This window comes from Bradyrhizobium guangdongense (genome assembly GCF_004114975.1).
GTDB classification, from domain to species: domain Bacteria; phylum Pseudomonadota; class Alphaproteobacteria; order Rhizobiales; family Xanthobacteraceae; genus Bradyrhizobium; species Bradyrhizobium guangdongense.
Genome location: NZ_CP030051.1, coordinates 6,755,856 through 6,811,676 on the forward strand (window position 1 = coordinate 6,755,856; position 55,821 = coordinate 6,811,676).

The window sequence follows — 55,821 nt, forward strand, 5'->3', positions numbered from 1 at the left end:
AGACGGGCGCAAAGCAACGCAGCTGCAGGAGATCATCCAGTGACAGACCGAACAGGACGATCCGAATAGCGGGTGTCGTTGCGAGCACCAGCAACAACAGGAAGATCAGATGGACCAGCGCCGGAGGCGCGCTTCTAGCGAGCCTGCAAGCTGCCTTGCGCATGCACGTCCTCCCGTCCGCCAGCTCGTGCCATAGCGGCGCCCATCACCATCATCGCCGCCCCCCACAACAGGAAGCCGATATCCCAGAAAATTCGCTGTCCCTCGGGCACCGTCTCGTTCACCTGATGCAGCCCGAGAATCTCGTGATCGATCACGCCCTCGACCAGATTGAAGATGCCCCACCCCAGCAACACCGTGCCGAGACATTGCCAGCGAGACCATCGCAGCTCGCTCCCGCGCGCGCCCTGCCACAGCTGATAGAGACCTGCGAGCACAAGAACGTAAGCCGCGCTGTGAAACAGCCCATCCCATGTCGTATTCAGTCTGATGTTGTCGATGGAATTGAGCGGATACCAGCCGCTTAACATATGATGCCATTGCAGCAGTTGATGAAAGACGATGCCGTCGAAGAAGGCGCCGAGCCCGAGGCCGAGAAGGACGCCTGCGGTGGTGGGGAAGCTGGCTGGTCTGCTGTCTAGCATCTGTTGAACTCGTCTCCGGCACGACGCTGCGAACGCGAGACAAGGCGTTTTGCACGCCGCCGTTCCTATGGCGATCAGCACGAGCAGAGCAGAGGCCTGAAATTTTCGGACCTCCGACGTCGGCGATAACATGCGTTAAGTGGGAGAGAGCGCTCCACGTGGGAGCCGACGCCGCGTCAGCATCTTCATCGATGGATAGGAACGTTGGAGGTGCCGGGGCGTCTGTCGCTCACACGTTGGAGATGAACATGCTGAACGGCATCTCGCCAGCCCGAGCAATCTCAGGGAAATGGCGTAGCGGGCCGGACTGAAGCGAGGCTGCCATGGCATACGCCCTGTTCAAGGACGAGGAAAAGCTGAGCCGGACGTTTCCGACGAAGGAGGAAGCTTTGGAGAAAGCAGAGCAGGCCGGCCTGGTCGAGCACACCGAAGATCAGCCCATGCTCGAGGACGATTTGGAGATCAAGCCTTGCGCTCCCGATCCCAAACCTCACGACGATGCGGATCTCGATTGGACGCCGGACAAGGCGGCGTCCTGATCATGCTCTAGCAACCCTTGCAGATGCTTTTGATCTTACGATCGACCGTTGAATTCTGCGAATTTTCCGAGCGAATCTGATCGTCGCCCTGCATCGAGGGACCAGGCGTCGCCGTCCCGTCGATGCGACCGCTGCTGGTGCCGCCCGCCGGATTGCCCGCGCGGCCGACGGTGGTCGATCCCCGCGGGCCGGCGCCGCCGCCCGATTGGGCGGTTCCGGCCGTGTTGGTGCCAGGAGCCGTTGTTCCCGCCGAAGGGCTGCCACCGCCCGCAGCGCCGTCTGTGCCTGCGCTTGCACCTGCGCTTGCACCACCGCCGGAGCTTCCTCCACCTCCTCCACTACCCTGCCCCGCTGCTGGCCCGAGGGAAGCGCCGGCCAGCAGAGCGACGAGCACGAGACCCGTTATGCGCATCGAAATTCTCCTATGGCAGTGTCTGACCCTGGAGCAATGAAATGCGGCTTCTGCCGTTCCTGCGCCGATCGCCGCAGCGCGCATGGTTGCCAACGCCACACGGAAAGACCGATTTGGATCGGAGGTACGCAGTGCGACGGGGGGTTGGGCCGGCAACACGCACGGCTCACACCGCCTCGGCCCTCAAATGCTCCACCAGCATCTTGGCCGGCCGCGGCAGCGTCTTGAAGCTGCGGGCGCAGATCACGAGCCTGCGGTTGGCCCAGGCGTCGCGCAGGCGCACCGTGGCGAGCGGCATCAGCTTGGCGCAGCGGCGGGCGGCGGCCTCGGGCACGAGCGCGACGCCGACATCCGCCGAGACCAGCTGGCAGATCGCGTCGAAATCGCGCAGCCGCGCACGGAAATGCGGGCGCATGCCGAGCCGGGCGGCGTGCTTTGAAATGTGCATCTGAAGCGCGGTCGCGCTGGTGAGCCCGACGAACTCGCAGGCGCCCGTCTCCTGAAAATCGATCTGGCGGCGACCTGCGAACGGGCCGCGGCGCGACGTCACCAAGGTCAGATGATCTTCGCTGAAGACGAACCGTTCGATGTGGTCGGGCAGCGCGTGCTCGGCGGCGAAGCCGAGATCGGCGGCGCCCGCGATGATCGCGGCCGCGATGTCGGTGCTCTCGCGCTCCTCGATGTCGATGGCGATGTCGCGATGCTGGCGCAGAAACCCGGCCAGCGCCTTCGGCAGATGCTCCGACAGGCCGGAGGTGTTGACGAGAAAATGCACGCTGGCGCGCACGCCGCTGGCGAAACCGGCGAGATCGCCGCGCATGGCGTCGATCTGGTGGATGACCAGCCGCGCATGGTCGAGCAGGCTCTCGCCCGCCGCCGTCAATTCGACGCCGCGGCGCCCGCGCTTGAGCAGCGCGACGCCGAGCGCGTCCTCGAGCCCTCTGATCCGCGCACTGGCGGAGGCCAACGCCAGGTGCGAGCGCTCGGCGCCGCGCGTGATGCTGCGCTGATCGGCGACCGCGATGAAGAGCTGGAGGTCGACGAGGTCGAAACGCATGGCAGGTCTCCTCAGCCTTCGTAGCCTACGAAGGCTGTCTCCGTAACCTCCAGATTGTGCCGGCGCGCGGCTTCGGTCAATGTGCCGGCATGATCGACCCGCTCCTCATCCTCATCGCCGCCGTCTTCCTGATCGCCGGATTCGTCAAGGGCGTGGTCGGGCTCGGCCTGCCGACCGTGTCCATGGGCCTGCTCGCAGTGAGCATGGCGCCGAGTCGCGCGATAGCCATCGTGATCGTGCCCGCCATCGTCACCAACATCTGGCAGACCTTCGTCGGCCCGTATCTGCGCGACATCCTGAGGCGGCTGTGGCCGCTGATGATCGGCACCGTGATCGGATGCTGGCTCAATGCCGGCGCGCTGACGGGGCCCTATGCCCGCTACGGCACCGTGGTGCTCGGGGTCCTGCTGGTGGTCTACGCCATCATCGGCCTCAGCAAATTCAAATTCCACGTCGCGCCCGAGAACGAGAAATGGGCCGGCGGCGTGGTCGGAATCATCACCGGCGTGATCTCGGCCTCGACAGGCGTACAGGTGATCCCCTCGATGCCGTTCATGCAAGCGATCGGCATGGAGAAGGACGAGCTGGTGCAGGCACTCGGCGTGTTCTTCACCACCGCGACGCTGGCGCTCGCCTTCAATCTCACCGCCGGCGGCCTGCTGACCCCGGCCAATGCCGTGCCGGGGGCCGTCGCCATGGCCATGGCCTTTGCCGGCATGTACATCGGCCAGTCGGTGCGGGCGCGGATGCCGGCGGAAGCGTTTCGCCGCTGGTTCCTGATCGCGATGATTTTGTTGGGCGTCTATCTCGCCGGCAGTGCGCTGCTGAAGGAATTCGCCTGAGAGACGATCGTGGGGTGGATTAGCCGAAGGCGTAACCCACCTCTGTCTATGTCCGCGGAGATAAAGGAGGTGGATTACGCTTCGCTAGTCCACCCTACGCGCCACAAAGACCCGCCTCATTCGTTCGAATGAGCTACCGCGCCTCCAGCATGGCGACGCGGATGCCGAGATAGATGAAGAGGCCGCCGAGCGCCCGGTTGACCCAGGCAATCACGCCCTCGGACTGCCGCATCCGGTGGGCCGCCTTGGCCGCGAACGCCGCCAGCACCAGGCACCACAGCGTGCCCGTACAGATGAAGATCAGGCCCAGCGTGAGGAAAGCGAGCGGCTTGTGCGGCGCATCGGCTGCGACGAATTGAGGCAGGAAGGCCAGAAAGAACAGCGCGACCTTGGGATTGAGCGCGTTGGTGAAGACGCCCTGGAGAAAGACCCGCCGCAGCGGGCTCCGCTCGGCTTCGTCCTTGACCGCCAGCAGCCCCGGCCGCGACCACAGCATCTGAAGGCCGGTCAGGACCAGATAGGCCGCGCCGACCAGTTTCAGGATCGAGAACGCGGTGGACGAGGCCATCAAGAGCGCCGAAAGTCCGATCGCCGCGCCTGCGACGTGGAAAAAACAGCCGCAACTGATGCCGAAGGCCGCCGCCGCCCCGCCGCGCCAGCCCATCTGCATGCTGCGGCCGATCACATAGACCGAATCGGGCCCCGGCGTGATGTTGAGCAGCACGCCCAGGACAAAGAGCCAGATTTCGTGAATGCCGAGCATGAGAAAGGCCTCCGCCGCCCCGCCCGGCGGCCTCAAGGGACCGGCCTTAATGGGTTCGCGTCCGGCCGTCCACCGCCGGGAATGCCCGGGATTTGCATCAAATTTGCAATACGGATCATACTTCCGCTCGGCCCCGTCTGTTCTATAAAGGCGCCGGGTCTTGAAATCGTGGATTCGCTGCGACTGCCACGCGGCGGCTGGCCTCTCGCTTTGGAGCTCCGGGGGATATGGAAAGACGTCTGGCTGCCATCGTCTGCGCCGATGTCGCCGGCTATTCGCGCATGATGGGCATTGACGAGGCCGGCACCCACGCCGCCTTCAAGGCCCATCGCAGCGCGATCCATCCGATCATCCTCAACCACGGCGGCCGTGTCGTCAAAAACACCGGCGACGGCTTCCTGCTGGAATTTCCCTCCATCGTCGGCGCCACCGAGGCCGCGATCGCGATGCAGGTCCTGATGGCGGAACGCAACCACCATCTGCCCGCCGACCGCGCCATGCAGTTCCGGCTCGGCATCCATATGGGCGACATCATCGCGGACGAGGACGAGGTGTTCGGCGACGACGTCAACATCGCCGTCCGCCTGGAATCGGTGGCGAGCCCCGGCGGCTTCGCGATCTCGGCCAAGGCGTACAAGGAAGCCAGCAAGCATCTCACCGTGCCGCTGGTCGACGGCGGCAACCATCGCTTCAAGAATATCAGGGATCCGATCGGGGTCTGGACCTGGTCGCCCGAGGGCGCGCCTCCGCTCGCGCCCGAGCTGAAGGAAGGATCGGCGCTGTCGCAGCCTTACCGTACCGCGATCGTCGGCGTGCTGCCGTTCGCCAATCTCAGCGACGCCACGGACGAATATTTTTCCGACGGCCTGACCGAGGACCTGATCCACGCGCTGTCGCTGCAATCCTTCTATCGCGTGCTGAGCCGCAACTCGACCTTCGCCTTCAAGGGCAAGAACGTCAGCACCCGCGTGATCGCGCGCGAGATCGACGCCACCTATCTGATCCAGGGCTCGGTGCGGCGCGCCGGCGCCAAGATCCGCGTGACCGCCGAGCTGATCGCGCCGGAGAGCGGCGAGCAGCTCTGGACCGGCCGCTACGACCGCGACATCGGCGACCTCTTCGCCATGCAGGACGAGATCACGACCAATCTGTCCGCCGCCATCGCCACCGAGATCGTCCGGGCCGAGGCCTCCGCGCCGGCGCGGCCGACCAACGACATCACGGCCTGGGACCGCTTCCTGAAAGGCCTGTCGCATTATTACCGGCAAACCAAGGAGGATCTCGGCGCGGCCGTCGGCCTGTTCCGGGAGGCGATCGCGCTCGACCCCAAACTGTCGATCGCACATGCCTATCTCGCCACGATCCAGATCCAGAGCATCCAGTTCGGCTGGGTCAGGGGCACGCGCGAGATGTGGGCTGAAGCGATGCAGCTTGCCGAAACCAGTGTCCGGCTCGACCCGCGCTCCTCCTTTGCGTTCTCGATCCTGTCCTGGGCGCACGCGATGGAAGGCCATGACGAGGCGGCGATGGACGCCGCCAAGCGCGCAGTGGCCCTCAACCCCTACGACATGGGGGCACGCGGCGTGCTCGGCATCTGCCATTTCGTCATCGGCGAGCACCGCCAGGCCATCGAGCTGTTTTCGATGGCCGCCCAGCGCGACAACAGCGACCCGCGCTATCAATGGGCGGCGCTGACCGCCTTCAGTCACTATCTCGTCCGCCAATATGACGCGACCCTGTCGTGGGCTCGCGAGCAGCTCTACGTCAACCCGAACCACATGCAGGCGCTGGCGATCCGCGCCGCGGCGCTCGCGCAGCTCGGCCGGACCAACGAGGCGGCCGAGGCGACCGGCGTGCTGATGAGCAATTACCCGACCCTGAATGTCGACCGTCATCTGCGGAATTTTCACTGGAAACGGCCGGAGGACATCGCCCACTACCGTGACGGGCTCCTGAAAGCGGGCGTGCCGGCCAGCAAGCTCACGTTGATCCAGAGCGACGTCAGGCGTGCCGCCGAATCGTGAATCGTGAGGCCAGGCCTGCGCGCGCACCGCGACCTCGCGCCCGGCTTTATTGACACCTGAGTGAATTCAGCCACACTTCGTCACACCCAGAAGTAGTATAGTCAGGCTATCGTCCGCTGTCTGTTTGTTAGGACTTTCCGCGCTGTATCGGTGCGGCCGCTTTTCGCGATTCGTTTGTTTCAGGAATTGCCGATGGATAACTCCCGCAAGACGCCGTTCGATCCGTCAATCGAGGTCTCGCCGAACAATCCCTGCCCGTTCCTGCGCGGTCTCGTCGGCGAAGGCTTAGTCGACGGCGGCACCGTCCCGCTCCGGACGCTGTCGCAGACCATCGCAAATGCAAGCGGCGAGACCGGGCTGAAGAAGACCTCGGCCCGCATCCAGGTCCGCGGCGTCGCGCTGATCGCCAACGGCGCCTGTCACATCCTGCAAAGCATCTTCTGGGGCGCACAGCTCGATCGCTTGCGCGGCGGGCCGCTCGACAAGCTCGGCGCCGGCTCGCGCATCCTCGGCGTCGACGGAAAGGTCAACGAGGACGAATTCTCCCGGCTCGCCGGTTTCGGCGGCACCTGTGTCGATCCGGACGGCGGCACCGAAATCGGGCTCAACGCCTCGCAAATCCAGACCTTCATGAACGACAACCTCAAGCGCGCCGGCAACCAGGCGCGCTGGTATTACCCGCTCCTGATGAAGTTCGAATGGCCGATCCTGCTCAGGATCATGGGCAAGGGTCAGGGTGATGATCGCTATCTCAGCGTGGCCGAGGTGAGGACATTGTTCAACGAGCGCAAATTCCCCGACAGGATCACCCAGCGGATCGTGAGCCAGCCGGTCACCCCGCCCTCGCTGATCTTGCGCGCGGCCGGCGGGCTCGTTGCCGCGCTGCTGCTATTGGGCATCGTGGCGCTGCGCTTTCCCGATCAATTCCAGCCGATGCTGCCCCATGTCATCGGCCAGTTCGTGGCCCCGCCATTGCCTAGGCTTGTCGAGCCCCGGGCCGCATACTGGCTCGAGCAGAACTGGGCGCTGGAAGACCGGCACTGGTTTCATCACGCGAGCCAGGGCACCGCGACCTTCCCGGTGCCCTACAGCTGGTTCATGGCGCTCGAGCAGCCGCGGCTGCATTTCTTCGCCAAGCCCGGGATGCTGCATGACAGCGACCATCTCCAGCGCTTCGGCTTCATCCCGAGCCCGCAGACGATCAACACCGATGACGCCACGTTGCGCCGGTTCGGCTACGCGAACGTCTACGACAAGACCAAGCCGGTGCCGGCGCGGCTGTGGGATCCACCGGTCAACTGGGGCCGCCAGGCCGATAACGTCGACGGCCTGCCGGTCGGCTTTGCGCGCATGACCGGCGTGGCCGATCCTGCGACCGGCAAGGTCGGCGAGGATCGGATCGGGCTCACCTGCGCCGCCTGCCACACCGGGCAGATCCACTACAAAGGCATCGACATCCGCTTCGACGGCGGCCCAGCGATGACCGATCTCAGGAAGCTCGAGATCACGACCGGCCTGTCGATCGCCTACACGCTGCTCGTGCCCGGCCGCTTCACGCGCTTCGCCGACCGTGTGCTCGGCCCCTCCGCCAGCGATGCCGACCGCGATGCGCTGAAGCAGAAGCTGAGTGCGATCGGCACGTTCCTGAAAGACTGGGAAACGACCTACGACAAGACCATCGCGGGCAAGACCAGGTTCAACGAGAAGACGAAGCGCGAAGAGCAGCAGCAGGACACCGAGGAAGGATATGGCCGCCTCGACGCGCTCAACCGCATCGGCAATCAGGTCTTCTCACAGGATATGGCGCTGAGTGGCCTCAGCGGCTTCGAGAAGAATCTGCATGCCAAGGACGCACCGGTCAGCTTCCCGCCGATCTGGACCATCCCCTGGCTCAAATACGCGCAATATGACGCGTCCATCGAGCAGCCGCTGATCCGCAATGCCGGCGAAGCGCTGGGCGTGACCGCGCTGCTCAACCTGTCCGACAACAGCCCTAAGGACACGCTGTTTCGCTCGTCGATGGACATCAAGAATCTGAACTGGATCGAGGACCTGCTGAAGGGATCGGCGCCCTTTCCGAAGAAGCAGCTCTCCGGACTGACCTCGCCGAAATGGCCATCGGACATCTTCGGTGACGCCGCGTGGAAAATCGATGGCGAGCGCGTCAAACGCGGCCGCAAGCTCTATGCGGATATCTGCGTCGAATGCCATCTCGGTCCGGTCAACGATCCCGTGTTCGACAGCGAATTTCCGGACCAGAGCATCTGGTCTTCGTCACGGTGGGAAACCATCGGCAACGACAAACTCCTGAACGAGGTCCAGAAAAGCGCCAAAGGCATGGGAACGGACCCGGCTCAGGCCAGCATATTGGCGACGCGGACGGTTCAGGTGCCGGGCTTCCTCAAACTCGACCCCACGCAGAACCTCAATACCTGGTGGGGCTGCAATCTGCCCGACGTCTCTTCGACCGACATGCCGTACGCGCTCGGCCTGATGGTGCTCGTCGACATCGTCAGCCGCAAGGCGATGGACGATGCCAAGATCGATCCGAAGGTTCAGCAGGCCTGGTGGGGGGCGCGCAAGAACTGCCCCAATTCCGGTCCGCAACCGCCGGACAAGCTGGAGAAGGGGCCCTGGTATCGCGCGCGCCCGCTCAACGGCGTCTGGGCCACCGCGCCGTACCTGCACAACGGATCGGTACCCTCGCTCTACTGGATGCTGAGCCCCGCGGCGGAGCGTCCCAAATCGTTCTGCATGGGTGGCGATCGCGACTATGATCCGAAGCAGGTCGGCTTCGCGGTCACCGACGGCGAGAGCTGCAAGACCGGGCAGTCGCGCTTCTCGACGCTGGCGTCTGACGGCACCGAGCTGTACGGCAACAGCAATGCCGGCCACTCGTTCGATGGCACGCCGGGTCCCGGCAAAGACGGCACCATCGGTCGTGTGCTCAAGGAGCAGGAGCGCTACGATTTGATCGAGTATTTGAAGACGCTGTGAGTTGTCTTCGCCTCTCCCCGCCTGCGGGGAGAGGCCGACACGCGAAGCGTGGCGGGTGAGGGGGACTCTCCACAAGCCCAACTCTCACCGTCCCCGTGGAGACTCTCCCTCACCCCAACCCTCTCCCCGCAAGCGGGGCGAGGGAGCAGATCTCACTTGAACAGCGGCGTGCCCGGCACGAACGCGTCGAACGCTGCCCAGAACTGGGAGCGGTAGCGGTCCTGCTCCTGCAGGATCTCGTGCTTCGACCCAGCGATCACGAGATGCGAGCCGGCACGCAAATGATAGGCGAACTCCTCGATCGCGGCAGTGGAAACGACCGTGTCGTTGGAGGCCGCCAGCATCAGGATCGGCTGGCGGATCTCGGAGGGGTAGTTCATGCCCTTGAACGCGTGCATGGCGCGGAAGGCCGTATCGGCCCAGGCGACGGTCGGTGATGCCAGGCCAAGCGTCGGGTCCTCCTCCAGGATCGCGGCGTTACGCGCGTAGCGCACGGGATCGCTGGTGAGAGGATTGTTGATGAAGGGCGACAGGCCGGTGAGCTGGTCGCTGCCGCCGGGCACATAACCGCCGCCCCGTCCCAGCATCCGCATCGTCTTCAACAGCGCCCGCACCGGAAACGATGTGGCGCGACCGGGCAAATCGATCATCGGCGCGGTCAGCACCATACGGTCGAACCAGCGCTTCCGCGCATGCGCCAGCCGCAGCAGCACGGCGCCGCCCATGGAATGGGCCAGCGCGAAGAACGGCGGCGGGCAATCCGGCAGCACCACCTGCTGCACGAAGGTCTCCACGTCGATCTCGTAATCGGCGAAGTTGCGCACATATCCCTTGCGCGGATCGCGCAGGCGGCGCGCCGAATGGCCCTGCCCGCGCCAGTCGATCATCGCCACGGCAAAACCGCGGTCGCGCAGATCGCGCACCGTCTCGAAATATTTCTCGATCTGCTCGCTGCGGCCGGTGAAGACGCAAACCGTCCCCTTGCGGTTGGCCGGCGGCGCCCAGCGCGCGAACCGCAGCTCGACACCGTCGGGCGTCTTGATGGTGCCGCTGACGACGTCTTCAGGCACGGGATTGGACGGAATCGAGACCAGCGTCATGATGGGAAGTGCTTGGGCGCCAAGGGCCGTACTCAAGTCCTGAAAATCCAGGGGCGGGAGCGCCGAAAAGGCGCCGCTACCGCCCTCTTGAACGCCGTCTGGACCCACCCATATCATCTCCGTGCAGGCCGCTACCAGTGTTTCGGAACCGGAACATCAGGCTGCACACAGACGTCAGCCCGGCCCGATTGGCGGGCGGGTTACCAAACAGTCGCTCAATGGAGGACTTGACCATGCGTACCTACGATCTCACCCCCTTCTATCGTTCCACCGTCGGCTTCGACCGCCTCTTCAACCTGCTCGACCAGGCAAGTTCGGATGGCAGCCCCGGTTATCCCCCCTACAACATCGAGCGCACCGGCGAGAACGCCTATCGCATCACCGTTGCGGTCTCGGGCTTTGCCAAGGATGAGCTTTCCATCGTCGCGAAGGAAAACACGCTGACGATCAAGGGCGAGAAAGTCGCCAACGAGAACTCGAAATCCGAAGTGCTCTATCGCGGCATCGCCGCCCGCGCCTTCGAGCGCGCCTTCCAGCTTGCCGATTTCGTGCAGGTGAAGGACGCGTCGCTCGAGAACGGCCTGCTTCATGTCGACCTCGTCCGCGAGATTCCCGAAGCCAAGAAGCCGCGCCAGATCGCGATCAACAGCGGCGCCGCGAAGGCCCAGGTGATCGAGAACTCGGTCGCCGCCTAAGCCGCGCACGTCACTTCCAGGTTGCGAAAACGCCCCGGTGCCCCGGGGCGTTTTTTTGCATCGCATCACAGGGTGGTGAGGAGGCGTAACAGCGCCGCCACCCGCTCCGTCCTTGGGACATCGCAGCCAAAACCAGGACGGAGAACAATCATGACTTTCTGGCGCAGCCTTTTCGTCGCCGCGAGCCTGCTGGCAGCCCCCATCGGCCTTGCCCAGGCACAGACCCCACAGGCCGTGAGGGCCAAGAACGTCGTGCTGGTGCACGGCGCCTGGGCCGACGGCTCGAGCTGGTCGGAGGTGATCCCGATTCTTCAGGCTGCCGGGCTCAACGTCACCGCCGTGCAGAATCCGCTGGGATCGCTCGCCGAGTCGGTCGAGGCGACCAAGCGTGTGCTGGCCGAGCAGGAGGGGCCGACGGTGCTGGTCGCGCATTCCTGGGGCGGCACCGTGATCAGCCAGGTCGGCACCGATCCAAGGGTCACCGGCCTCGTCTATATCGCCGCGCGCGCGCCCGATGCCAATGAGGATTTCATTGCGTTGTCGAAGCAGTTTCCCACCGGTCCCGCGCGCGCCGGCATCGTCGAGCACGACGGCTACACCAGCCTATCGGAAGACGCCTTCCTGAAATATTTCGCCAACGGCGTCGCGCCGGAACGCGCCAAGGAGCTCTACGCGGTCCAATGGCCGACGGCCGCCTCGATCTTCGCCGGCCGCACCACAGAAGCCGCTTGGCGTTCGAAGCCGAGCTGGTACGCGGTGTCGAAGAATGACGGTACCATCAACCCCGACTTCGAGCGCTTCCTCGCCAAGCGGATGAACGCGACCACGATCGAGCTCGACGCCGGCCACCTCTCGCTGGTGTCGCATCCGAAAGAGGTGGCGAATCTGATCCTGGAGGCGGCGGGCTATCCGCGCAGCTGAGGCATTGCCTCTGTGGTGCCATAGCGCCCGAGCTCTTCGGGCGCTTCTTGCATGCTCAGCCTAATCCAGTCCCTGCACGGGCGGCATCTCCTGTGTGGGCAAGATGGGTGGAGTTGATCTGACCTGGCCGACGGTCGGAGCGGCAACCGACGGCGCGGCGTCGGCGGGTTTTGCTTGTATGGCGGCGGTCTGCTGCGCGGGCTGGGCTTGCGTCGGCTGTTCGGCGGGCTTCACAGCCGCGACCGGCATCTCGGCGCGCCGCGGAGCCGCCTTCGGCAGCGGCACGGTCCGGCTGGCGACATGGGGAATCGGCGCCGGCGGGCGCGGCGGGCCGCTGCGAACCATGGTCGGCGGCGGCAGCGCGGTTTGCGGCTCGTAAGGCGCAACCGCGGGCTCCTCATAGCCGGGGATCATGCCGTAGGCGTCCGCGGCCGGCATGAAGCGGATGATCCGGCCGTCGCGAGCGTCGATCACGAGCCGGCCATCGTCGCCGCGGCGGTCGATCACCGCGATGGTGTAGACGGCGCCGCGCAGGCGCGGGATGCCGAGCGGCGAGAAGCCGTTGTCGCGCAGCACCGCGTAGACCTCGGTGGGCGGCAGCAGGGCCGGCGCCGGACCGCGCTCCTCATAACCATAGCCGTAGCGCGGTGGCGGCGCGGCTTCCGGCGCGACATAGGGCCCGTCGAAATCCGACACCGCAATATAGGCCCCTCCGGAGATACCACTGGCCGGAACTTGTGCCTGGGTAGCGGTTGCAGCCAGCGCCAGCGTGGCCGCGGCCACACATTCTGTGAAAAACTTCATGGTCGACACGCTCCTGTCAGGCCCCCGAATGATCGGCGCTCTTTCGCTTCTTCCGGCATGGCGCGCCGTTCGAAGGGCTGATCCGAAGCTTCATCCGGGATTTCGGCGTGCACAGGGCCGGATCGCGGCGCGTTTGCTCCAAAACCGGGCCGCGCAACTTTCGGAAAGCGATTGATCGACATATCGGGAATCGGGACTTCCGCGCGCTTGTGTGCTAGACAAAAATTTGGCAAGGTGATGGTTAGGACAGGAAGACTGTCTCAATTTTGCTCGCGGTTCCGGCATAGGGATTGCAGCGAAAACCTGTGCCTTCCAGCGCCATAAGGCAACAGGCAAAGCCGTTCTCGGGGACGAAGAGCGCCTTGGCCTGAATTTAAGAAAATGCGGCTCGCAACGGACGAGCGGTGACCCAGAGGCGGGTGCCGCGGAACGCCGAAGGTGCGCCGAAGATGGCGGTGAGGCAGCTTGCCGCACGGAGAGGATTGGAACAATGAACGGGTCGCAATTCGAGCGCGCAAACATCGTGGCAGAAGAGCTGTCGGCGACGGTCGCCTCGAAAACGACCGATCCGATCCAGGAGCACAATTCGCGGCCCAAAGCTGAAGGTCTCTACGATCCGAGCCTGGAAAAGGATTCCTGCGGCGTCGGCTTCATTGCCAACATCAAGGGCAACAAGTCGCACGAGATCGTCTCGGATGCGCTGAGCATCCTGTGCAATCTCGAACACCGCGGTGCCGTCGGCGCCGACCCGCGCGCCGGTGACGGCGCCGGCATCCTGGTGCAGATCCCGCACGCCTTCTTCAGCCGCAAGGCCAAGGAGCTCGGCTTTGCGCTGCCGGCGCCCGGCGAATACGCCATCGGCGCGCTGTTCATGCCGCGCGACACCGCCTGGCGCAACGTCATCAAGAGCATCATCGCCGACCAGATCAAGGACGAGGGCCTGACCCTGCTCGGCTGGCGCGACGTGCCGACCGACAATTCCTCGCTCGGCGTCACCGTGAAGCCGACCGAGCCCGCCTGCATGCAGGTGTTCATCGGCCGCAACGGCACGGCCAAGAGCGAGGACGAGTTCGAGCGCCGGCTCTACATCCTGCGCAAGTCGATCTCGCAGGCCATCTACCAGCGCCGCGACCGCGGTCTTGCCGGCTATTACCCCTGCTCGATGTCCTGCCGCACCGTGATCTACAAGGGCATGTTCCTCGCCGACCAGCTCGGCAAGTACTATCCCGATCTGCACGAGAAGGATTTCGAGAGCGCGCTCGCGCTCGTTCACCAACGCTTCTCGACCAATACCTTCCCGGCGTGGTCGCTGGCGCATCCCTACCGCATGATCGCGCATAACGGCGAGATCAACACGCTGCGCGGCAACACCAACTGGATGGCGGCGCGGCAGGCTTCGGTGAGCTCCGAGCTCTACGGCAAGGACATCAGCCGGCTGTGGCCGATCTCCTACGAGGGCCAGTCGGACACCGCCTGCTTCGACAACGCGCTCGAATTCCTGGTGCAGGGCGGCTACTCGCTGCCGCACGCCGTCATGATGATGATTCCGGAAGCGTGGGCCGGCAATCCGCTCATGGATGAGAAGCGCCGCGCCTTCTACGAATATCACGCCGCGCTGATGGAGCCGTGGGACGGCCCCGCCGCGATCGCCTTCACCGACGGCCGCCAGATCGGCGCCACGCTCGACCGCAACGGTTTGCGGCCGGCCCGGTACCTCGTGACCAAGGACGACCGCATCGTGATGGCGTCCGAAATGGGCGTGCTGACGATCCCCGAGGACCAGATCATCACCAAGTGGCGCCTGCAGCCCGGCAAGATGCTGCTGGTCGACCTCGAACAGGGTCGTCTGATCCCCGACGATGAGATCAAGGCCGAGCTCGCCAAGAGCCATCCCTATAAGGAGTGGCTGGAGCGGACCCAGATCGTGCTGGAAGAGCTGCCGAAGGTGCCTACCACCGGCGTGCGCTCCAACCTGTCGCTGCTCGATCGCCAGCAGGCGTTCGGTTACAGCCAGGAGGACATCGCGATCCTGATGACGCCGATGGCGGCCACCGGCGAGGAAGCCGCGGGCTCGATGGGCAACGACACGCCGATCTCGGCGCTGTCGGACAAGGCCAAGCCGCTGTTCACCTACTTCAAGCAGAACTTTGCGCAGGTCACCAACCCGCCGATCGACCCGATCCGCGAGGAGCTGGTGATGAGCCTCGTCTCCATCATCGGGCCGCGCCCGAACCTGTTCGACCTGCAGGGCATGGCGACCACCAAGCGCCTGGAAGCGCGCCAGCCGATCCTGACCGACGCCGATCTCGAAAAGATCCGCTCGATCTCCGACGTGGCCGACACGCACTTCAAGTCGCGCACCCTGGACACCACCTTCCACGCCGGCCTCGGCGCAGCCGGCATGGACCAGGTGCTCGACGAGCTCTGCGCGCGGGCCGAAAGCGCGGTGCGCGAAGGCGTCAACATCATCATCCTGTCCGACCGCATGGTCGGCACCGATCGCGTGCCGATCCCGTCGCTGCTGGCCTGCGCCTCCGTGCACCATCACCTGATCCGCACGGGCCTGCGCACCTCGGTCGGTCTCGTCGTCGAATCCGGCGAGCCGCGCGAAGTGCATCACTTCGCATGCCTCGCCGGCTACGGCGCCGAAGCGATCAATCCTTACCTCGCGTTCGAGACCATCATCGCGATGAAGGACCGCCTGCCCGGCTCGCTCGACGACTACGAAATCGTCAAGCGCTACATCAAGTCGATTGGCAAGGGCCTCTTGAAGGTGATGTCCAAGATGGGCATCTCGACCTACCAGTCCTATTGCGGCGCGCAGATCTTCGACGCGGTCGGCCTCAAGGCCGATTTCGTCGCGAAGTTCTTCGCCGGCACGCATACCCGTGTCGAAGGCGTCGGCCTTGCCGAGATCGCGGAAGAGGCCGTGCGCCGTCATGCCGACGCGTTCGGCGAGGCGCTGGTCTACAAGAGCGCGCTCGATGTCGGCGGCGAATACGCCTATCGCAGCCGCGGCGAGGACCATGCCTGGACCGCCGAGTCGGTATCGCTGCTCCAGCACGCCGCGCGCGGCAATTCGCAGGAGCGCTACCGCGCCTTCGCAAAGATCCTCAACGAGCAGTCGGAGCGCCTTTTGACGCTGCGCGGCCTGTTCCGGATCAAGAACGCGGAGGAAGAGAAGCGTAAGCCGATCCCGATCGAGCAGGTCGAGCCGGCCAAGGACATCGTCAAGCGCTTCGCCACCGGCGCGATGAGCTTCGGCTCGATCTCGCGCGAGGCGCACACCACGCTCGCGATCGCCATGAACCGGATCGGCGGCAAGTCGAACACCGGCGAAGGCGGCGAGGAAGCCGACCGCTTCAAGCCGATGCCGAACGGGGATTCGATGCGCTCGGCGATCAAGCAGGTCGCCTCGGGCCGCTTCGGCGTCACCACGGAGTATCTCGTCAACTCCGACATGATGCAGATCAAGATGGCGCAGGGTGCCAAGCCCGGCGAAGGCGGCCAGCTGCCCGGCCACAAGGTCGACGCGACCATCGCCAAGGTCCGGCACTCGACGCCGGGCGTCGGCCTGATCTCGCCGCCGCCGCATCACGACATCTACTCGATCGAGGATCTGGCGCAGCTCATCTACGACCTCAAGAACGTCAACCCGACGGGCGACGTCTCGGTCAAGCTCGTCTCCGAGATCGGCGTCGGCACGGTCGCCGCGGGCGTCGCCAAGGCGCGCGCCGACCACGTCACCATCGCGGGCTTCGAGGGCGGCACCGGCGCATCGCCGCTGACCTCGATCAAGCACGCCGGCTCGCCGTGGGAGATCGGCCTCGCCGAAACCCACCAGACCCTGGTGCGCGAGCGGCTGCGTAGCCGCATCGTGGTCCAGGTCGACGGCGGCTTCCGCACCGGCCGTGACGTCGTGATCGGCGCGCTGCTCGGCGCAGACGAGTTCGGCTTCGCCACTGCCCCCTTGATTGCGGCCGGCTGCATCATGATGCGCAAGTGCCATCTCAACACCTGCCCGGTCGGCGTCGCGACGCAGGACCCCGTCCTGCGCAAGCGCTTCACCGGCCAGCCCGAGCACGTGATCAACTACTTCTTCTTCGTTGCCGAGGAAGTTCGCGAGATCATGGCTTCGCTCGGCTTCCGCACCTTCAACGAGATGGTCGGTCAGGTTCAGCTGCTCGACCAGACCAAGCTGGTCGCGCACTGGAAGGCCAAGGGCCTCGATTTCTCGAAGCTGTTCGTCAAGCAGAAGGAAGAGAAGGGCCAGAAGATCTATCACTCCGAGCGCCAGAACCATCATCTGGAGGCCGTGCTCGACCGCTCGCTGATCGAGAAGGCGAAGCCCGCGCTCGATCGCGGCGCGCCGGTGAAGATCGAAGCCGCGATCAACAGCACAAACCGCTCGGCCGGTGCGATGCTGTCGGGCGCGGTCGCCAAGATCTACGGCCATGCCGGCCTGCCCCATGACACCATCCATGTCAGCCTCAAGGGCACCGCCGGCCAGGCCTTCGGCGCGTGGCTCGCCCACGGCGTCACCTTCGAGCTCGAGGGTGAAGGCAACGATTATGTCGGCAAGGGCCTCTCGGGCGGCAAGATCATCGTCAAGCCGCCGGCCAACAGCGCCATCGTTCCGGAGGAGAGCATCATCGTCGGCAACACCGTGATGTACGGCGCGATCGAAGGCGAGTGCTACTTCCGCGGCATCGCCGGCGAACGGTTTGCCGTGCGTAACTCGGGCGCGGTCGCCGTGGTCGAGGGCGCGGGCGATCATTGCTGCGAATACATGACCGGCGGCATCGTGGTCGTGCTCGGCAAGACCGGGCGCAACTTCGCGGCCGGCATGTCCGGCGGCATCGCCTACGTGCTCGACGAGACCGGCGACTTCGACAGGCTGTGCAACATGGCCATGGTCGAGCTCGAGCCGGTGCTGTCGGAAGAGCTGATCAATGCCGGCACCTATCACCACTCGGGTGACCTCGAGGCGCATGGCCGGGTCGACGTGTTCAACAACCTGCTCGCCTCCGACGTCGAGCGGCTGCACGTCCTGATCACGCGCCATGCGAAAGCGACCGGCTCCAGGCGCGCCGCCGAGATCCTCGCCAATTGGAAGGAATGGCTGCCCAAATTCCGCAAGGTGATGCCGGTCGAGTACCGGCGCGCGCTGCGCGAAATGGCCGCCAACGCGGACGCCGAGCCGAAAATCGCGATCGGGGCGTAAGGCATCACACCCCGTCATTGCGAGCGCAGCGAAGCACTGGATTGCTTCGTCGCTTCGCTCCTCGCAATGACGAGAAGAAACAAAACGACTAAGCGGCAGGGACTTCGGGTTTAATGGGCAAGATCACGGGTTTTCTCGAAATCGAACGGCACGACCGCAAGTACACCCCGGTCGCCGAGCGCGTGAAGCATTACAACGAGTTCGTCATTCCGCTCTCCGAGAAGGAAGTACGGGACCAGGCTGCGCGCTGCATGAATTGCGGCATCCCCTATTGCCACGGCACCGGCTCGGTTGCGCCCGGCACGCCCGGCTGCCCGGTCAACAACCAGATCCCCGATTGGAACGACCTGGTCTATCAGGGCAATTGGGAAGAAGCCTCGCGTAACCTGCACTCGACCAACAACTTCCCGGAGTTCACCGGCCGCATCTGCCCGGCGCCGTGCGAAGCGTCCTGCACGCTCAACATCGACGACAACCCGGTCACCATCAAGACGATCGAATGCGCGATCGTCGACCGCGCCTGGGACAATGGCTGGCTGAAGCCCGAGGTCGCCGCCCACAAGACCGGCAAGAAGGTCGCCGTGATCGGCTCCGGTCCGGCCGGCATGGCCTGCGCGCAGCAGCTCGCGCGCGCCGGCCACGACGTGCATGTCTACGAGAAGTACGCCAAGGCCGGCGGCCTGCTGCGTTACGGCATCCCCGACTTCAAGATGGAGAAGGGCGTCATCGACCGCCGCGTCAAGCAGATGGAAGGCGAAGGCGTCACCTTCCATTACAACAGCCATGTCGGCGCCAGCGGCAATATCGATCCGCGCGAGATGCTCAACCAGTACGACGCGATCGCGCTGACGGGCGGCGCCGAAGCGCCGCGCGACCTGCCGATCCCCGGCCGCGAGCTCGAGGGCATCCACTACGCGATGGACTTCCTGCCGCAGCAGAACCGCCGCGTCTCCAGTGAAGCGCTGAACGGCGTCAAGGATATCCTGGCCGGCGGCAAGCATGTCGTCGTCATCGGCGGCGGCGACACCGGATCGGACTGCATCGGCACCTCGCTGCGCCAGGGCGCGCTCTCCGTGACCCAGCTTGAGATCATGCCCGCCCCGCCCGAGCGCGAGAACAAGGGCCTGACCTGGCCGAACTGGCCGCTGAAGATGCGCACCTCCTCCAGCCAGGCCGAAGGCGCGATCCGCGAATACGCCGTGCTGACGCAGAAGTTTTCCGGCGAGAACGGCAAGGTCAGGAAGCTGCACTGCGTGCACGTCGACGACAAGTTCAAGCCGATCGCCGGCACCGAGTTCGAGCTGGAGGCCGAGCTCGTCCTGCTCGCGATGGGTTTTGTGCATCCCGTGCACGAGGGCCTCTTGAAGCAGCTCGCGGTCGAGCTCGACCCGCGCGGCAACGTCAAGGCCAACACGCTGGACTACCAGACCTCGCGCCCGAACGTGTTCTCCGCCGGCGACATGCGCCGCGGCCAGTCGCTGGTGGTCTGGGCCATCCGCGAGGGCCGGCTGTGTGCCCGCTCGATCGACACGTTCCTGATGGGGAAGACGGATCTGCCGCGCTGAGCGACATGATGGGACCTCACGATAGAGCACTCCTCGCTCTATCGTGCGTGGCCCCGATCGCTACCCGCCGGTGACACCGGCCTGCTTCTTCGCCTCGACCAGGTCATCGGCGTAATACTGCTTCGCGCAATCGCCGTTGTAGGCATTCACCTCGACATTGTGGGCGTCGATGTCCGCGTTGAACGCGGACTGCTTGGCCTTTACGTCAGTCAGCATCGCATTGTGCCGGTCAACCAGCGCGTTGAATGAGTTCACCGCCCTGGAGCTGCTTCGGTTCAGGCTCGCGCGCTGCGCCTCGACGGTCGCCTTCGACTGGTCGTATTCGTCGAGCGACGCTTGCAAGGCGGTTCGGCTCGTCTCCAGCCGCGCACTATCCTCGTCGAGCTTGGACGCGCGCTTGATGCATTGGGCCAGTTGCGACACGGTCAGGACGTCGGCCGAATAGGTCTTCGCTGACGATGAGGACGATGTCCCCGCAGCCACCGCAGCCCTGACGGCTCCCCTCGCAAGCAGGCTTCCGAGGAAGCGCCCGGTGCCGCCAGCTTCGGACGGCGAGGAGGCGCAAAGCACACAGGCCGCAGCGGCGACAGCGGCAAAATAGGTCGTCATGAACTCCTCCAACAAAAAGCACGAGAAATGGTGGAAAAAAGCGGTCGTCGGAATGGAGGCAGCCTAAGAGCTTCCGCGGACCACGTCACGCGGAATCACGCGCTGGCGGCGCGAGCTGGCGAGCCCGTTAAGGCATCGCGGTCGAGTTGAGGATTCGACGCGGCAAGTGCTGCTCGCACTCGCAAGCTCATCGCCCTAGTTCTGCAGCCTCACACCCAGCATCACCACCGTGCCTTGCGAGCTCGAGCCCGGCTGGTTCGAGTCCAGGATGTCGTGGCGCAGCGTGCCCTTGATCCAGACATTGCGGTTGAGCTTGTAGATCAGGTTGCCTTCGAGCGAGTAGGTTTTGTCGTTGCGGCCCTGGTTCTGGTAGTCGTAGGTGCCGTAGGTAAACTTGCCGATCGCGGTGAGCCAGCGGCGGAAGTCGTGGTCGACTTCGGCGGCATAGGTGTGCACCAGCACGCCGGAGGAGCCGGGGATCGTGGTTTCCGCGATCTGCGTGTCGGTGTTGAACTTGACCGTGGTCAGCCCGCTGGCGTTCCAGATCAGCGAGCCCGAGGTCAGGAAGCCCGAGAGCTGGCTCAGGCGGGGATCGACATAGGTGCGCGCGGAATAGCCGACCGAGATCTCGCCGGTGAGAATGCGCGAGAATTCAAAGGACGAACCGATCTTGGCGTAGCCGCCGGATGAATCGCGCAAGTAGCCGTTGCGGTCGGCGGCCTGGTCGTGGACGCGGTTGTCGCCCTCGATCTCGACGAACGGCTTCAAGCCGGGCTTGAGGTCGTAGGAGAAGCGGCCGACGCCGCCATACTGGTTGAAGTCGCGATCGTTGTTGCTGAAGACCGAGCCGTCGGTGAGTTTTGAATCGGTATAGGCGGTGCGGTCCACCGTGGCGCCGGCGGCGACCTCGAAGCGATTGAAGGTCTGGTCGAAGCCGACGGTGGTGCCGTAGCTGGCATAGACTGGATATTTCTGCAGGCCGGCCTGTACGTTCGGGCTGCCCGGATTGTCGGTGGCGAGCCGCAGGCGCAGCTGCGAGGTCAGCTTGAGGTCGCGATCGACGTCGATACGACCGTCGATATGGCCGGTGAAGTCGGGGCGGTTGATCTCGACCGGCGACGGCGAGGCAAGGCCGTCGATGGTTTCAGGCATGTTGTTGGTGTAGCCCGAGAACGAGCCGCGCAGATCGGCGACCAGCGCGTGGCGCTCCCAGTCCGAGATCACGAGCAGGTCAGGCGCGACGACATAGACCGGGGAGCCGACCGGCTTTTGCAGGCGTGCAGGATTGCTGTCGTAGCCGGCCGAGAGCTCGAGCCCGCCCTTGATCAGAAAGCTGCCGGCGTAATCGCCGACCGCGCCGAAGGCATCGTCATCGGCCTTGAGGCGGCGGCGCAAGGGCTGGCCGGGCACGGTGCCCGCCATTGCCGGCGGCACCGGCGTCTTGTGCGCGGTCTCCGATGGCGGCGGTGCGATGCGCGGAGGGCCGAGACTCGTGTCCGGCGTCGCCAGCGGCACCGGCGAGCCGGGACCCGCGGGCTTCCTGGGCTTCGGCTGGCCCGGATAGAGCTTTGGCTGCTGGCGCTTGCGATTGAGCGAATCGTAACCGGAGCTGCTGGCCCCATTGGCGGGAGACAGCCCATAGGTCGGCACCTGGCCGACGCGCGTCGCCGCGGGCGCATCGCTTTTCTTGCGCGGATCGTCGTTGGGGTCCGGCGGCTGCGGCACTGCGTCCGATGGCGCCTGCGGCACGCCGGCCGTACGGCGCATCGGTAGCGCATCGGGCGCGACGAAGCCGCCGCGGCTGGGATTGAACAGGTCGGGCGTGAGGCTCTGGGCGGCCGCGGGCGCGCTTTCCAGCACCGTCAGCAGCAGGCATGGCAAAGCGGCGCGGAAAGCTAACGCGCAGCTGCTCCGGCCCCTGCCTGGAGGCGACCCCACGATGGATTAACTCCAACGAAATCAGATACTTCCACGATCGCTCTCGCCGACTGGCGGGAACCATCGTTAATGGAGTTAAAACAATTATGGTTAATGACCCGTTGAGGGTGTTGGCGCCCGCGTCGCCTCGCAGGCCGGAGCGTGCTAAGCAGGCCGGCAACGGGCTGACGCCCCTCCTCCCCTGGACGTGAACATGCCGAGTTCGAAACCGCTGATGACCCAATCATCCGGCCCCGCCCCTGCCAGCGTCGAATCCGCGCTCCGCACGTTGGAAGCCGAGAGCGGCGGCCTCAACGCGCTCGCGGCCGCCCTGCGCGGCCCGCTGTGCCAGGCGTTCGCCAGGGCGGTCGACCTGATCCGCAATGCCAAGGGCCGCGTCATCGTCACCGGCCTCGGCAAGTCCGGCCATATGGCGCGCAAGATCGCGGCAACCCTCGCCTCGACGGGCACGCCGGCATTCTTCGTTCACACCGCCGAAGCTGGCCATGGCGATCTCGGCATGATCACCACGGACGACGTCATCATGGCGCTGTCCTGGTCCGGCGAGCAGCCGGAAATGAAGACACTCGTGAACTACTCCGCGCGCTTTGCGATCCCGATGATCGCGGTGACGTCGAACGCGGCGTCTTCGCTGGGCCAGGCCGCCGACATCGTCATCGAGCTGCCGAAGGCGCGCGAAGCCTGCCCGCACAATCTGGCACCGACCACCTCGACCATGATGCAGGTCGCGATCGGCGATGCCATCGCCATCGCGCTGCTCGAAAGCCGCGGCTTCACTGCTCTGGAATTCGCCCATTTCCATCCGGGCGGCAAGCTGGGCGCGATGCTGAAATTCGTCCGCGACTACATGCGCACCGGCGCCGAGATTCCGGTGAAGCCGCTCGGCACGAAGATGTCGGATGCGGTGGTCGAGATGTCGGCCAAGGGTCTCGGCTGCGTCTGCATCGTCAATGCTGCGAACGAGGCCGTCGGCATCATCACCGACGGCGATCTTCGCCGCCACATGCGCCCCGATCTGCTGACGGCGCTGGTTGACGAGATCATGACCAGGAAGCCGAAGACCGTGCCGCCCTCGATGCTCGCGACCGAGATGATCGAGGTGCTGAACACGCGCAAGATCACGACGCTGGTGGTAACCGAGGCGAACAAGGTGGTCGGCATCGTGCACCTGCACGATCTCTTGCGGGCGGGCGTGGCGTAAGGCATCGCTCGTCATTCCGGGCGCGCCACTTGGCGCGAGCCCGGAATGACTATTGGGGAAACCGCGCCGCCTTCTCCTCCAGCGGCAGGCGCAGCCCGTTCGCCAGATACGACACCGTGCGATAAAAGCCGCACAGCAGCATGATCTCCAGGATTTGCGCCTCGTCGTAATGCGCCGACAGAGCGGCGAACTCGGCGTCGGTGAGGGTCGCGCGGTGATGGAGCGCGTCCACCGCCGCGATCAGGGCCTCCTCCGCCGGCGACCAGCAGGGCGAGGTCGCATCGCCCGCGACCGTCGCGCGGACCTCGTCCTTCGTGAGTTTTGCCGGACCGGCGAAGACCGCGACATGGACACCCCATTCGTACTCGCATTGGTTCAGAGCACAGGTGCGATCGATGACGATCTCGCGCTGGCGCAGTGAGAGCGGGCCCGGATCGAGAAGCCCGGCGGCGCGAAACTTCTCCCACGCGCGCGTGTGGGCGGCCATGACCCGGAACAGCACCAGCGGCGGGGCACCGCGCATGATGCGGTCGAACTGCGCCTGGATCTCCGGGGGATAAGGCTGATCGAGCGGGGCGATGCGCGGCGTCGGGGATGACATGAGCGTCCTCCTTGCTACAATTCTCGTAGCAGCACGCTACATTTTCTGTAGCAAGACGCAAGAGGATCGCGATGGCGAAACAGGCAGGGTCTGGGGATCCCCGCGTGCGCGGCTCGCGCACCGGGCGGCCGATCATGGCGCTGCTCGAGCTGCTCGGCCGACGCTGGAGCCTGCGAATTTTATGGGAGCTGCGCGAATTGCCCCTCACCTCGCGCGCGCTGCGCACGGCCTGCGACGAGGCCTCGCCGACAGTGCTGCAGGCCCGGCTGACGGAGCTGCGCGAGGCGGGCTTCGTGGAGCTCGGCGACGGCGGCGGTTACGGGTTGACCGCGCTCGGGCGGGAGTTGTGCGAGACGTTCATGCCGCTGCACCGGTTTGCGGAGAGGTGGAGGTCTTCTCCCTCGCCCCGCTTGCGGGGAGAGGGTCGGGGTGAGGGGGAGTCTCCGCGAAGACGGTGACAGTTGGACTCGCGGAGACTCCCCCTCGCCCGATAATCAAGCTGCGCTTGACTATCGGCCTCTCCCCGCACGCGGGGAGAGGCGAAGAAGTCAAGCCGCCGCGACCGTCAAATTTGCCCCATCCACATGCACCACCTTCACCCGTGTCCCTGCGGGCGTATCCGGACCCGCCACGCGCCAGACCGTATCGCCGATGCGAACGGTGCCGTTGCCGTCGATGATCGGCTTCTCCAGCGTGAACTCGCGGCCGAGGAGCGCCTCGGTACGCTTGTTGAGGAAGGGGCTGGCGCCGGCGTCGGGCTTCGGCCGGCCAAGCCGGCGCCAAACAGGGGCGGCTGCGGCGGCGAACACCGCGAACATCACCAGCTGGATCTGCCACGAAATGACCGCGGTGAACGAGATCAGGCCGACCAGAAGCGCGGCAAGCCCGAGCCAGAACAGGAACACGCCCGGCGCGACCACCTCTAGCGCCATCAAGATGAAGCCGAAGATCAGCCAGTTCCAGTTGCCGAGCGATACGAACATGTCCGTCATGACACGACCTCCATGCGCTATTCCCTACCCCTGCCGCGGCGGGACCGCCGGCGGCGGCGAGCCGGTCGGGGGCACCGAACCGGTGCGGCGCGCGGCGGCGGTCGCAGAGGCAGCACTTTCGCCGAACGTCGCCTTCGCGATTTCGCCGATGCCGGCGAGCGATCCGAGCATGCTGGTCGCTTCCATCGGCAGCATGATGATCTTCTGGTTCGGCGCATCCGCGAACTGGCCAAACGCCTTGATGTATTTGTCCGCAATGAAGTAGTTCAGCGCGGCGACATCGCCCTTGGCAATGGCTTCCGACACCGCCTGGGTCGCCTTGGCCTCGGCTTCAGCGAGACGCTCGCGCGCCTCGGCGTCGCGAAAGGCGGCCTCGCGACGGCCTTCTGCCTGGAGGATCTGGCCCTGCTTGGCACCCTCGGCCCGCAGGATTTCCGACTGGCGCTGGCCCTCTGCGGCGAGAATGTCGGCGCGCTTGACGCGCTCGGCCTTCATCTGCCGGCCCATGGCCTCGACGAGGTCGGCCGGCGGCACGATGTCCTTGATCTCGATGCGGTTGACCTTGACGCCCCAGGGCGAGACGGCCGCGTCGACGACACGCAAGAGGCGTTCGTTGATCTCGTCGCGATGCGATAGCACTTGGTCGAGATCCATCGATCCCATCACCGAGCGGATGTTGGTCATGGTCAGGACCGTGATCGCTTGGTTGAGGTTCGCGACCTCGTAGCTCGCCTTCGCGGCGTCGAACACCTGGTAGAAGGCGACGCCATCAACCGTCACGGTGGCGTTGTCCTTGGTGATGACCTCCTGCTCGGGGATGTCGATCACCTGCTCCATCATGTTGATCTTGCGCCCGACCCGATCGAAATAGGGCACGATCAGGTTCAGCCCGGGGCTCAGCGTCTGCGTGTATTTGCCGAACCGCTCGATGGTCCAGTCATAGCCCTGCGGCACCGTCTTCACGCCGGCGATCAGCGTGACGATGACGAGCAATACCAGAACAATCGCGAAAATATCGAAACCGCTCATCTTTCCTCCAAGGCGGGAAAAGTCTCTTTCCCGCGCTGCCATTGGTCGGGATCAAGACCCTAGCGGTTCAGCAGCCGCTTTTCACGTCGGTATCGGCGCCATTCTGCACAAGACGCGAGGAGGGGAAATGGTCTCGATTATGTATTTGCGAACGGCTCTTGAAAGCGTGAAGGCGCAGACCTAGCGGCAAAGACTAAGGGTCATGCTCCTGTCGAAAGCTGAGCTCTCAGCCGCCCGCCGCGCGATTCACTTTCCAGGCCAGGACATCGAGCCGATCTGCCCCAAAAAAGATTTCGCCATCCCAGACGAAAGTGGGCGTCCCGAACACGCCGCTCCCATAAGCCTCCACGGTCCGGCTCGTTAAGGCGTCGCGAACGTTGGGATCATCTGCCTGCGCGACGATTGCGGGATCACCACCCGCCCGGACGACGGCTTCTCTCAACACCGCCGGGTCGGAAATGTCGCGCTGCTCATGCCACAAACCGTCGAACACAGCGCTCCGGAAAACCTCCTCGACCCGGCCCGAAAGCAGCGATGCAACGCACAATGCGGGAATCTGATTTGGCCGGTTGGGCCACTTCCAGGATGGCTTGAAAGGTGCGCCATAGAACGCGGCCATGCGGCGGATGTCCGCCATCAGATAAGCCCGCTTCGGCGGGATGAGCGTATCGATATAGGGCGCCCATGGCTCTCTGCCGGATTGCAGGTTGAGGATCACGTCGATGAAAATCGGGCGGCCGATCCATTCCACCTTGGTCGCCAAGCCGAGATCGGTATGGCGGACCCTGTAGTCAGCGAAATAAGCGTACGGTGACCTGAAGTCGTAATAGGTGTCGATTCTTGCTGTCATGGCTCATGATCTCTGAGATCACAGCGTCGTTGCAACTCCAGAATGCGCCATCCTACTCGATGACCTCGTTCGCGATTGCGAGCAGGTTTGGGGAAAGCGTGACACCTAGCGCCTTGGCTGTCTTTAGATTGATGGCCAGCTCGAACTTGGTGGGGTTCTGGACCGGCAGGTCCGCCGCCCGCGCTCCCTTGAGGATACGATCGATATAGCCGGCGGCACGGCGGAGCTGCTCGGCGCTATCAGTGCTGTAGGACATCAACCCGCCTTCATCGACAAAGGCGCGGATGCAGAACACGGCCGGCAAATGCGCCTGCTCGATCGCCGCCAGCAGCGGCGCGCGGTTCGCGATGGCGAAGAAGTCCGGCAGCACCAGGAAGCCGCCATCCTTGCGCGAGGCCAGCGCGGCGATCGAAGCGACATCATGCACGGGCGCCGGCTCGACCGTCACATGCAGCGTCCGCGCGGCCTCCTCCACCGTATGCAGCATCAGCGCCGCGAACGGCGCGGTGGCGGGGTTGTAGACGACGAAGACGCGGGACACCTTTGGCGTGACCTGCGTCAGCATCTCCAGCCATTTGCCGGCGAGCGGGCCGTCGTAATCTGTGAAGCCTGTGATGTTGCTGCCGGGATGGGCCAGGTTCTGGACGAAGCCCTGGCTGACGGGATCGGTGACCACGGCAAATACGATCGGGATCGTCGTGGTGCGCCGGCGCAGCTCCTCCACCGAAGGCGTGCCGAGCGCGAGCAGGATATCGGGCTTGCGCGCGATCAAATCATCGGCAAGCTGCGCGACGCGCGCGCGATCGCCCGCGCCGCTGCGCCAGTCGATTTCGAGATTGTCTTGATCCTTCCAGCCATGAGCGGCCAGCGCCTCGGCAAGGGCCGTCCGGCCGATCACGTCATCGGCTGATGTGACAGAGAGCACGCCGAGCCGGCGCGGCGCCGTCGGCTGCTGCGCCAGCACGGAGGGCGGCCATACCGCGAGTATCCCAAGAAGCGCCAGACAGTCGCGGCGGTTCATGGAGCGCTCCTCAGATCCAGCCCTGAAGCTCGCGCAGCACCAGCGTACGGATCACGTCCATGCCTGGATCGCTGTCGTTGAGACAGGGGATCGCGGAAAATTGCTCGCCGCCATTGTGCTTGAAGATCTCGGCATTCTCCTGCGCGATCTCCTCCAACGTCTCGAGGCAGTCGGCGGAAAAGCCCGGCGTCACCACCGCGATGCGGCGCACGCCTTCCTTTGCCAACCGCTCCATGGTCTTGTCGGTATAGGGCTGCAGCCACTCGTCATTGCCGAAGCGCGACTGGAAAGTCAGCAGCAGCTTTGTTTCATCCATGCCGAGCCGACGGCGCAGCGCCTCTGTCGTGGCGATGCAGTGGCTCTGATAGGGATCGCCCTTCTCGACATAGGATTTCGGCATGCCGTGGAAGGAAGCGACGATCAGTTCGGGCTGGAACGGCAGTGTCGCCAGATGCGTCTCGATCGAGACAGCCAGCGCCTCAATGTAGGCCTCGTCCTGATAATAAGGCGGCGTCACCCGGAGCGTCGGCTGGTTCCGCAGGCGGGCGAGCACACGGAACACCTCGTCGCAGACGGTCGCCGAGGTCGAGGCGGAATATTGCGGATAGAGCGGAACCGCCAGGATGCGCTCGCACCCTTTCGCGATCAGCGCATCCATGCCCGCCTTGATCGAAGGATTGCCGTAGCGCATTGCCCAATCCACCACGACATGGGGACTATCAGACAGCGCGACGGCGAGCTTGTCGGCTTGCGAGCGCGTGATGGTCTTCAGCGGCGATTCGTTTTTCTCGTTGTTCCATATCTTCTGGTAGTCGAGCGCCTTGGTGCGCGGGCGGCTGCGCAGGATGATGCCGTTCAGCACCAATTGCCAGATCAGTCCCTGGTCCTCGATGACACGGGCGTCCGACAGGAATTCCTTGAGATAGACCCGCACGCCTGCGGCATCGGCGGTGTCGGGCGTGCCGAGATTGACCAGCAGCACGCCAACGCGCGGCTGGGCCGGGGGCGTTGCCTGCTTCGCGGTCTTGAGGGGGGCTAGGGTCGTCATAACCAGTTGCGTCGCGCGTTGCTCCGAACTTGTCAAGATGAGCCCGGTTTCGCTAGGGTCCCCCCAGCGGGGGAGGAACGATGACGCTCGCGGAATGGTGCGTGCTCGGAGCGTTACTGCTCTATCTCGTAACGATCGCCTCGATCAAATGGATCAGGTTTCGCGGCTTCGACAATTCCCGACCGCGCGATCCCGCCTTCTATCAGGACGCCATCGCGCATCGCGCGCTCGGCGCCCACCAGAACGGGATCGAGACCTTTCCGTTCTTCGCTTTCGCCGTCCTGCTCGCCGAATTCCGCGACTCCCCGCAGCGCCTGATCGACGAGCTCGCGGTGCTGTTCCTGATCGTGCGGATCGCCTATGTGCTGACCTATCTTGGCGACCGCCCGACGCTGCGCTCCATCCTCTGGAGCATCGGCTTTGCGATCAATCTGGTGATTTTCTTCATGCCGATGTTGAAGCGGCTGCTGCCGGCGTGAGCTGATAAAATTGTAGGTGGCGCCTAAAAACACGTCGTCCGCTCGGCCGCGATATAGCCGAACAACAGGCCCGCTCCGAACAGCAGCACGAGGGCGGCGGCGCCGAGTTCGAGGCCGCGCATGAACAGCGCGCCGCCGCCATCGCTGGCCCCACTCAGGCGGGCGGCGATGTCCTTGGCGGAAACGGCGACGACCGCGATGGCGGCAACCGTGATCGCAGTGCCCAGCCCCATCAGGAAGGTCGCGGCGATGCCGGCCCAGAACAGGCCCTGAGCCAGCGCGAACACCAGCACCAGGATCGCCCCCGAGCAGGGGCGGATGCCGACGGTCAGGATCGCGGCAAAGCCGCGGCGCCAGCCGCCGGGGCCGGCGAGTTCGCTTGGGATTGGTCCATGGGAATGGCCGCAATGCTCGTCGTGGACGTGATCATGCCCGTGGTTGTGACGGGCGTGCGCGTGGTCGTGATGATGATGATCGTGCGCATCATGATGATGGCTGTGATCATGGAGGTCATGCGGCACGCCCGCGATCGCCGGCACCGGCTGCGTCGCCTGAAGCGCGCGGATGAAGGTTCGGCCCTTGATCCAGACCAGGCGCAGGCCGAACAGCGCGATCAGAGCATAGCTCGCGATCTCGATCGCGCCCTCCGCCTTGCACATGGTTCTGGCGGTGGCGTTCAAGATCCAGGCCGAGATGCCGACGATCAAGATCGCCACCAGCGACTGCATGAGCGCCGAGGCGAACGACAGCACGATGCCGCGCCGGGCCGTCTCGCGGTTGGCGACCAGATAAGAGGCGATCACCGCCTTGCCATGCCCGGGCCCGGCCGCATGGAAGATGCCGTAGGCAAACGAGATGAAGAGCAGCGTCCACACCGCCGAGCCGTCGGATTTCGCGGCGCGGATGGTAGACGACATCTGGCGATAGAACTCGGACTGCTTTGCCAGCAGCCAGCCGATGATACCGCTGGCCTCGGGCTCGGCGGCCTGCGCCGGCTTCGGCGCGCCGAACGGGTTTTGCGCGAAGACCTCGTGAAGCACGGCATCGGCTGAGCTCACGACCAGGAGCACGGCTGTGCAAGCAATCAACCCGCGCACGAGGGGCGACAGATGCGGCTTCAAGGGCAATCCACCGTGATCTTGTTGGCGAACATCATGCCGAAATTGGCGTTCGGGCCGTCCGTGAAGGTCTGCTCGTTGAGCTTTTGCGCGGTCGCGGTGCCGTCGCTCGGGCGATCGAGCTTCATCTGGCAGGCCGAGGGCGCGCCGACCAGCTTGACCGGATTGTCCTTGGCCATCTGGAAATCGATGAAGAAGGAGCGGTCGAACACTTCGAGCACCAGCTGCTTGGGCTTGACCGGGTTCTTCAGCGGCAGGGTGAAATGCAGCGTCAGCACGGAGTCCTTGTAGTCGAGGAAATAATCGACCGGCTCCTGGAAGCGCTCTTTCTTGCCGTCGGCCTTCGCGAAGGTGAAGTAGGCATATTCCTTCAGGGACTCGACGTTGGTCTGCGCCAGCGGCACGAGTTCCTCGCGGGTGTAAGCGCCCTTGGTCTTGTTCTCGAGCCCCTGCACCGCATAGGCCGAGAACATGTCGTCAAAGGTCCAGGCATGGCGCACGCCGGTGATCGAGCCGTCCTCGGCGTAGAGCAGTTCGCTGGTCGCCGTGATCCAGACATGCGGATGCGCGCGCGCCACGCCTGACGCGAGCATCATGGCGGCGACGAGCAGGAGTCCCAGCAGGGCGCGCATGCCCGTCAGGCCGCCTTGGCGTCGTCGAGCAGGCCGCGGCGGCGCAGCAGCGCGTCGGGCTCGGGCGGACGGCCGCGGAAGGCCTCGTAGGCCGCTTCCGGATCGACCGATCCGCCGCTCGAATAGATGTCGTCGTGCAGACGCTTTGCCACGGCGGGATCGAAGATGTCGCCGGCTTCCTCAAACGCGCCGAAAGCGTCGGCATCCATCACCTCCGACCACATGTAGCTGTAATAGCCGGCCGCATAGTGGTCGCCGGAGAAGATGTGGCCGAACTGGGTCGGCCGATGCCGCATCGAGATTTCCTCGGGCATGCCGATCTTCTCGAGCTCGCGTCTCTCGAAGGCGCGGACGTCCTGAGCGTTTGCCGCCGGCTGGGAGTGGAACTCGAGGTCGAGCAGCGCCGAGGACACGAACTCGACGGTGGCAAAGCCCTGATTGAACTTTCGCGCGGCCAGGAAGCGGTTGAGCAGGTCATCCGGCAGCGGCTCGCCGGTCTGGTAATGGCGGGCGAATTGCTGCAGCACCTCGGGCCGCTCCTGCCAGTGTTCGTAGAGCTGGGAGGGCAGCTCGACAAAGTCGGTGAACACGGAGGTACCCGACAGCGAGGGATAGGTCACGTTGGACAGCATGCCGTGCAGGCCGTGGCCGAATTCGTGGAACAGGGTGCGGGCATCGTCGGGCGAGAGCAGCGAGGGTTCGCTGCCGGTGCCCTTGGCAAAGTTGCAGACGTTGAGGATGAGCGGCGCGATGTCGCCGTCGAGCTTCTGCTGGTCCCGCAGCGAGGTCATCCAGGCGCCGGAGCGTTTTGACGGCCGGGCGTAGTAGTCGCCGTAGAACAGCGCCTTGTGCTTGCCGTCGGGGCCCCTCACCTCCCAGACCCGAACGTCGGGGTGCCAGACCGGGACGTCCTTGCGCTCCTCGAAGCTGATGCCGAACAGGCGGGTGGCACAGTCGAAGGCAGCCGCGATCATGTGGTCGAGCGTCAGATACGGCTTGATCGCAGCATCGTCGAAATTGGCGCGCTGAAGGCGGAGCTTTTCGGCGTAGTAGCGCCAATCCCAGGGGGCGAGCTTGAAGTTGCCGCCCTCCTCCGTGATCAGCGCCTGCATCTCGTCGCGATCGGCGAGCGCCCGCGCCCGGGCCGGCTTCCAGACCCGCTCCAGCAGGTCCCGCACCGCGTCCGGCGTCTTGGCCATGGAGTCTTCGAGACGGTAGGCGGCAAAGGTCGGGTAGCCCAGGAGCTTGGCGCTCTCCTCGCGCAGCTTCAGGATCTCGCCGATCGCCGTGTTGTTGTCGTTGGCATTGCCGTTGTCGCCACGCGCCGTGAAGGCCTTGTAGACCTTCTCGCGCAGGTCCCGCCTTGCCGAGCTCTTCAGGAACGGCTCGGCCGAGGAGCGTGACAGCGTCACGATGGCCTTGCCTGCCATGTTGCGATCTTCTGCCGCAGCCTTGGCGGCGGCGATGAAGCTATCCGGCAGGCCCTGACGGTCCGCCTCCCCAAGCTCCAGGAACCAGTCCTGTTCGTCGCCGAGCAGATGATGACTAAAGCCGGTCGCGAGCTGCGCCAGCTTCTCGTTGATCTCGGCCATCCGCGTCTTGGCCTCGTCGGAGAGCCCGGCGCCGGCGCGATGAAAGCGGGTATAGGTGCGCTCCAGCAGGCGGAGCTGCTCCGGGTTGAGACCCAGATTGGCGCGGTTCTCGTGCAGCTGCGCGATGCGGCCAAACAGCACGGCGTTCATCATGATCGGATTCCAGTGCCGCGCCATCCGCAAGGAAACTTCCTTGTCGATCTCCAGGATGGCCGGATTGGAATGTGCCGAGACCAGATCGTAGAACACCGCCGCGACCTTGTTGAGCAGCTTGCCGGAGCGCTCCAGCGCTGTGATGGTGTTGGCGAAGTCGGGGGCAGCCGGATCATTGGTGATCGCCGCAATCTCGGCGGAATGGTCGGCAAAGGCCTGTTCGAAGGCGGGCAGGAAGTGCTCCGGCTTGATCTCGTTGAACGGCGGGGTCGCGAACGGCGTCACCCAGGCCTTGAGCAGCGGATTGGTCTCGGCGTCCGTAGTTTGGCTTGGGTCTGACATCACAAGTCCCGATTTTCGAGGCAATTTGTTGGGCCAGCTATAGCACGCCATCGGGCTTTTTTGGGCCATTTGGCCTTGCTCCCGCCCGCCTTTTCGGGGAGATTGCGTCCCTCGAAACACCGGACCCCAACGCCCATGAACGCGCCCTCCTCGTCCTCCCGTCAGATCGTCTGGCCGACCGTCATCACCGTCGTCAGCGCCGCCATCCTGATCGGCGCCGAGGTGTTCGGCGCAGCGTTTGCCGGCGGCTGGGCGCTCGCGATTCTGCTCGGGCTCGGCGACCAGGCCGCGCACATCCTGCAGGCCGTGCTGTTCGCACTTGGCGTGCTGGTGATGACGGCCTTCATCCGCGGAGCTCAACGCGTCGAGCCTTTCTTCAAGCGCCGCTGACGCATCTTGCGCACAAGCAGCGCGCGCGAGGCTCAAAACTTAACGCCCGTTCATCTTCCGCGTCGCTCGCGCAACACTGCGCAAGCAGATGTTAGGCAATTCTGTTCGCAGCCTAAAAAAATTCTTGCGAAGCAGAGTCAAAACGCTTATGTGCGCTCTTGCCCAATTTCGCACGTGCCTGTGGTCGTGTGTCAGTCGGTAGGTATCCGGACAAGAGGCCGGACAGCCGCCAAGGGGTGAAGAAGCCGAGGGGCTCTTCGGAAGTGCGGAAGTCAAAGGCCGAAGGTCGCCAGACCCAGAGGTCCGAAGACGAAGCAAACCCGGAGCGCCCAGCATCTCTCTCAAAGAGATGCCTTGTCGAAGGTGACTTCGCTCTTTGCAACCGTGACTGGCAGCCGGAGGCGAACCGGCGCACCCCGCTCTCAACGGGGGACGCGACTTAAAGCAACGACGGATCGGGCTTTTTTGGTCTCTACCGGCATTCCACCGCCGGCGCGGGCTACTGAAAAGGCTTGTCCTTCATTGCCAGGTGAGCGGGCGGGAAACTCTCCCAACCAATCCACGGCAGCACAGTCTGGTTTGAGTTTTTTGGCCTCAGCGCGCCTCCATCGCGCGATGTGGCCGAAGCGCTCTTATCCGACGTCACGTTGATGCGGATCCCGTCGCTGGGACCGTTGGAGAGTGCCATGACCGAACGTATCCAGGAATTCCTGCGCAACCGCCGCAAGGATGGCCTCGACACAGAGCCGTGCCTCGTCGTCGACCTCGAGGTCGTGCGCGACAATTACCATACCTTCGCCAAGGCGCTGCCCGACAGCCGCGTGTTCTACGCCGTCAAGGCGAACCCGGCGCCTGAGGTGCTGGCGCTGCTGGCCTCCATGGGCTCCTGCTTCGACACCGCGACGGTCGCCGAGATCGAGATGGCGCTGGCCGCCGGCGCGACGCCCGAACGCATCTCCTTCGGCAACACGATCAAGAAGGAGCGCGACATCGCGCGCGCGTTCGCGCTCGGCATCCGCCTGTTCGCGGTCGACTGCGTCGCCGAGGTCGAGAAGATCGCCCGCGCCGCTCCCGGCGCGAAGGTGTTCTGCCGCATCCTCTATGACTGCGCCGGCGCCGAATGGCCGCTGTCTCGCAAGTTCGGCTGCGACCCGGAAATGGCCGTCGAGGTGCTCGACGCCGCCAAGCGTCTTCGCCTCGAGCCGTGCGGCATTTCCTTCCATGTCGGCTCGCAGCAGCGCAAGGTGAAGGCGTGGGACCGTGCGCTGGCGATGGCCTCGCAGGTGTTCCGCGACTGCGCCGAGCGCGGCATCAACCTGTCCATGGTCAACATGGGCGGCGGCTTCCCGACCAAGTACCTGAAGGACGTGCCGCCGGTCGTGACCTACGGCCGCTCGATCTTCCGCGCGCTGCGCAAGCACTTCGGCAACCAGATTCCGGAGACGATCATCGAGCCGGGCCGCGGCATGGTGGGCAACGCCGGCATCATCGAATCCGAGGTCGTGCTCATCTCGAAGAAGAGCGACGAGGACGAGGTGCGCTGGGTTTACCTGGACATCGGCAAGTTCGGCGGCCTCGCCGAGACGATGGACGAGTCGATCCGTTACGCCATCCGCACCCGTCACGACGGCGCGGACATGACGCCATGCGTGCTGGCAGGTCCGACCTGCGACAGCGCCGACGTGCTGTACGAGAAGAACCCGTATCCGCTCCCCGTGACGCTCGAGATCGGCGACAAGGTGCTGATCGAAGGCACCGGGGCCTATACGTCGACCTATTCGTCGGTGGCGTTCAACGGCATTCCGCCGCTGAAGACGTATCACATCTGATCCGCCTCTCTTTCGGGGCTTGACGAACCCGGGAGCCGGCTTGCCGGCTCCTCCCTGACATCTCTGATTTCCGACGACGTCTTGGAGTGGCGTGCTGCGCGCACGCCGGTCCAAGCGGGGACTGACGCGCCATGACCGCTTTTCGGAAGCCAAAGTTCGCCCTCACCTCGAAAGCCGCTCCGTTCGCAATTCGCAGCGAACGCGCTGCCGACGTCGCGATGCGTGAAACGCTGCTCGATGCCTGCTTTGGCGAGAACCGCCACGGCCGCACCTGCCAGCGCCTGCGCGACGGACGTGCACCTGCCGCAGGCCTTGCCCTGTCGGCCGTGCGCGAGGGCAAGCTCGTGGGAACCGTGCGGCTGTGGCACGTCAGCGCCGGAGGCAGGCCCGCCCTGGTCCTCGGACCACTGGCGGTGGACCCTGCCTGCCGCGAGCTCGGGATCGGCGCCGCGCTGATGCATCAAGCGCTGGCCGCCGCCCGGGCGCGCGGGCACGAAGCCGTCATCCTGCTCGGCGATGCGCCCTATTACGCGCGCTTCGGCTTCTCCGCCGAGAAGACCGGCGCGCTGGTGCTCCCCGGCCCGTTCGAGCGCGACCGCTTGCTGGCGATCGAATTCCAGGCGGGTGTGCTGGATGGAGCGGAAGGGATGATCGTCCCGACCGGCGCGGCCCTCGCCAAACGGAGGTCGGTTCGCGCCCTCCAGGCGCACGCGGCCTAAGGGATTGCCGTGATGGCGACGACCAAGGCCGCGGCGCGCGGCAACGCCGGGCCGCGCCTACGATAAGCCTGTTCCTTTGGGGTTGCGTGAGCCCCGGAAACGCCGTTTAACCCCACGAAATTCCCCTTTTCAGTCGAGGCCGAAAGCCATGTCCCGTCGCCTAATTTCCACCGGCTCCCCGCTCGAGAAGACCGTCGGCTACAGCCGCGCCGTGATCGACGGCGAGTTCGCCTTCGTGGCGGGAACCACCGGTTATGACTACACCACGATGACGATGCCATCAGATGTCACGAGCCAGTCACGCAACTGCTTCAAGACCATTGAAGCCGCCCTGAAGGAGGGCGGCTTCGAGATGGCCGATATCGTCCGGGCGACCTACTACGTCACCGACGCCAGTGACATCGATGCCCATTTCGCCGTCTGCGGCGAGGTGCTGGGTGACATCAGGCCCGCTGCGACCTTGCTGGTCGTCAGCGCCCTCGCCAAGCCCGAGATGAAGGTCGAGATCGAAGTCACCGCCAAGCGCCGCAGCATCTAACAAGCGCCGCAGCGCCTGATCCACGTTCATTTTGTCCGACAGCACGTTCCGGAGAAACGATTCCATGAGCCTTCCCTCGCAGATCTACGCCAAGATCACCGGTCCCATCGTCATGGTCGGCTTCGGCTCCATCGGCAAAGGCACGCTGCCGCTGATCGAGCGGCATCTGGATTACGACAAGTCGCGCATCACCGTGCTCGATCCCAAGGACGAGGGCCGCAGGGCGCTTTGCGAGAAGCACAATGTCCGCTTCATCCAGAAGGGCCTGACCAAGGACAATTATCGCGAGGTGCTGACCCCGCTGCTTACCGAAGGCGGCGGCCAGGGCTTTTGCGTCAATCTCTCCGTCGACACCGGTTCGACCGACATCATGGAGCTCTGCAACGAGCTCGGCGCGCTCTATATCGACACCGTCAACGAGCCCTGGCTCGGCTTCTATTTCGATGCATCCAAGGGCCCGGAAGCGCGCTCGAACTATGCGCTTCGCGAAGTGACGCTGGCAGCCAAGAAGGCGCGGCCGAAGGGCTCGACGACCGCCGTGTCCTGCTGCGGCGCCAATCCCGGCATGGTCTCCTTCTTCGTCAAGCAGGCGCTGCTCAACGTCGCGGCCGACCTGAAGCTCAATGCGCCCAGGCCGAAGACCAAGGCCGAATGGGCGGATCTGATGCGGCAGGCCGGCATCAAGGGCATCCACATCGCCGAACGCGACACCCAGCGCTCGAAGAAGCCGAAGGAGCCCGACGTTTTCGTCAACACCTGGTCGGTGGAAGGCTTCCTGTCGGAAGGCGTGCAGCCGTCCGAGCTCGGCTGGGGCACGCATGAGAAGTGGATGCCGGAAAATGCGCACACCCACGAAGCCGGCTGCGGCGCCGCGATCTATCTGATGCAGCCCGGCGCCAACACGCGCGTGCGCACCTGGTGCCCGACCCGCGGCGCGCAATACGGCTTCCTCGTCACGCACAACGAGTCGATCTCGATCGCCGATTACTTCACGGTGCGCGACGCATCGGGCAAGGCGGTCTATCGGCCGACCTGCCACTACGCCTATCACCCGGCCGACGATGCCGTGCTGTCGCTGCACGAGATGTTCGGCCGCGCCGCGAAGATGCAGGAGAAGCACCACATCCTCGACGAGAACGAGATCGTCGACGGTATCGACGAACTCGGCGTGCTCTTGTTCGGCCATGACAAGAACGCCTATTGGTACGGCTCGCAGCTCTCCATCGAAGAGACCCGCAAGCTCGCGCCCTATCAGAACGCCACCGGCCTGCAGGTGACCTCCGCCGTGCTCGGCGGCATGGTGTGGGCGCTGGAAAACCCGAACGAAGGCATCGTCGAAGCCGACGAGATGGATTTCGATCGTCTCTTGGAAATCCAGTTGCCGTATCTCGGACCGGTGAAGGGCTTCTACACCGACTGGACGCCGCTGACGGATCGCCCGGGACTGTTCCCGGAGGACATCGACACCAGCGACCCCTGGCAGTTCAGGAACATTCTGGTGCGGTAGGGCGAGCCCTCTCCGTCCGTCATTCCGGGTTCGCGCTTCGCGCGGACCGGAATGACAGGCAGCCTCGACATCAAAAACTCGAAAACAACCCCATGCACAGTAGCCGTGGCCCGGCTATTTCTGTTTTTCCAAAGTTCGCTTGACCCGTCGGGCAAAACAGCGGCAAGATGGCATGCTCCATCACGCCGAGGCGTCGTCACCGATGGTGCCGGTGGGCGCCAGTCCGAACGCCTTCGTCCCGGCAGCCGCTACTGCAGGAGGACCGGCAGATTGAGCGGGCCGCGGAAGCCGAACCCGTGCCAGCGAACGCTCGCGGGATCAGGCAAGGTCATGCGGGGGAAGCGCTCGAACAGCATGGGCAGAAGGATGGCGCCGACCGTCCGCCGCGACAAATGCGCACCCGCGCAGTGATGCGGGCCGTTGCCGAAGGCCTGATGAGGATTGGGCTCGCGCAAGGCGTTGAAGTGCTCGCCGTCCTCGAAGACCTCCTCGTCCCGGTTCGCGGACGCCTGTATCGTCATCACTGTGTCGCCCTTCGGAATGAAGCAGCCCCGGATCTCGGTGTCTTCCATGACGAGCCGCGAGCTCGCCTGGATCGGCGCAACCCAGCGGACGCCTTCCTCGAAAGCGGATCGCCATTGATCGCCTTCCCGGACGGCTTCGAGCTGGTCCGGGTTCGTCAGCAAGCCGTAGAGGATCGTCAGCAGGGCGTCACGCGGCTCGTTGATACCGCCCCCGATCGCGATCTTGACGTTGGCGATCATCTGGCTTTCCGGAATCGGATTGGTCGCATTCGCCATGAAGGACAGCGCGGAGGAATCCGGCTCGGCGCGAACGCGTTCGACATTGGCGCGGATACATTCATCCATCTGCGCATTGGCGAGATCGGTTGCTTCGAAGGGCCCCGGCGTCCAGCCGAAATTGCCGGCGCCGTCGATCAGGGTCTGGGACCATCGCTGCATATCCTGATCGCTTGCGTCCGGAACGCCCATGACATGCGCCAGAATCCGCGCGGCGAGCGGTCCCGCGAGCGTGGGGAACAGATCAACCACCTCGCCGCGGGGCAGCCGTTCGAGATATTCGCCAGCCAGTTTCGCATAGAGCGGCGCCCAGACGGCCTCGATGGTCTTCGGCATCAGAGCCGGCATCATCGCCATCCGTTCGCTCCGGTGCTCGGCATGGTCCTTGCGCATCAGCGTGTGGGCCAGGAAGGCGCGCTTCATGGGCGTGTTCGGATCGTCGGAGCTGAACAGCGCGGCGTTGTCCTTGACGAGCTTGGTGTCAGCAGCCTTGGTGAGGAAGGTGCGGCCGACGGATTTGACGCGGAGCACGGGCGCTTCGCGCCTCAGCCGCCTGTAGATCGGATAGGGATCGCGCGTGAGCTCCGCGATCGAAATGGTCTCGCCAAGGGGCGCCAGGCTCGCGGTGGGCATGGGGTGATCCTGTGGGCTGCAGGACGGTTGCCATTGTTGGATCATACACCGGGGCGCAGCGTGATGCCTGCTACTTCTGCTGGATCGGCGGCGCCACCTTCTCGGCCGGGGCGGGCGGCAGGGCAGGCTTGGCCGCGCCGGCCGCACCCTGCGTTTGCGGATCGGGGCGCGCCGGCTCGGGAGCCGGCGTGGTTGGACGCTCGCCGCCGGGCTTTGCCTCCGCGGGCGTCTTGTCCTGATCGTTGGACGGGGTGCCCTGGAGCGGCTGTGTCGCCTGTGCCAGCTCCATCCGGCTTTCGGCGCGGATTTGCGCAAGTGACATCACCGACACCACGACGCCTGCTGCGAACAGCGAACAGGCGATCATGAGATCTAGCTTCAGGTTTCGGTTGTTGTTCTGGCCGGGCATGTCGATCACCGCCTTCATCAGGGGAATCAACGAATTGCCCGGGCGGCGGTTCCGAACCCGCCGAAGCGGGAACTCCTCAGTTGGGCGCCAGAAGGCGGCGTTCACTCGGTCGTACTGACTTCCCATGTGGCATGCCGCACGCCCGGCAGGTGCTGCAAATCGGTCGCCACGGCGTTCAGCTCGTTCGGGTCGACCGCGCTGGCCACCAGCTTGGCGACGATCTCCAGCAGGTCGTCGCCGATCTCGACCACCTCGATATCGGCAACCGCATATTTCGCCGCTTCGAGCTTGTCGACGAGACGGTCGCGCATGTCGGGTAGCGCGTCGGTCGCGACCGCGAGCTTGAAGTAATAGGTGGCCTCCAGCGCCTTCTCGTCCAGCGGAATGCGGTTGATGGCATTGACGAGCGGGCGCAGCAGGGTATTGCCGGCGATGACGAAGACGGTGAGCGCAGCTGCCTGCGCGACCATGTCGGCCCCGGCGCAGGAGCCGACGGCTGCCGAGGCCCATAGCGTTGCCGCGGTGTTGAGGCCGCGCACGTCCATGCCCTGCTTCATGATGACGCCGGCGCCGAGAAAGCCGATGCCGGAGACAACATAGGCGATCACCCTGACAGCACCATCCGCTCCGTCCAGATGCATCGCAAGATCGACGAAGGCGGCCGCACCGACCGCGACCAGCACGTTGGTGCGCAGGCCTGCGGTGCGTTGGCGATATTGCCGTTCGGCGCCGATCAGCGTGCCCAGCACAAAGGCCGTGGTCAGGCTGACCAGCGTGTCGGCGAAATCCGCGAGCTGGAAGGTGGTGAGAAATCGCATGGTCCCCTATACGGCGGGAACCATGACAGATCAAAGCTCCAGGAGGCCGCCGTCCCCATTTTCGTCCGCGAATGCGAGCAGTGTGCCCTTGGCGTTCCAGGCGATCGCGGCCACCGGCGGGGTGCCGTTGCGGCGGACCAGGATCTCGGCGCCGTCCTCCAGCCGAACCATCAGCACCGTGCCGTCGCTGTAGCCGGCGGCGAGGATGTCGTTCTTCGGATGGCAGGCGACCACCGACACGCGCGCCTGCAGCGGCGCGAGCATCGCGGGCTCCTTGCCCATCGGGCCGTCCTTGCTGGCGAACGGCCAGATGATGACAGTGTCGGCGCCCGAGGTCGCGAGCCCCTTGCCGCCAGCGCTCCAGGACATCGAGCGGACGCGGCCGGGATAGCCGGTCATGCGCATGTGCCTGTTGTCGGCGAGCCGCCAGCCATGCAGCGCCGGCTCGTGCATCGCTGTGACCAGGAATTTGTTGTCCGGGCTGAAGGTGACGCCGTGATGCGAGCCGGCCCAGGGCAGAAACTCGGCCGATCCCTCCATGTTCGGAAACCACAGCGTGGCGCCGTTGTAATGCGCGATCGCGAGCCGCAGACCCTTGGGCGCGAACGCGAGCCCGCCGACGGTCGAGGGCACCTCGAGCGACTTCTCCTCGTTCTTGCCGCTCTTGACGGTCGCGATCTTGCCGGCCGACCAGGCGAAGGCGCCATCGGCGTGCAGCGCCACCGCATCGATCCAGCGCCGCTTGGGATCGGTGGCGAGCAGCGTCACCTCGCCCTTGGCGTCGAGCGCGACGACCTTGCCGTTGTCGCCGCCCATGATGATGCGCTTGCCGTCAGAAGCGGTCGAAAGAATGCCGCCACTGTGCACGGCGACCGTGGTGATCTCACCGGCGATGTCGACGAGCGCGACATTCTCCTCGCCGCCGACGAAGGCGGCGCGAGGCCCGAGAAAATGCACCGAGGTCACGGCCATGCCGAGCGTAACCGGCTTGACGCGGTCGGTGACGGAGACGATCGAGGCGGAATCGGGGGGCGGCGTGAACTCTTTCATCACGAGACGATGCAGCTCTCGAAGCCCTCGCGAATGGCCTTTTCCGGCAGTTCGCGGCCGATGAAGACGAGGCGGCTCTCGCGCTTCTCGCCCTCTTTCCACTTCCGCTGGTGGTTGCCCTCCAGCATCATGTGGACGCCCTGGAAGACGTAGCGGTCGTCGTCGTCGTGGAAGGCGAGAATGCCCTTGGAGCGCAGGATCTTGCCGCCCTCGACCTGCACCAGGTTCTGCAGCCAGGGCATGAACACGTTGGGATCGAGCGGCTTGTCGGTCTTGAGCGAGAGCGACTGCATGTCCTCGTCGTGATAGTGCTTCAGGCCGTGGCCGTGGTCATGATCGTGATGATGGTCATGACCATGATGGTGGTGATGATCATGGTCGTGGTCGTGATCGTCGGCTTCGAGGAAATCAGGCTCGATATCGAGGATGCGATCGAGATCGAACGCGCCGCGGTCGAGCACGTCGGCCAGCGCCACCGAGCAGCGCTCGGTGCGATGCAGCTTGGCATAGGGATTGATGCCGCGGATGCGGGCCTCGACCTCGGCAAGCTCGCCCTTGTTGACGAGATCCGTCTTGTTCAGAACGATGACGTCGGCAAAGGCGATCTGGTTCTTGGCCTCGGGCGCATCCTTGAGCCGGTCCGACAGCCATTTGGCGTCGGCAACCGTGACCACCGCATCGAGCCGGGCGTTCTTCTGCACGTCCTCGTCGACGAAGAAGGTCTGGGCGACCGGCGCCGGATCAGCAAGGCCGGTGGTCTCGACGATGATGGCGTCGAACTTGCCCTTGCGCTTCATCAGCCCGTCCATGATGCGAACGAGGTCGCCGCGCACGGTGCAGCAGATGCAGCCATTGTTCATCTCGAACACTTCCTCATCGGCGCCGATGATGAGGTCGTTATCGATGCCGATCTCGCCGAATTCGTTGACGATGACGGCGTATTTCTTGCCGTGATTTTCCGACAGGATGCGGTTGAGCAGCGTGGTCTTGCCGGCACCGAGATAGCCGGTCAGGACGGTCACGGGAATTTTGGAGGCGGTCGCTTCAGACATAACAACTCCGGACATAAGGCTGTCGCGCGACACGGACGGGGTCGCCCCGATGGGGTGGCCCCTGCCCTAATGGTCAAGCGCGCTGGTCAGGGCCTTTATATTGTGCCTGACCATATCAATGTAAGTGGGTGCAGGCCCCTTTTCGCCGGTCAAACCGTCCGAAATCAGGGTCCCGCCGACCTTGGCGCCGGTCTCAGCCGCGATCCGCCGGATCAGGCGGTCATCGCTGATATTTTCCAGGAACACGGCCGGGATTTTTTGGGCCCTGATCTGGCCGATGATACCAGCGATGTCCCGCGCGCTGGGCTCTGTTTCCGTGGAGACCCCGAGGGGAGCGATGAACTGGATGCCGTATTCGGCGGCGAAATAGCCGAAGGCGTCATGGGTCGAGATCACCTTGCGCCGCTCCGGCGGGATCCTGGCCACGGCCTCGCGGACCTCGCGGTCGAGCGTGTCGAGCTTTTCCAGATAGGCCTTGGCCTGGGCACGGAAGAATTCCCCATCTCCAGGGGCGGCAGCGGCGAGCGCGTTGGCGATATCAGTCACGTAGACCTTGGCATTGGGCACGGATTGCCAGGCATGCGGATCGGCCGCCGAGCCGAGCTGCAGCGGCGTGATGCCGGCGCTGGCGGTGACCACTTGCGCCTTGCTGCCGGAGGATTGCACCAGACGCGGCAGCCAGCCCTCGAGGCCGAGTCCGTTGACGATGACGAGCTTCGCCGCCGCGATACGCTTCGCATCGCCTGGCGGCGGCGTGTAGACATGGACATCGCTGTCGGCGCCGACCAGCGTCGTTACGCTGACCCGCTCACCACCGACATTGCGGACGAAATCGCCGAGGATCGAGAAGCTCGCGACGACGTCGAGCCGCTCGGCTGCGTGCAGCGGCGAGGCGATCAGCAGCGAAGCAAGGAGCAGAAGGATGCGCATCGTCACGCTTCCAGGTGCCGGCCGGGAAACATCTGGCGAACCAGTCCGCCGACGCTGCCGAACAGGACCGAAACGACATAGAGCGCGGCAGCCACGAGGATGATGGCGGGGCCCGAGGGCACGCGGGTCTGGAACGACAGCACGAGGCCGGCATAGCCCGAGACGGCGGCAGCGACGACCGCGATGCAGATCATCATCGTCAGGTCGCGCGACCAGAACCGCGCGATGCCGGCCGGCAGGATCATCAAGCCCACCGCCAGCAGCGTGCCGAGCGCCTGAAACCCGTTGACCAGGTTGACGACCACCAGCGCGAGGAAGGCGAGATGCGCGGGGCCGCCGGCGCGGCTGACGGTCCGCAAGAACAACGGATCGACGCTCTCGATCACCAGGGGACGATAGATCACCGCGAGCACCAACAGCGTCACCGTCGCGTTGAAGGCGACCACCAGCAACGTCTGGTCGTCCATCGCCAGGATGTTGCCGAACAGCACGTGCAAGAGGTCGATGTTGGTGCCCTTGATCGAGACGATGCTAACGCCGAGCGCCAGCGAGGCCAGATAGAAGGTCGCGAGCGAGGCGTCCTCCTTCAGCCCGGTCGAGCGGGCGACCACGCCGGCAAGGATCGCGACCGCGAAGCCGGCGATCAACCCGCCGGCGGTCATCGCGAACAGGTTGAGCCCGGAGAGCAGGAAGCCGACGGCCGCGCCAGGCAGGATCGCGTGCGCCATGGCGTCGCCGACGAGGCTCATCCGCCGCAGCATCAGGAACACGCCGATCGGTGCGCCCGCCAGCGACAGCGCGACGATGGCGGCAAGCGCCCGCCGCATGAACTCGAATTCGGTGAACGGGCCGATCAGCGCGTCATAGATCATCTGAGATCAAGCCGCCCGCGAGTGGGCATCATCGGCGCAGGCCGCGGCGCTGTCGTCGAAGGCCTCGCACATCCGCATCGCCACCATGAGATTTTCCGGCGTCAGCACCTCCGCCGTCGGCCCCCAGGCCACAGGGCCGCGCGCCAGCACCAGTGTCTCGGTGAAATGGTTGCGCACCATCTCCATGTCGTGCAGCGCCGCGAGCACGGTGCGGCCCTCGCCGTGCCAGCGCTTCACCAGCGCGAGCAAATCGACCGTGGTCTTGCTGTCGATGGCGTTGAAGGGCTCGTCAAGCACGATCAGGCGCGCATCCTGGAGCAGCACGCGTGCAAACAGCACGCGCTGCATCTGCCCACCCGACAGCGTGCCGATCGACCGGTTCTCGAAACCGTTGAGCCCCACGGACGCAATCGCCCGGAGGATCTTGTCCCGCGCCGCCTTGCCGATGCCGCCGAACAGGCCGGCGTCGCGCCACAGCCCGGTGCCGACGAAATCGAAGACCGAGATCGGAAAGCTGCGGTCGATCTCGGCGCTCTGCGGCAGGTAGGCGATGTCCCTGCTGTCGAGCCCCCCGAGATGGATGCTGCCGTCGAGCGGCTTGAGGATGCCGACGATGCCGCGCAGCAGCGTCGACTTGCCGGCGCCGTTGGGGCCGATCACCGCGACCAGCGCGCCTGATGCGACCTCGCCGTTGAGATGGTGCACGGCGGGATGGCGGTCATAGCCGAGCGTGACGTTGCGGAATGCGAGTTGAGCCATGCTCACCTCATCGCCAGGAAGACGATGCCCCAGAGCACGGCGCAGACGGCCAATGCGGCCGCGAGGCGCCCGGCCATGGTCATCCGCAGGATCGACCAGGGCGCGTCCTGGGCCGGATGTGGCGAAGCCGCATCGTGGACATGGGCATGGGTATGGTCGTGCCCGTGCGAATGGCCATGGTCGTGGGAATGGCCATGAGCATGGCCGGGATGATGGGTATGGGACGCGGCGGGAACCATGCCAAAGACGTTATATTATAACATTACGTCTGTCCACGGCCGGCTCAGGGGCGTCTCCGTGTGAGGGAGCGCCCCCTCACCCGACTTGCGCCGGACGATGCTTCGCATCGCCGGGGGCAAATCGACCTCTCCCTGCTGGGGAGAGGTGAACCGCCCCCTGCCGGCCCACTGCATCAATGAAGTTTCGAAATTCCGCGCGGCAAAAAAGGCGGCCGCGTGAGCGACCGCCTTGTTGTCATTCCGGGGCGCGCGAAGCGCGAGCCCGGAATCCATTTGTCAACGCAGACTGGCGCCCGATGGATTCCGGGCTCGGCGCTGACGCGCCGCCCCGGAATGACCGGGTGAGCGCTCAGGCCTTCTCGAACAGGGACTCGACGTATTCCCAGTTCACGAGGTTCTCGACGAACGCCTTGAGATAGTCGGGACGGCGGTTGCGATAGTCGATGTAGTAGGAGTGCTCCCAGACGTCGCAGCCGAGGATCGGGGTGGCGTCGTGCACCAGCGGATTCTCGCCGTTGGGGGTCTTGGAGATCTCGAGCTTGCCGTTCTTGACCTGGAGCCAGCACCAGCCGGAGCCGAACTGACCGACGCCGGCCGCCTGGAAATCGGTCTTGAACTTCTCGAAGCCGCCGAGGTCCTCGTTGATCTTCTTCTCGAGCTTGCCCGGCAGCTTGGTGCCGCCGCCATTGGGCTTCATCCAGCTCCAGAAATGGATGTGGTTGTAGTGCTGGCCGGCATTGTTGAACACGGCGGGGTTCTTGCCGAACGAGCCCTTGACGATCTCCTCAAGGGACTTGCCTTCCCATTCGGTGCCCTTGAGCGCGTTGTTGCCGTTGGTGACGTAAGCCTGATGATGCTTGTCGTGATGGAATTCCAGGGTTTCCTTCGACATGAACTGGCCGAGGGCATCATAGGCGTAAGGGAGTGGGGGCAGCGTAAAGGTCATGGGTTCTTGTCCGCAACTGGTGGGGAACGGGGCTTAACGGTCACCCCTTATAGAAGGTTCCGGCGCCGCAAAATACCGTCAATTTGCGAAAAGGCGCGATGCGATCGCGTGGATTGATTGCACAAATTCGCCGCAGGCAACCATGTTCACCCTGATGTGCTGCAAAATATCATTGCCTTTGAAGCGGTTATGGCAGAACGGATGCACCACGCAGCCGGGGCCGCCAGGTAGAAGCCATGAGCATCGAGATCGACATCCTCAACGGCGACGCCTCGTGGCGGATCGCTGAGCCGCTCCATCAGGCGGTCTGGGGCCCGGACATGATCGCGGGCAAGCCGTGGGCTCACGTCAAATGGGCCAATGCCGATCTGCGCGTGCTGATCGAGACGCCGGAGGATGGCCTCGTCTGCCATGTCGGCATCTATTTTCGCACCATCACCTGGAATGGACAGAAGCTGCATGTCGGCGGCATCGGCGGCGTCTGCACGCGCGAAGACCGCCGCAATCGCGGCTATGCGACCATGGCGATCGACGCCGCCGTGCACACGATGCGCGCCAACGAGGCGGTTCGCTTTGCGATCCTGTTCTGCGAGCCGCACAATTTCGCGTTCTACCAGAGCCGCAGCTGGCTGCCCTTCAATGGCGAAGTCTATTGCGAGCAGCCGGAGGGGCGGATTCGCTTCGATTACATGGCGCCTTACGTCTTCAACGTCGTCCGTGCGCCGACGCTCGGCACCATCGATCTGTGCGGTCTGCCGTGGTGAGCTTCGCGCGCGTCATTGCGCCGGCCACCGAGGCAAATGCACGCAGGCGGATAAGCCTTGGAATGTGATTCTCTTCAGCGTTGCACTATCCTGCTGGGCTGCTATGGAGGCGCCATCTTTTTCGGGGCTGTCTCCATGTTCAAACGATTCGCCATTTTCAAACGATTCAGCATTGTGTCCGTCCTCCTGGCCGCGCTGTCCGGCACGACGGCCGCGCATGCGCAGAGCGCTGACGCCAGCGGGACCTGGCTGACCCAGGCTGGCGATGCGCGCGTCAAGATCAGCAAATGCAGCGGCGGCATCTGCGGCGTCATCGTCTGGTTGAAGCAGCCCTACGACACCGCGACCGGCCAGCCGGCGACCGACAGCAAGAATCCCAATCCCGCGCTCGCCAAGCGTCCGATGATCGGCTTGCCGCTGTTCTCCGGCATGCAGCCTGCGGGCCCGAACAAATGGTCCGGCCAGATCTACAACGCCGATGACGGCAGCACCTATGCGAGCAACGTCACGGTGACGGGCGCCGAGACGCTGCGGGTCGAAGGCTGCGTCGGCGCGCTCTGCGGCGGCGAAACCTGGACGCGCGCGAGACACTAACGCCCGGCCACCATCGCCTTCAAGGCGGTCGCCGCCGCGGCGTACCCGCCGCGCGCGCCATCGATGAAGTGCACGTGGTCGCTGCGCAGCGCCGAAGGCGTGAAGCAGGTCATCATCGCGGCATCCTGCCGATAAAGCCCGTAGCGGACGATGCCGTCGCGGGCAGCGCCCGCCAGACGATCGCTCAAGGCGCTCTCGAGCTCCGGCGTGCAGTCGAGAATCATGCGCAGGCCGTCGTCATACTTGCGGAAGTCGGAGTTCTCGACCACCTGGCGCTTGTAGACTTTTGGCAGGAAGCCTCCGACCTTGATGTCGAAGCGCATCAGCAGATAGACGAAGAACGTATAGGCCAGCACACCGGCGCGACGCATGAGCAGCGGACCGTCGCGCCTGGTGCGGGCTTCGTAATCCAATCCCTGGGGCGGCCATTTCAGCGGCGGCCCCTGCGGCGGCACGGGCCGCCCCGCATCCGGGCTGCGCTCGAGGAGGTGGATGATGTCCTCGATGACCTTGCGGAACGCGAGCGGATCGGCGCCGGCGGCCGGCATCACCAGCACCGACAGGATCAGTCCGCGCGAGGCCGGCATCACCTCGAAGCGGCAGGACAGGCCCGAGAGATCGGGCTGCGCCCCCGACGGCGCCTCGGCAACGGCGAATTCGCCGCGCTTCATTGCGGCATCGGCGTAGGCGAGCCCGCCGCCGGAGAACATCGCATAGGACAGATTGGCCGATGGGCCGAAGCGCGCGACGCGCACGTCCTGCCCCTGCGCACGGATGGCGCTGACAGGCACCAGCGCCACGCGCATTTTCAGATCGAGATCCTCCCGCACCCATGTCGCAGTCGCGGCAAGCGCTTCGCGGGCAGCGTCGAGATCGCCAGGCGCGACCGCAAAGCTCGCGCCGTCGCCGCCGAACACGAAGGGAAATTCGCGTCCCTCCAGCGCATTCGTCACCGCCGCGATGACGGCGGCGCCGGCCATGTTCACCGCCTTGTAGCGCTGCGCCGCGATCGCCTTGGTGGAATCGACGATGTCGGCGACGCCGATGGACCAATCATCAGGCAGCGGTGAATAGAGCACCGGATCCATCAGGCTGGTGAAGCCGCGGAAGACGGGGATGCTGCCGTAGAAGGAATCGTCTGGTGTCATCGGGTGGTGCCGGACGGCTCGAACCGCGTTTGAGCGAGATACGGGGCAGGACCGGTCCGGGTTCGCCGGCTGCCATGCCCCTTTCGAAGTTCCGATCATTGGCTGAAACGGAGCCGGACAACAAGGTCGCGCCGCGCCGCAATGCCGCAGCTCGTCATTGATCGGCATCAAACAGCCGGCTGCCGATTGCGCTTACGGTTCACTATCTGAAATATTGCTTGGGATCATCGGCGTGTCTGACATCGGCAAGAGGGACCCGACCGCTCCCGTACGCCGGCGTACGGGGCTTGACGCGATCAGCGCGGTGAAGATGCCGGAAGGACTGACGGCGACGGTCGATGCCTGGGCCGAGGCCCACCAGCTGTCACGATCAGATGCGATCTGCAAGCTGGTCGAGCTCGGCCTGAAAATCGCTCCCGCGCCTGCACACACGACGGTCTCGGACGCCGCCAGAATCGAAGAGATCGCGGCGCATCAGATCGACCTGCTGCTCGATCCGGCCCTGCCCGCGGAGGAACGCGAACGACGGATCCGCCGCCTCACCGAAGGGCCGCCGGAATTCTCGCACGAGCGGATCGACCTGCCGAAGCCGCCCCGGACTTGAACGCCGATATCGCTAATGCAGCTTTTCGTCCTGGCGCTTGCGCAGCATCGCCATCGGCACGTCGTGACAGCCCACCAGCCGGACGAATTGCTGCGGATACATTTCGTGGCCGTGATCACCGGAGTTCTGATGCGACATCGGCCGGCAGTTGACGTCGCCGGACCTTGTGGGGGACTGGCCCGTGCGGCCCTGGTTTGAAGCGGTCATGCTTGAACTGGCCATGGACTGCTCCCTCTCGATTAGGGCAGATCGATTGACGTAACCCAACCGATTGCGGGACATGCTACGACCAAATCCGGTGGAATGCCATTGAGCCGGATCAACTTAATCGCAGCGGTCGAGTTCCGCTTAGGCCGTATTCCCCGCGTCGACCGTGAACACGGTGCCGGTGATGTTGCGGCCGCCCTCGCCGAGCAGATATTCCACCATGCGCGCGACGTCGTCGGTCTCCGGCAGACGGCGCAGCGCGCTGCGACCGGCGATGCGCTTGCGCCCCTCCTCGGAGAGAGTGTTCGTCAGCTCGGTGTCGATGAAACCAGGCGCGATCGCGTTCACGGTGATGCCGAGCTTGCCGACCTCGCGCGCGAGCGAACGGGTGAAGCCGGTCGCGGCCGCCTTCGTCGCGCCGTAGACGGACAGCCCGTTATAGCCGGTGGTCGCAATGATGGAGGAGATGTTGATGATGCGGCCGGCGCCGTCCGCCATCATCTGCCGCGCCACATATTTGGTGAGGATGATCGGCGACAGCACGTTGAGCTGCACCAGTGCCTCGATCTCCGAATTGTGCATGGTCGCGAGCAGGCCTTCGGTGCCGAGGCCTGCATTGTTGACGAGGCCGTAGATCGGCCCGAACTCGTCGCGCACGAGCTTCGCGAAAGCCGGGATCGCGTCGATCACGGCGAGATCGCAGGCGCGGAAATGCAGGCGTCCGTCGGAGACGGCAATCGCCGCCTTGAGCTCCTCGCTCTCGCGCCGGGCCGCGGCAATCACGTTGAAGCCGGCGCCCGCGAGGCGCCTGCCGATCGCAAGGCCAATACCGCGGCTGCCGCCGGTGACGAGAACATTATGCATCGGTGCGCGCCAATTTGCCGGCCGGGGTGACGTCGAGCGCCTCGACGAAGCGGATCACCGCCGGCACCTTGTGAGAGGCGAGCTGGGCGCGGCACTGCTCCAGGATCTGGTCGCGGATCTCCTTCGCGCGCGCCTGGTCGGTGCCGTCGGCGAGAACGACGTCGGCGACGACGATGCCGCCGGTGATCGGACTGCGCCGCGATTTCGCTCGCGACATCCGCACATCAGGATGACGGTTGATCGCCGCCTCGATCTCTTCAGGGTGGACCTTCAGCCCGCCGATATTGATGATGCCGCCGCGACGGCCGACGAAATAGTAGCGGTCACCGCGCAATTCGACGATATCGCCGCTGTCGACGAAGCCATCGTCATCGGCGAGCGCAGCCGCGTTACGGCCGATATAGGCATGCGCGGTGCGCGTCGAGCGAATCCGCAGCGAGCCGTCGACGACCTTCATCTCGACCCCATTGCGGTTGCCGAGATAGTCGGCCGGAAAACCCTCCAGCCCGTCATTGACCGCGAAGCCGACACCGGCCTCGGTCGAGGCATAGGCATGGCCGACGGAGGAATTTGGGAATGCCGCCTTCAGGCCGTCGAGCACCGCCTGGTCGGCGATCTCGCCGGAGAGACGGACATAGCGCGGGGCAAACCGCGCGGCCGATCCGCTCATCAACAGCTTGCGCCAGTGCGAGGGCGTACCGGAGATGTGGGAGACACCGCGCGCGTTCAGCCGCGCGACGTGATCGGCAAGGGCCTCATGCGGGTCCGACAGCACCATGGAGCCGCCGGAGAGGATGGCACGGAGGAAGATCTGCAAGCCGCCATAGCGCCTGATGTCATAGAACGTGGCCCAGACCGGCGCAGGGCCCTTCGATGGGCCTTCGGCGACGATGGCGCCGGTGAGCGCCTCCAGCGTATGGCCGACGATCTTGGGCACGCCCGACGTGCCCGAGGTGAGCATCAGCCATTCGGTCGCGCGTTCGGTCCTGGCGGGCGCGGTGGCCTGAAGCGGCAATTGCGCGGTGACGACCAGCGACATGCCGGTCCCAGACCAACGATCGGGCTCGTCGGTGACGACGGCATCGATCCCGGCATCCGCGATCAGCGCGTCCAGATGCGCGGGATTGAGGTCCGGCGGGCACAGCAGCATGCGACGGACAATGCCGTCGAGCTCGATCATGGCGAGGCCAGACCTGAGCTGGTCGGATAGCTTGAGCAGGACGGCCCGACCGGACAGCTCGCGCAGGCGGCCGCCAAGCACGGTCTGCGACAGGATGTCGGTGAGCGACAGGACATCGTACGCATCCGACAGCGTTCGGCCCTTCAGCTCCGCGCCGAGATGGTCGCGGAGCGCAAAGATTTCACGCGGGGACATTTTCGTAGGCCCGCACGAAATCGCCCACGGTGGCGGGGAACGCTGCGTCCTCGGAAATGGTAAACGGGTCGACGCCGGTCTCGTCCTCGAGACGCGCGACCAGGATCGCGAAGGCGAGCGAATCGAAGCCCGTCTCGTGCAGCGACAGATCATCCGAGAGTGCGGGAAGCGTGACGTGCTGCTCTTTGGCGATCTGCTTGATCGCTTCGATGACCTTTGACCGTACCGACATGGCTGTTCGCCTCTTGTTTAGTTAATCAAACGTTTGTCTTGCGGCGGCTCTGAGATGACCGCCTCCCATGGCCGTCTGTTTACCCGACAGAAGTAAATGGCCTCTTGGACAATTCAGATAAAATTGGACCTATCTGCCGATTTTGCTGCGGCTACAGCCTGATCGTGCCGTCCGCGATCCGCGCGAATGTCCCGGAATCGAGTGCGGCATAGGCCCCCGATTTCGGCTCCAGCATGAACAGCGGATCCGTCACCACGGCCGGGTCAAAACCTTCCCGCGCGAGCTCGCCCTTCTTCTGCTTGAACGTCTCGGTCGCATCCAGCTCGCGCGAGATGCGGATGAAGATCGGATGGGCATAGGCCGGCAGGCGTCGCGCGAGATGCGCGGGCAGCCCCGCGATCTCGAACCCTTCGTTGACGACGATGGCACTCATGCCGGCGCGGCCATCAGTGCCGGGGACGCTGACACCATAGGTGGTGGCATCGACCACACCGGTGAAATCGCGCACGGCGTCGTTGACCTCCGACGTCGCGACGTTCTCGCCCTTCCAGCGGAACGTATCGCCGATGCGATCGACGAAATGGAAGAAGCCCTTGTCGTCGAGCTGCATCAGATCGCCGGTGCGGAACCAGGCATCGCCCTTGGCGAAGACATCGCGCAGGATCTTCCTCTCCGTCTCGCCGGCGTCGGTATAGCCCTCGAAGCGGCCGCCGCCCTCGTCCGCCCTGCCGATGCGGCCGATGGCCTCACCCGCCTCGCCGCGGGCGCAGGGGATGCAAAAACCCTCGTCATTGCGCAGCGGCGCGCCGCTGTCGGGATCGAGCTTGACGAGGCCCGCAGGAAAGCGATGCGCAAGCAGCGGCGGGACGCGGCCGATCGCGCCTGGCTGGCCCTCGACGTTGAACAGCGAGAAATTGCCTTCGGTCGCGGCATAGAATTCGAGGATGCGGGGAATGGCGAAGCGCGCCTGAAAGTCTTTCCAGATGTCGCCGCGCAGACCGTTGCCGCACGCGAGCCGCAGCTGGTGGCGGTTCTCGTATTCCGACGGCGGCGCCTTGAGCAGATAGCGGCATAGCTCGCCGATATACTGGAACAGCGTGCAATCGTGGCGCACGATGTCGGACCAGAAGTTCGAGGCCGAGAATTTTCCCGCGATCACCACCGCGCCGCCGGCGGCCAGCATGCTGCACGGGGCAACGACGCCGCCGACCGAGTGGAACAGCGGCAGGCAATCATACAGCCGATCCTGCGGCGTCGCGCCGGTAAGGCCGGCGAACCAGAACCCCCAGTTCAGGATGCGGCGATGGCTGATGCTGGCAGCCTTGGGCAGGCCGGTCGTACCCGAGGTATAGATCAGCAGCGCGCGATCATCGATGGTGACGTCGCCATGCTCGTCCGGCGACAGCGGTCCGTCATCAAGCGCGGCCAATGCAACATCGATTGCGCGCTCGCTGCGGGCATCGCCATGAGTCCAGACCTTGGCTTCCGTCTTCAGATGCGGCCTTGCGCTCTCCAGCGTCGCCGCGAGCTCATGCGCAACGATGATATGCGAGGGCTTGGCGACGTCGAGACAATGCGCGAGAGATTTGCCGACGAGCTTGGTATTGATCAACGCCACCACGCCGCCGATGCGGCTGATGCCGAGCCAGGCTGCGACATAGTCCAGGCCGTTCGGCATGATCAGGCCGACGGTATCGCCTTTGGCGAGGCCGACCGAGCGCGCCCAGCGCGCATAGCGGCGGATGCGCTTCGACAAGCCCTCGTAGTCGAGTGTTGCGTCATCCATCACCAGCGCGAGGCGGTCGGGCTGGCGTCGTGCCCAATCCTCGATCACGTCGGCGAACAGACGGCCCGGCAGCGTCTCGATCCGCGCGGTCAATTCGATCGCCTTCAGCCAGATTTTCGAGGCCGAGGGTGCGCGCGCGGCTTGGGGTTGCTCGATGACGCCGATGGTCATGCGGTTCATTCTTTCGGACGGTATCTGCTTGTGCCGGCAGCTTAGCCCGCACGCCCTGCCCAGGTGTTAAGAGACAAGGTAAAAGCCGATCAGCGCGCGATTAACTCTAGTCATCCTTTACCAAGTCGATGGGAACGGCGTGCGGCCAAGCGTAATTCTTGCGATAGCAATTCCAGTCATTCGGGCGCGCTATGCGGCCCTCTCGCCTCGCGCGAAATGAACTGGAGGCCACGATGATTACCAGGCGACATTTCCTTCAGACCGCAGCATGTGCCGCGGCGGCGCTCGCAGCGCCTCGCGCCTTTGCGATCGGCAACCCGTCCTATCCGTCGCGCAGCGTGAAATGGGTGGTGCCGTATGCGCCCGGTGGGGCCACCGACCTGCTGTCGCGGTTGATCTGCCAGCGCCTGTCCGAACGACTCGGGCAGACCTTCGTGGTCGAGAACAAGCCCGGCGCCGGCAGCAATATCGGCACGCAGGCGGTCATTACGTCCGCGCCGGACGGCTACACGCTGCTGCTGACCTCGACCGCAAATGCGATCAACGCCTCGTTCGATCCGGCGCTGCCCTATGACTTTGCCAAGGGCATCGCGCCGGTCGCCGGCGTCGCGCGGATTCCGCTGGTGCTGGTCGTCAACAACGATCTGCCGGTGAAGAGCGTCGCCGACTTCATCGCCTACGCCAAGTCCAATCCCGGCAAGATGTCGATCGCCTCTTCCGGCATCGGCACCTCGCTGCATCTCTCCGGCGAGCTGTTCAAATCGATGGCGGGCGTGCAGTTCACCCATGTGCCGTATCGCGGCTCTGCGCCGGGCCTCACCGACGTGATGAGCGGCCAGATCCAGGGCATGTTCGACAACGTCACTTCGTCCTTCGAGCTGGTGCGCGCCGGCAAGCTGCGCGCGCTCGGCATCACCACGCGCGAGCGCTCGGAGATCCTGCCTGATGTGCCGCCGATCGCGGACACGCTGCCCGGCTACGAGACATCCTCGTTCTACGGGGTCGGTGCGCCCTACGATACGCCGCGCGAGATCATCGATCTCCTCAATCGCGAGGTCGACACGGCCTTGTCAGATCCCGGGATCAAGGCGCGCATCGCAGAGCTCGGAGCGATCCCGCTGCACGGCAATGCCGGCGAGTTCGGCGGCATGCTCACTGCCGAAACCGAGCGCTGGCGCAAAGTGGTCGAGCTGTCCGGAATCAAGAAGGAATAGCTTGCGGCCATCTCGGCATTAGCGGCTTCGCCGATGGCGGGGGCGCGGTGGCGGCAGGTTGACCGGGTAATAAGGATTGAGGTCGCAGGTTGCGGCCTGACCGTCAGCCGTCGCACGGCACTGCGGCAGCGATGTGAAGGAGCAGTCATACCACTCCCCGCCGCCGCCGCTCGCGCCGG

General features: G+C 64.9%; 55 protein-coding genes (2 of these 55 running past the window's edge). 20 read left to right on the plus strand and 35 right to left on the minus strand.

Annotated elements, in window-relative coordinates:
• Both X265_RS40865 and X265_RS32360 read right to left on the minus strand, forming a co-directional pair.
• Positions 1-163 carry the 5' portion of a hypothetical protein gene (locus tag X265_RS40865; RefSeq protein WP_164938901.1) on the minus strand. The gene continues 2 nt to the left of window position 1, outside the view, so 163 of the gene's 165 nt are visible here — the first part of the coding sequence; it begins with the start codon at positions 161-163; only part of the stop codon is in view: it crosses the left edge, with 1 base visible at position 1.
• Positions 135-644, minus strand: a complete 510-nt coding sequence (locus X265_RS32360) for a DUF2243 domain-containing protein (RefSeq protein ID WP_128968502.1) — start codon at positions 642-644, stop codon at positions 135-137. The genes X265_RS40865 and X265_RS32360 overlap by 29 nt, the downstream gene beginning before the upstream one ends.
• A 323-nt stretch (positions 645-967) precedes the next feature.
• Here X265_RS32360 and X265_RS32365 point away from each other — a divergent pair, with 323 nt between their 5' ends.
• A complete protein-coding gene (locus X265_RS32365) occupies positions 968-1,183 on the plus strand; it encodes a hypothetical protein (protein ID WP_128968503.1) in 216 nt (71 codons plus the stop codon).
• A 578-nt stretch (positions 1,184-1,761) separates the two neighbouring features.
• Here X265_RS32365 and X265_RS32375 read toward each other — a convergent pair.
• Positions 1,762-2,652 carry a LysR substrate-binding domain-containing protein gene (locus X265_RS32375; RefSeq protein WP_128968505.1) on the minus strand — a complete coding sequence of 297 codons (891 nt, stop codon included), beginning with the start codon at positions 2,650-2,652 and terminating at the stop codon, positions 1,762-1,764.
• Between the two features lie 89 nt (positions 2,653-2,741).
• Here X265_RS32375 and X265_RS32380 point away from each other — a divergent pair, with 89 nt between their 5' ends.
• On the plus strand, positions 2,742-3,494 hold the full coding sequence (locus X265_RS32380; protein WP_128968506.1) for a sulfite exporter TauE/SafE family protein: 753 nt from the start codon (positions 2,742-2,744) through the stop codon (positions 3,492-3,494).
• A gap of 133 nt (positions 3,495-3,627) precedes the next feature.
• Here X265_RS32380 and X265_RS32385 read toward each other — a convergent pair whose 3' ends face one another.
• Positions 3,628-4,257 carry a LysE family translocator gene (locus tag X265_RS32385; protein ID WP_128968507.1) on the minus strand — a complete coding sequence of 210 codons (630 nt, stop codon included), beginning with the start codon at positions 4,255-4,257 and terminating at the stop codon, positions 3,628-3,630.
• Between the two features lie 227 nt (positions 4,258-4,484).
• Here X265_RS32385 and X265_RS32390 point away from each other — a divergent pair, with 227 nt between their 5' ends.
• The gene (locus tag X265_RS32390) at positions 4,485-6,281 is read left to right on the plus strand and encodes an adenylate/guanylate cyclase domain-containing protein (RefSeq protein ID WP_128968508.1); all 1,797 of its coding nucleotides are present in this window, start codon (positions 4,485-4,487) and stop codon (positions 6,279-6,281) included.
• Between the two features lie 192 nt (positions 6,282-6,473).
• Positions 6,474-9,278: a di-heme-cytochrome C peroxidase gene (locus X265_RS32395; RefSeq protein WP_128968509.1), complete on the plus strand. Its 2,805-nt coding sequence runs from the start codon at positions 6,474-6,476 to the stop codon at positions 9,276-9,278.
• Positions 9,279-9,430: 152 nt separating this feature from the next.
• On the opposite strand, the gene X265_RS32400 is transcribed toward X265_RS32395, so the two are convergent.
• Positions 9,431-10,378: an alpha/beta fold hydrolase gene (locus X265_RS32400; RefSeq protein WP_128969490.1), complete on the minus strand. Its 948-nt coding sequence runs from the start codon at positions 10,376-10,378 to the stop codon at positions 9,431-9,433.
• Between the two features lie 233 nt (positions 10,379-10,611).
• Between X265_RS32400 and X265_RS32405 the strand changes: the two genes are divergently transcribed.
• Positions 10,612-11,073, plus strand: a complete 462-nt coding sequence (locus X265_RS32405; RefSeq protein ID WP_164938902.1) for an Hsp20 family protein — start codon at positions 10,612-10,614, stop codon at positions 11,071-11,073.
• Between the two features lie 150 nt (positions 11,074-11,223).
• Positions 11,224-11,994, plus strand: a complete 771-nt coding sequence (locus X265_RS32410) for an alpha/beta fold hydrolase (protein ID WP_128968511.1) — start codon at positions 11,224-11,226, stop codon at positions 11,992-11,994.
• 60 nt (positions 11,995-12,054) lie between these two features.
• Here the strand turns inward: X265_RS32410 and X265_RS32415 are convergent, their stop codons facing one another.
• Positions 12,055-12,798, minus strand: coding sequence for a hypothetical protein (locus tag X265_RS32415; protein ID WP_128968512.1), 744 nt, complete (start codon positions 12,796-12,798; stop codon positions 12,055-12,057).
• 490 nt (positions 12,799-13,288) lie between these two features.
• Here X265_RS32415 and gltB point away from each other — a divergent pair, with 490 nt between their 5' ends.
• Both gltB and X265_RS32425 read left to right on the plus strand, forming a co-directional pair.
• Entirely contained in the window at positions 13,289-18,022 is a 4,734-nt protein-coding gene (gene gltB / locus X265_RS32420; RefSeq protein ID WP_128968513.1) for a glutamate synthase large subunit, read from the plus strand.
• A gap of 113 nt (positions 18,023-18,135) precedes the next feature.
• A complete protein-coding gene (locus tag X265_RS32425) occupies positions 18,136-19,587 on the plus strand; it encodes a glutamate synthase subunit beta (protein WP_128968514.1) in 1,452 nt (483 codons plus the stop codon).
• A 60-nt stretch (positions 19,588-19,647) separates the two neighbouring features.
• On the opposite strand, the gene X265_RS32430 is transcribed toward X265_RS32425, so the two are convergent.
• Both X265_RS32430 and X265_RS32435 read right to left on the minus strand, forming a co-directional pair.
• On the minus strand, positions 19,648-20,196 hold the full coding sequence (locus X265_RS32430; protein ID WP_128968515.1) for a hypothetical protein: 549 nt from the start codon (positions 20,194-20,196) through the stop codon (positions 19,648-19,650).
• Positions 20,197-20,391: 195 nt separating this feature from the next.
• Positions 20,392-22,134 (minus strand): outer membrane beta-barrel protein, encoded by a 1,743-nt coding sequence (locus tag X265_RS32435; protein WP_128968516.1) that lies wholly within the window; start codon positions 22,132-22,134, stop codon positions 20,392-20,394.
• A 193-nt stretch (positions 22,135-22,327) separates the two neighbouring features.
• On the opposite strand from X265_RS32435, the gene X265_RS32440 reads away from it, so the two are divergent.
• A complete protein-coding gene (locus X265_RS32440; RefSeq protein ID WP_164938903.1) occupies positions 22,328-23,335 on the plus strand; it encodes a KpsF/GutQ family sugar-phosphate isomerase in 1,008 nt (335 codons plus the stop codon).
• Positions 23,336-23,384: 49 nt separating this feature from the next.
• Here X265_RS32440 and X265_RS32445 read toward each other — a convergent pair whose 3' ends face one another.
• The gene (locus X265_RS32445; RefSeq protein WP_128968518.1) at positions 23,385-23,936 is read right to left on the minus strand and encodes a carboxymuconolactone decarboxylase family protein; all 552 of its coding nucleotides are present in this window, start codon (positions 23,934-23,936) and stop codon (positions 23,385-23,387) included.
• Between the two features lie 71 nt (positions 23,937-24,007).
• Here X265_RS32445 and X265_RS32450 point away from each other — a divergent pair, with 71 nt between their 5' ends.
• Positions 24,008-24,394, plus strand: a complete 387-nt coding sequence (locus X265_RS32450; RefSeq protein WP_128968519.1) for a winged helix-turn-helix transcriptional regulator — start codon at positions 24,008-24,010, stop codon at positions 24,392-24,394.
• Between the two features lie 90 nt (positions 24,395-24,484).
• On the opposite strand, the gene X265_RS32455 is transcribed toward X265_RS32450, so the two are convergent.
• The 5 genes from X265_RS32455 to hemH form a co-directional block, all read right to left on the minus strand.
• Entirely contained in the window at positions 24,485-24,928 is a 444-nt protein-coding gene (locus tag X265_RS32455; protein WP_128968520.1) for an NfeD family protein, read from the minus strand.
• A gap of 24 nt (positions 24,929-24,952) precedes the next feature.
• Positions 24,953-25,957: an SPFH domain-containing protein gene (locus X265_RS32460; protein WP_128968521.1), complete on the minus strand. Its 1,005-nt coding sequence runs from the start codon at positions 25,955-25,957 to the stop codon at positions 24,953-24,955.
• Between the two features lie 226 nt (positions 25,958-26,183).
• Entirely contained in the window at positions 26,184-26,807 is a 624-nt protein-coding gene (locus X265_RS32465) for a 2-hydroxychromene-2-carboxylate isomerase (RefSeq protein ID WP_128968522.1), read from the minus strand.
• A 52-nt stretch (positions 26,808-26,859) separates the two neighbouring features.
• A complete protein-coding gene (locus tag X265_RS32470; protein WP_128968523.1) occupies positions 26,860-27,828 on the minus strand; it encodes an ABC transporter substrate-binding protein in 969 nt (322 codons plus the stop codon).
• A gap of 10 nt (positions 27,829-27,838) precedes the next feature.
• Positions 27,839-28,876, minus strand: a complete 1,038-nt coding sequence (gene hemH, locus X265_RS32475; protein WP_128968524.1) for a ferrochelatase — start codon at positions 28,874-28,876, stop codon at positions 27,839-27,841.
• 80 nt (positions 28,877-28,956) lie between these two features.
• Here hemH and X265_RS32480 point away from each other — a divergent pair, with 80 nt between their 5' ends.
• Positions 28,957-29,355, plus strand: coding sequence for an MAPEG family protein (locus X265_RS32480; protein WP_128968525.1), 399 nt, complete (start codon positions 28,957-28,959; stop codon positions 29,353-29,355).
• A gap of 23 nt (positions 29,356-29,378) precedes the next feature.
• Here the strand turns inward: X265_RS32480 and X265_RS32485 are convergent, their stop codons facing one another.
• Genes X265_RS32485 through X265_RS32495 form a run of 3 tightly spaced genes read right to left on the minus strand, consistent with a single transcriptional unit; the run spans position 29,379 to position 33,192 of the window.
• Positions 29,379-30,476 (minus strand): nickel/cobalt transporter, encoded by a 1,098-nt coding sequence (locus X265_RS32485; RefSeq protein ID WP_188637384.1) that lies wholly within the window; start codon positions 30,474-30,476, stop codon positions 29,379-29,381.
• Entirely contained in the window at positions 30,473-31,105 is a 633-nt protein-coding gene (locus X265_RS32490; protein WP_128968527.1) for a DUF1007 family protein, read from the minus strand. The genes X265_RS32485 and X265_RS32490 overlap by 4 nt, the downstream gene beginning before the upstream one ends.
• 5 nt (positions 31,106-31,110) lie before the next feature.
• Positions 31,111-33,192 carry a M3 family metallopeptidase gene (locus X265_RS32495; protein WP_128968528.1) on the minus strand — a complete coding sequence of 694 codons (2,082 nt, stop codon included), beginning with the start codon at positions 33,190-33,192 and terminating at the stop codon, positions 31,111-31,113.
• A 135-nt stretch (positions 33,193-33,327) separates the two neighbouring features.
• Between X265_RS32495 and X265_RS32500 the strand changes: the two genes are divergently transcribed.
• Positions 33,328-33,582 (plus strand): hypothetical protein, encoded by a 255-nt coding sequence (locus tag X265_RS32500; protein WP_128968529.1) that lies wholly within the window; start codon positions 33,328-33,330, stop codon positions 33,580-33,582.
• A gap of 499 nt (positions 33,583-34,081) precedes the next feature.
• On the opposite strand, the gene X265_RS32505 is transcribed toward X265_RS32500, so the two are convergent.
• Positions 34,082-34,270, minus strand: coding sequence for a hypothetical protein (locus X265_RS32505; RefSeq protein ID WP_164938904.1), 189 nt, complete (start codon positions 34,268-34,270; stop codon positions 34,082-34,084).
• On the opposite strand from X265_RS32505, the gene X265_RS32510 reads away from it, so the two are divergent.
• From X265_RS32510 to X265_RS32525, 4 genes are all read left to right on the plus strand, one after another.
• Positions 34,269-35,411 (plus strand): type III PLP-dependent enzyme, encoded by a 1,143-nt coding sequence (locus X265_RS32510; protein ID WP_128968530.1) that lies wholly within the window; start codon positions 34,269-34,271, stop codon positions 35,409-35,411. The genes X265_RS32505 and X265_RS32510 overlap by 2 nt on opposite strands.
• A gap of 131 nt (positions 35,412-35,542) precedes the next feature.
• Positions 35,543-36,130 carry a GNAT family N-acetyltransferase gene (locus tag X265_RS32515; protein ID WP_128968531.1) on the plus strand — a complete coding sequence of 196 codons (588 nt, stop codon included), beginning with the start codon at positions 35,543-35,545 and terminating at the stop codon, positions 36,128-36,130.
• Positions 36,131-36,278: 148 nt separating this feature from the next.
• Positions 36,279-36,668, plus strand: coding sequence for a RidA family protein (locus X265_RS32520; protein ID WP_128968532.1), 390 nt, complete (start codon positions 36,279-36,281; stop codon positions 36,666-36,668).
• A 64-nt stretch (positions 36,669-36,732) separates the two neighbouring features.
• On the plus strand, positions 36,733-38,175 hold the full coding sequence (locus X265_RS32525; protein WP_128968533.1) for a homospermidine synthase: 1,443 nt from the start codon (positions 36,733-36,735) through the stop codon (positions 38,173-38,175).
• A gap of 248 nt (positions 38,176-38,423) precedes the next feature.
• Here X265_RS32525 and X265_RS32530 read toward each other — a convergent pair whose 3' ends face one another.
• From X265_RS32530 to X265_RS32575, 10 genes are all read right to left on the minus strand, one after another.
• A complete protein-coding gene (locus tag X265_RS32530) occupies positions 38,424-39,608 on the minus strand; it encodes a cytochrome P450 (protein ID WP_128968534.1) in 1,185 nt (394 codons plus the stop codon).
• A 70-nt stretch (positions 39,609-39,678) separates the two neighbouring features.
• The gene (locus X265_RS40870) at positions 39,679-40,017 is read right to left on the minus strand and encodes a hypothetical protein (RefSeq protein WP_164939070.1); all 339 of its coding nucleotides are present in this window, start codon (positions 40,015-40,017) and stop codon (positions 39,679-39,681) included.
• A 101-nt stretch (positions 40,018-40,118) separates the two neighbouring features.
• Complete coding sequence (locus X265_RS32540) at positions 40,119-40,835, minus strand: MgtC/SapB family protein (RefSeq protein WP_128968535.1); 717 nt, start codon at positions 40,833-40,835, stop codon at positions 40,119-40,121.
• Between the two features lie 30 nt (positions 40,836-40,865).
• Positions 40,866-41,885, minus strand: coding sequence for a WD40 repeat domain-containing protein (locus X265_RS32545; RefSeq protein ID WP_164938905.1), 1,020 nt, complete (start codon positions 41,883-41,885; stop codon positions 40,866-40,868).
• Complete coding sequence (locus X265_RS32550; RefSeq protein WP_128968537.1) at positions 41,885-42,937, minus strand: CobW family GTP-binding protein; 1,053 nt, start codon at positions 42,935-42,937, stop codon at positions 41,885-41,887. Before X265_RS32550 ends, X265_RS32545 begins: the two co-directional genes overlap by 1 nt.
• A gap of 66 nt (positions 42,938-43,003) precedes the next feature.
• Positions 43,004-43,867, minus strand: coding sequence for a metal ABC transporter solute-binding protein, Zn/Mn family (locus X265_RS32555; RefSeq protein ID WP_128968538.1), 864 nt, complete (start codon positions 43,865-43,867; stop codon positions 43,004-43,006).
• Positions 43,868-43,869: 2 nt separating this feature from the next.
• Positions 43,870-44,739, minus strand: coding sequence for a metal ABC transporter permease (locus X265_RS32560; RefSeq protein ID WP_128968539.1), 870 nt, complete (start codon positions 44,737-44,739; stop codon positions 43,870-43,872).
• A 6-nt stretch (positions 44,740-44,745) separates the two neighbouring features.
• Positions 44,746-45,498, minus strand: a complete 753-nt coding sequence (locus tag X265_RS32565) for a metal ABC transporter ATP-binding protein (RefSeq protein WP_164938906.1) — start codon at positions 45,496-45,498, stop codon at positions 44,746-44,748.
• Between the two features lie 2 nt (positions 45,499-45,500).
• Positions 45,501-45,737, minus strand: coding sequence for a hypothetical protein (locus X265_RS32570; RefSeq protein ID WP_128968541.1), 237 nt, complete (start codon positions 45,735-45,737; stop codon positions 45,501-45,503).
• A 349-nt stretch (positions 45,738-46,086) separates the two neighbouring features.
• Positions 46,087-46,683 carry a superoxide dismutase gene (locus X265_RS32575; RefSeq protein WP_128968542.1) on the minus strand — a complete coding sequence of 199 codons (597 nt, stop codon included), beginning with the start codon at positions 46,681-46,683 and terminating at the stop codon, positions 46,087-46,089.
• Between the two features lie 236 nt (positions 46,684-46,919).
• Here X265_RS32575 and X265_RS32580 point away from each other — a divergent pair, with 236 nt between their 5' ends.
• Positions 46,920-47,447, plus strand: a complete 528-nt coding sequence (locus tag X265_RS32580) for a GNAT family N-acetyltransferase (protein WP_128968543.1) — start codon at positions 46,920-46,922, stop codon at positions 47,445-47,447.
• A gap of 135 nt (positions 47,448-47,582) precedes the next feature.
• Positions 47,583-48,041: a DUF2147 domain-containing protein gene (locus X265_RS32585; protein WP_164938907.1), complete on the plus strand. Its 459-nt coding sequence runs from the start codon at positions 47,583-47,585 to the stop codon at positions 48,039-48,041.
• Here the strand turns inward: X265_RS32585 and X265_RS32590 are convergent.
• Positions 48,038-49,189 carry a DUF3095 domain-containing protein gene (locus tag X265_RS32590; RefSeq protein WP_128968544.1) on the minus strand — a complete coding sequence of 384 codons (1,152 nt, stop codon included), beginning with the start codon at positions 49,187-49,189 and terminating at the stop codon, positions 48,038-48,040. The genes X265_RS32585 and X265_RS32590 overlap by 4 nt on opposite strands.
• A 223-nt stretch (positions 49,190-49,412) precedes the next feature.
• Here X265_RS32590 and X265_RS32600 point away from each other — a divergent pair, with 223 nt between their 5' ends.
• Complete coding sequence (locus tag X265_RS32600; RefSeq protein WP_128969492.1) at positions 49,413-49,793, plus strand: hypothetical protein; 381 nt, start codon at positions 49,413-49,415, stop codon at positions 49,791-49,793.
• A gap of 12 nt (positions 49,794-49,805) precedes the next feature.
• On the opposite strand, the gene X265_RS32605 is transcribed toward X265_RS32600, so the two are convergent.
• The 5 genes from X265_RS32605 to X265_RS32625 all read right to left on the minus strand — a co-directional run bounded on the left by X265_RS32605 (position 49,806) and on the right by X265_RS32625 (position 54,437).
• Positions 49,806-50,015 carry a hypothetical protein gene (locus X265_RS32605; protein WP_128968545.1) on the minus strand — a complete coding sequence of 70 codons (210 nt, stop codon included), beginning with the start codon at positions 50,013-50,015 and terminating at the stop codon, positions 49,806-49,808.
• Between the two features lie 126 nt (positions 50,016-50,141).
• Positions 50,142-50,864, minus strand: a complete 723-nt coding sequence (locus tag X265_RS32610) for an SDR family NAD(P)-dependent oxidoreductase (protein ID WP_128968546.1) — start codon at positions 50,862-50,864, stop codon at positions 50,142-50,144.
• Positions 50,857-52,239 carry a class I adenylate-forming enzyme family protein gene (locus tag X265_RS32615; protein ID WP_164938908.1) on the minus strand — a complete coding sequence of 461 codons (1,383 nt, stop codon included), beginning with the start codon at positions 52,237-52,239 and terminating at the stop codon, positions 50,857-50,859. Before X265_RS32615 ends, X265_RS32610 begins: the two co-directional genes overlap by 8 nt.
• Positions 52,226-52,471 (minus strand): acyl carrier protein, encoded by a 246-nt coding sequence (locus tag X265_RS32620; protein WP_128968547.1) that lies wholly within the window; start codon positions 52,469-52,471, stop codon positions 52,226-52,228. Before X265_RS32620 ends, X265_RS32615 begins: the two co-directional genes overlap by 14 nt.
• A gap of 151 nt (positions 52,472-52,622) precedes the next feature.
• Positions 52,623-54,437 (minus strand): long-chain-acyl-CoA synthetase, encoded by a 1,815-nt coding sequence (locus X265_RS32625; RefSeq protein ID WP_128968548.1) that lies wholly within the window; start codon positions 54,435-54,437, stop codon positions 52,623-52,625.
• 224 nt (positions 54,438-54,661) lie between these two features.
• Between X265_RS32625 and X265_RS32630 the strand changes: the two genes are divergently transcribed.
• Positions 54,662-55,642, plus strand: coding sequence for a Bug family tripartite tricarboxylate transporter substrate binding protein (locus tag X265_RS32630; RefSeq protein ID WP_128968549.1), 981 nt, complete (start codon positions 54,662-54,664; stop codon positions 55,640-55,642).
• 18 nt (positions 55,643-55,660) lie between these two features.
• Here X265_RS32630 and X265_RS32635 read toward each other — a convergent pair whose 3' ends face one another.
• A protein-coding gene (locus tag X265_RS32635; RefSeq protein WP_188637383.1) for a DUF3551 domain-containing protein crosses the window boundary here: on the minus strand, positions 55,661-55,821 show its 3' portion. 118 nt of this gene lie beyond the right edge of the window; only the last 161 of its 279 coding nucleotides appear in the window; its start codon lies beyond the right edge, outside the window; its stop codon occupies positions 55,661-55,663.

Coding starts and splice junctions, on each gene's coding strand:
- X265_RS32490 (WP_128968527.1), bottom strand. CDS start 31,105: ATGCGCGCCCTGCTGGGACTCCTGCTCGTCGCCGCCATGATGCTCGCG.
- X265_RS32395 (WP_128968509.1), top strand. CDS start 6,474: ATGGATAACTCCCGCAAGACGCCGTTCGATCCGTCAATCGAGGTCTCG.
- X265_RS32570 (WP_128968541.1), bottom strand. CDS start 45,737: ATGGTTCCCGCCGCGTCCCATACCCATCATCCCGGCCATGCTCATGGC.
- X265_RS32390 (WP_128968508.1), top strand. CDS start 4,485: ATGGAAAGACGTCTGGCTGCCATCGTCTGCGCCGATGTCGCCGGCTAT.
- X265_RS32520 (WP_128968532.1), top strand. CDS start 36,279: ATGTCCCGTCGCCTAATTTCCACCGGCTCCCCGCTCGAGAAGACCGTC.
- X265_RS32560 (WP_128968539.1), bottom strand. CDS start 44,739: ATGATCTATGACGCGCTGATCGGCCCGTTCACCGAATTCGAGTTCATG.
- X265_RS32515 (WP_128968531.1), top strand. CDS start 35,543: ATGACCGCTTTTCGGAAGCCAAAGTTCGCCCTCACCTCGAAAGCCGCT.
- X265_RS32365 (WP_128968503.1), top strand. CDS start 968: ATGGCATACGCCCTGTTCAAGGACGAGGAAAAGCTGAGCCGGACGTTT.
- gltB (WP_128968513.1), top strand. CDS start 13,289: ATGAACGGGTCGCAATTCGAGCGCGCAAACATCGTGGCAGAAGAGCTG.
- X265_RS32555 (WP_128968538.1), bottom strand. CDS start 43,867: ATGCGCATCCTTCTGCTCCTTGCTTCGCTGCTGATCGCCTCGCCGCTG.
- X265_RS32430 (WP_128968515.1), bottom strand. CDS start 20,196: ATGACGACCTATTTTGCCGCTGTCGCCGCTGCGGCCTGTGTGCTTTGC.
- X265_RS32405 (WP_164938902.1), top strand. CDS start 10,612: ATGCGTACCTACGATCTCACCCCCTTCTATCGTTCCACCGTCGGCTTC.
- X265_RS32550 (WP_128968537.1), bottom strand. CDS start 42,937: ATGTCTGAAGCGACCGCCTCCAAAATTCCCGTGACCGTCCTGACCGGC.
- X265_RS32540 (WP_128968535.1), bottom strand. CDS start 40,835: ATGCGATTTCTCACCACCTTCCAGCTCGCGGATTTCGCCGACACGCTG.
- X265_RS32360 (WP_128968502.1), bottom strand. CDS start 644: ATGCTAGACAGCAGACCAGCCAGCTTCCCCACCACCGCAGGCGTCCTT.
- X265_RS32470 (WP_128968523.1), bottom strand. CDS start 27,828: ATGAACCGCCGCGACTGTCTGGCGCTTCTTGGGATACTCGCGGTATGG.
- X265_RS32445 (WP_128968518.1), bottom strand. CDS start 23,936: ATGTCATCCCCGACGCCGCGCATCGCCCCGCTCGATCAGCCTTATCCC.
- hemH (WP_128968524.1), bottom strand. CDS start 28,876: ATGACGACCCTAGCCCCCCTCAAGACCGCGAAGCAGGCAACGCCCCCG.
- X265_RS32500 (WP_128968529.1), top strand. CDS start 33,328: ATGAACGCGCCCTCCTCGTCCTCCCGTCAGATCGTCTGGCCGACCGTC.
- X265_RS32385 (WP_128968507.1), bottom strand. CDS start 4,257: ATGCTCGGCATTCACGAAATCTGGCTCTTTGTCCTGGGCGTGCTGCTC.
- X265_RS40870 (WP_164939070.1), bottom strand. CDS start 40,017: ATGCCCGGCCAGAACAACAACCGAAACCTGAAGCTAGATCTCATGATC.
- X265_RS32610 (WP_128968546.1), bottom strand. CDS start 50,864: ATGCATAATGTTCTCGTCACCGGCGGCAGCCGCGGTATTGGCCTTGCG.
- X265_RS32575 (WP_128968542.1), bottom strand. CDS start 46,683: ATGACCTTTACGCTGCCCCCACTCCCTTACGCCTATGATGCCCTCGGC.
- X265_RS32415 (WP_128968512.1), bottom strand. CDS start 12,798: ATGAAGTTTTTCACAGAATGTGTGGCCGCGGCCACGCTGGCGCTGGCT.
- X265_RS32510 (WP_128968530.1), top strand. CDS start 34,269: ATGACCGAACGTATCCAGGAATTCCTGCGCAACCGCCGCAAGGATGGC.
- X265_RS32425 (WP_128968514.1), top strand. CDS start 18,136: ATGGGCAAGATCACGGGTTTTCTCGAAATCGAACGGCACGACCGCAAG.
- X265_RS32585 (WP_164938907.1), top strand. CDS start 47,583: ATGTTCAAACGATTCGCCATTTTCAAACGATTCAGCATTGTGTCCGTC.
- X265_RS32460 (WP_128968521.1), bottom strand. CDS start 25,957: ATGAGCGGTTTCGATATTTTCGCGATTGTTCTGGTATTGCTCGTCATC.
- X265_RS32495 (WP_128968528.1), bottom strand. CDS start 33,192: ATGTCAGACCCAAGCCAAACTACGGACGCCGAGACCAATCCGCTGCTC.
- X265_RS32545 (WP_164938905.1), bottom strand. CDS start 41,885: ATGAAAGAGTTCACGCCGCCCCCCGATTCCGCCTCGATCGTCTCCGTC.
- X265_RS32620 (WP_128968547.1), bottom strand. CDS start 52,471: ATGTCGGTACGGTCAAAGGTCATCGAAGCGATCAAGCAGATCGCCAAA.
- X265_RS32630 (WP_128968549.1), top strand. CDS start 54,662: ATGATTACCAGGCGACATTTCCTTCAGACCGCAGCATGTGCCGCGGCG.
- X265_RS32580 (WP_128968543.1), top strand. CDS start 46,920: ATGAGCATCGAGATCGACATCCTCAACGGCGACGCCTCGTGGCGGATC.
- X265_RS32455 (WP_128968520.1), bottom strand. CDS start 24,928: ATGACGGACATGTTCGTATCGCTCGGCAACTGGAACTGGCTGATCTTC.
- X265_RS32505 (WP_164938904.1), bottom strand. CDS start 34,270: ATGGCACTCTCCAACGGTCCCAGCGACGGGATCCGCATCAACGTGACG.
- X265_RS32530 (WP_128968534.1), bottom strand. CDS start 39,608: ATGCCCACCGCGAGCCTGGCGCCCCTTGGCGAGACCATTTCGATCGCG.
- X265_RS32375 (WP_128968505.1), bottom strand. CDS start 2,652: ATGCGTTTCGACCTCGTCGACCTCCAGCTCTTCATCGCGGTCGCCGAT.
- X265_RS32440 (WP_164938903.1), top strand. CDS start 22,328: ATGCCGAGTTCGAAACCGCTGATGACCCAATCATCCGGCCCCGCCCCT.
- X265_RS32605 (WP_128968545.1), bottom strand. CDS start 50,015: ATGGCCAGTTCAAGCATGACCGCTTCAAACCAGGGCCGCACGGGCCAG.
- X265_RS32590 (WP_128968544.1), bottom strand. CDS start 49,189: ATGACACCAGACGATTCCTTCTACGGCAGCATCCCCGTCTTCCGCGGC.
- X265_RS32450 (WP_128968519.1), top strand. CDS start 24,008: ATGGCGAAACAGGCAGGGTCTGGGGATCCCCGCGTGCGCGGCTCGCGC.
- X265_RS32525 (WP_128968533.1), top strand. CDS start 36,733: ATGAGCCTTCCCTCGCAGATCTACGCCAAGATCACCGGTCCCATCGTC.
- X265_RS32465 (WP_128968522.1), bottom strand. CDS start 26,807: ATGACAGCAAGAATCGACACCTATTACGACTTCAGGTCACCGTACGCT.
- X265_RS32410 (WP_128968511.1), top strand. CDS start 11,224: ATGACTTTCTGGCGCAGCCTTTTCGTCGCCGCGAGCCTGCTGGCAGCC.
- X265_RS32380 (WP_128968506.1), top strand. CDS start 2,742: ATGATCGACCCGCTCCTCATCCTCATCGCCGCCGTCTTCCTGATCGCC.
- X265_RS32480 (WP_128968525.1), top strand. CDS start 28,957: ATGACGCTCGCGGAATGGTGCGTGCTCGGAGCGTTACTGCTCTATCTC.
- X265_RS32625 (WP_128968548.1), bottom strand. CDS start 54,437: ATGAACCGCATGACCATCGGCGTCATCGAGCAACCCCAAGCCGCGCGC.
- X265_RS32615 (WP_164938908.1), bottom strand. CDS start 52,239: ATGTCCCCGCGTGAAATCTTTGCGCTCCGCGACCATCTCGGCGCGGAG.
- X265_RS32400 (WP_128969490.1), bottom strand. CDS start 10,378: ATGACGCTGGTCTCGATTCCGTCCAATCCCGTGCCTGAAGACGTCGTC.
- X265_RS32565 (WP_164938906.1), bottom strand. CDS start 45,498: ATGGCTCAACTCGCATTCCGCAACGTCACGCTCGGCTATGACCGCCAT.